Source organism: uncultured Streptococcus sp., assembly GCF_963545685.1.
In the GTDB taxonomy this organism is placed as follows: domain Bacteria; phylum Bacillota; class Bacilli; order Lactobacillales; family Streptococcaceae; genus Streptococcus.
Map to the genome: position 1 here is coordinate 1 of NZ_CAUUKN010000004.1, position 57671 is coordinate 57671.

Genomic DNA, 57671 nt, shown 5'->3' on the forward strand with positions numbered 1-57671 from the left:
AAAAAGCTCTATAATCTCTACGGTGGTTTTACCCACTACAGAAATTATAGAGCCCTTTTTTCTTTGTCAAACAAAAGATACTGCCAAGTGATAGTATTTTCTTATCACCTTGATTATGTTTAAGTATTAGTTAAGATTAGTGATTTTTGTTACAATTAGAATAATCAATCTCAAAGGGAGACAATTATGAAACTTAAAAAAATTCTTGGAATTACGGGTGTAGCCATTGCTTCAGTAGCTTTGCTTGCTGCATGTTCATCTAAATCATCAAAAGAAGCATCTAAATCTTCAAGTGGCAAAGAAACAATTAACTTTGCTACTGTTGGGACAACAGCACCATTCTCATATGAAGAAAACGGTGAATTGACCGGTTACGATGTGGAAGTGGCTAAAGCAGTCTTTAAAGACTCTGATAAATATGAAGTGAAATTCCAAAAAACAGAATGGTCTTCAGTGTTTACAGGTCTTGATGCAGCTAAATACCAAATGGCCGGTAACAACATCTCTTACTCAGAAGAACGTGCCCAAAAATATCTCTTCTCATATCCAATTGGTGTCACACCTGCTGTTTTGACTGTTCCAAAAGATAGTGATATCAAGGAATACGATGACATTGCTGGACACTCAACACAGGTTGTTCAAGGAACAACGACAGCTACTCAATTGACTGAATTTAATGAGAAGCATTCAGACAACCCAGTTGAACTTAACTACACAAACGAAAATATTACACAAATGTTTACAAACTTGAATGAAGGTAAGTACGATTTCAAGATTTTTGATGCACCAACTGTTAATTCAATCATCAAAAATAATAAGTTGAACAACTTGAAGACCATTGAACTTGAGTCTGATGAACAACCATACATTTACTTCTTGTTTGCAGATAATCAAGAGGACCTTCAAAAATTTGTAAATAAACGTTTGGAAGAACTCCTAAAAGATGGTACTTTAGCTAAATTGGCTGAAAAATTCCTTGGAAACCAAAACTATATTCCAGCTGAAGATGCTTTGAAAGTTCCTGGAAACAAATAAGAATAAGGCTGAGGATAGATTTTTCTCAGCATTTTCTTATAAATAAAATTTAGTATAGGTTATAGCTAATAGCTATAGAGATATACAATTATAAACAATTTGCTACAATTCTCATCCTATGGGATAATAATTTTACACTTAAAACAATTAAAGGGAGTTCGTTATGAAACTAAAAAAAATTCTTGGTATTGCAGGATTGGCAGTCGCTTCAACAGTAGCATTGGCTGCTTGTGGCGCTGGTGGTAACAAAGCTGCTAAAGATGATAAAACATTGACAGTTGGTGTCATGACTTTGGATGATACAACTGAGCCATTGTGGGACAAAGTCAAAGAATTGGCTAAAGACAAGGGTGTTACAATTGAATTGAAAGAGTTTACAGACTATAATCAACCAAATGAGGCTCTTAAAAATGGTGAAATCGACGTTAATGCTTTCCAACACATTTATTTCTTGAACAACTGGAACAAAGAAAATAATGGTGATATTGTTTCAGTAGCTGATACACTTCTTAGCCCAATTCACCTTTTCTCAGGAACTGAAAACGGTAAAGCTAAGTATAAGGATGTTAAAGAGCTTCCAGAGGGAGCTACTATCTCGGTACCTAATGATGGTACAAATGAAAGCCGTGCTTTGACTCTCCTTCAAACAGCTGGTTTGATTAAGTTGGATGTTAAAGATGGCGAATTGGCAACTATCAAGAACATTTCTGAAAATCCTAAGAATTTGGATATCAAAGAAATCTCTGCTGAACAAGCTGCCCAAACTCTTTCATCAGTAGATGCCGCAGTTGTTAACAACTCATATGCACAACAACAAAATGTTGACTATGATACAACCCTCTTCCAGGAAGATCCAAGTCAAGATTTGAAAGAATGGGTTAACATCATTGCAGCTAATAAAGATTGGGAAAAATCAAACAAAGCCGATGCTATCAAGACTTTGATTAAGGCTTACCAAAATGATGAAGTTGCCCAAATCATTTTTGATGCCTCTAACAAGGTTGACCTTCCAGCATGGGAAGGTGCTCCAACCCAAGATCAATTGAAAGCTAATTCGAAGAAATAATCTAAGGGCAAAGGGCGTGTGAGAGCACGCCGTTTTGTCGTATATGAAGGAGACGATTTGATGGCATTTCCTAGTGAAGAAGAGCAGTTACGGAAGTTTCGTAATGATGAAGTTGCTCAGCACTATTTTGAAGTTTTAAGAACTTTGATTTCTAAAAAATCTATTTTTGCTCAAAATATTGGTCTCTATGATGTGGCTGCTTACCTCGGTGAAATTTTTTCTCGTGTAGGGGCAGAGGTAACTATTGACGAGACCTATACAGCACCTTTTGTCTTGGCGAAATTCAAGAGTCCAAACCCAGATGCTAAGACGATTATCTTTTACCAACATTATGACACTGTTCCAGCAGACAATGACCAACCGTGGACGGATGATCCTTTCCGTTTGACGGTTCGTAAGGGTTACATGTATGGTCGTGGTGTCGATGATGATAAGGGGCATATCACAGCACGGTTGACAGCTCTTCGTAAGTATATTCGTGAAGTCGGAGATCTTCCTGTTAATATTACGTTTATGATGGAAGGGGCCGAGGAGTCTGCTTCGACTGACCTTGGAAAATATTTAGAAAAATACCGTTATGACCTTCTTCCAGCAGACTTATTGGTTTGGGAACAAGGGAATCGAAATAGTAAAGGTCAGTTAGAAATTACAGGTGGCAACAAGGGGATTATTACCTTTGACTTGTCTGTCGAGAGTGCGGATGTTGATATCCACTCTAAATTTGGTGCGGTTATTGAATCTGCTTCGTGGTACTTACTCAATGCTATTTCAAGTATGCGTGATGATCAGGGACGTATTCTTATCGACGGTATCTATGAAAAAATTATCCAACCAAATGAACGTGAGATGGATCTTATCGAGACTTACGCCATTGAAAATGCAGATAGCCTTCGTAAGATTTATGGTCTAAAACTACCAATTTTGGAAAGTGACCGTCGTGCTTTCTTAAAAACTTATTATTTTGAGCCGGCCCTTTCTATTGAAGGTATTTCGACAGGTTATCAGGGGCAAGGTGTTAAGACCATTCTGCCAGCTCAAGCCAAAGCTAAGATGGAGATGCGCTTGGTCCCTGGTTTGACACCTGAGTATGTTTTGGATTGTATCAAGGCTCACCTCAAAAAAGAGGGGTTTGACCGTATCAAGGTAACCTTCACTCTTGGTGAAGAAAGTTATCGGAGTGATATGTCAGATCCAGCTATTGTCAACGTTATTGAGTTGGCAAAAGGATTTTATGAGGAAGGTGTCGCTGTACTTCCAACAGCTGCAGGTACAGGTCCTATGCATATGATTTATCAGACTTTGGGTGTTCCTATGGCAGCCTTTGGCATGGGGAATGCTAACAGTCGTGACCATGGTGGGGATGAAAATGTTAGCCTAGCAGATTACTACACCCATATTGAACTAATTAAGGAGTTAATTGCAAGTTATGAGTAATGTCATTATTGATTTGAAAAATATTGATATCACCTTTACGCAGAAACGCCGCACTATTCAAGCGGTTAAGGATGTCTCTATCCAGATTGAAAAAGGTGATATTTACGGAATCGTTGGTTATTCAGGGGCTGGTAAATCTACCCTTGTTCGTGCTATCAATCTTTTACAAGTACCTACAGCTGGTAAAATCACCATCGGTAAAGATGTTACTTTTAAGGACGGTCAGGTCCAATTGACGACAAAAGAATTGCGTCAGAAACGTCAAACGATTGGGATGATTTTCCAACACTTTAATCTGATGGCCCAAAAGACGGCTTATGAAAATGTGGCCTTTGCTCTTCGTCATTCTAAACTAAGTAATGAAGAGAAAGACAAAAAAATTCGTGATCTTTTGGAGTTGGTTGATTTGGCAGATCGTGCCGAAAACTATCCTGCACAATTGTCAGGTGGTCAAAAACAACGTGTAGCGATTGCGCGTGCCTTGGCCAACGATCCAGAAATCTTGATTTCAGATGAGTCTACATCAGCTCTAGACCCTAAGACAACTAAACAAATCCTTTCACTTTTGCAAGATTTGAATAAAAAACTTGGTTTGACAGTGGTTATGATTACTCACGAAATGCAAATCGTCAAAGACATTTGTAACCGTGTGGCTGTTATGCAAAATGGACAACTTTTGGAAGAAGGTAGTGTTCTTGATATCTTCTCAAATCCACAAGAGGATTTGACAAAAGAATTTATTGAAACTGCAGCGGGGATTGAAGATGCCTTGGCTAAGATTAATGCGCAACCTTTGGTGAAAAATTTACCTGAATCTGCCCTTCTTGTTCAGCTTAAATATGCAGGTTCTTCAACAGATGAACCCCTCTTGATTGAAATCTTCAAAGACTATGGCGTTTCAAGTAATATTCTTTATGGGAATGTTGAGATTCTAGGTGACACCCCTGTTGGTGAATTGGTCGTTGTTTTGGATGGCGATTCTGACAAGGTTGTTGCTGCGCAAAAAGCGATTGAAAATGCAGGTGTAAGCTTGCGAGTACTTAAGAAAGGAGCCCAATAATGGCAGATTGGATTCAACAAAACTTTCCAGATATTTATCGTATCGGTATGCAGGGGGTTAACTCTTGGCCAGATGCCATCTACGCGACACTTTATATGACTGTGATTTCCTTCATCATTGGTGGGCTTCTCGGTCTCATTATGGGACTCTTCTTGGTATTGACAGGTCCTCGCGGTGTCATTGAAAATAAATTTGTTTTCCAAATCTTGGATTCAATTACTTCAATCTTTCGTGCCATTCCTTTCATCATCCTCTTGGCGATTTTGAAAGGTTTTACTTACTTTATCGTAGGGACTAACCTTGGTATGACAGCGGCTTTGGTTCCATTATCAGCTGCAACCTTCCCATTCTTTGCGCGTCAAGTACAGGTGGTACTTGCAGACTTAGACCGTGGAGTGATTGAAGCAGCACAAGCTAGTGGTGCAAGTCTTTGGGACACGATTAAGGTTTATCTTGTCGAAGGACTCCCAGAATTGGTTCGTGTATCAACAGTGACTTTGATTTCCCTTGTGGGTGAAACTGCCATGGCTGGAGCTATCGGTGCAGGTGGTCTTGGTTACATCGCCATCTACTATGGATATAATCGCTCAAGTACATCAGTTACCGTTTTGGCAACCTTCTTAATCTTGATTCTGATTTTCCTTATTCAGTTTATCGGTGATTTTTTGACCCGTAAATTGAGCCATAAATAGAATGTGAAAGCCTGTTTGTCACAGGTTTTTTTCATATCTTGACGATTTCGGTAATTTATCATAATATGGAAACTGTCGAATGCTTTGTGGTTGCGTTAACCACAAAAAGGAGTTAATTAGTTATGAAACGTTTTATTTCAGCTTGGAATAGGACCAGTCTGATTAAGCGTATTGCCATTGGTGTGGTAATTGGCGCTATACTTGGTTTACTGATTCCAAAAATTACGGTTATTGGTCTTTTGGGAGACATGTTTGTTGGTGGATTAAAGGCGATTGCACCACTCTTGGTTTTCGCTTTAGTGGCGAATGCCCTCTCTCAAACACGTGAAGGCCAGCAGAGTAATATGAAGACAGTTATTGTGCTTTATCTCTTTGGTACTTTTGCGGCTGCTTTGACAGCTGTTATTTCTCACTATATTTTTCCAATTTCCCTAAAATTAGGAGCAGCCTCAGCTACTAAGGCGACTGCGCCTCAAGGGGTCGGTGAGGTCTTTAAGGATTTGTTGCTTAAAATGGTAGACAATCCTATCAACGCCTTGTCTCAAGCCAATTACATTGGTGTCTTAGTATGGGCTGTCGTTTTTGGTTTTGCCATGCGAACAGCTAGTAAGCACACTAAAGAATCGCTGCATACCTTAGCAGAAGTAACTTCTCAAATCGTACGTTGGATTATTAATCTAGCGCCATTTGGTATCCTTGGTCTTGTCTTTAATACGATTTCTGAGAATGGCGTAGGTGTTTTGGCAGATTATGGTGTCTTAATCCTTGTTTTAGTTGGAACAATGGCCTTTGTTGCCTTGGTTGTTAATCCTATTATTGCCTTTGTGATGATGGGTAAAAATCCTTTCCCATTGGTTTTCCGTTGTTTGAAAGATTCAGGGATTACAGCCTTCTTTACTCGCTCGTCAGCGGCTAATATTCCCGTTAATCTTCAACTTTGTGAGGACCTTGGCTTGAATCCAGATACTTATTCGGTTTCTATCCCTCTAGGGTCAACTATTAACATGGCAGGAGCGGCTGTGACAATCAATGTTTTGACGCTTGCTGCAGTAACAACTTTGGGAATTGAGGTTGATTTTGCGACAGCCCTTATTCTTAGTGTAGTTTCAGCTATTTCTGCTTGCGGTGCTTCAGGTATTGCAGGAGGTTCCCTTCTCTTGGTGCCAGTGGCATGTAGCCTCTTTGGGATCTCAAATGATTTAGCCATGCAAGTTGTTGGTGTCGGCTTTATCGTCGGTGTCATCCAAGACTCTTGTGAAACAGCTCTTAACTCTTCAACAGATGTTCTCTTTACAGCAGTAGCGGAAAAGAGTCGTTGGAAGAAAGCTTAGGTAAGTAATGTATGGTCAGCCTTTTGGGCTGGCTTTTTGATTTTAGAAGAAAACATAGGTAAAGACTATAACTAGCTCAAGAATTTGACAACTTTAAAATAGCTATAAAATATGGTAAAATAAACCTTTCTAAGAGAAAAGGTGAAATATTTATGACTAATAACTTATTGGTGCTCCAATCAGACTTTGGCTTGGTTGACGGTGCTGTTTCGGCTATGATTGGTGTGGCCCTTCAAGAAGAACCTAGTTTGGGAGTTCATCACCTTACACATGATATTACTCCCTACAACACTTTTGAAGCTTCCTATCGTCTGTTTCAGACTGTCGAGTACTGGCCAAAGGGAACAACCTTTGTTTCAGTAGTTGATCCGGGTGTAGGGTCATCACGTAAAAGTGTGGTTGCCCTAACAAAGACGGGTCAATATATCGTCACACCAGACAATGGAACACTTTCTTATATCAAGAAGGTTATCGGTATAGTGGCTGTCCGTGAAATTTCAGAAGTTCAGAATCGTCGTAGTAATACCGAGTTATCTTATACCTTCCATGGTCGTGATGTTTATGCATATACAGGTGCCAAATTAGCCTCTGGGCACATCACTTTTGAAGAAGTTGGCCCAGAGTTGCCTGTGGAAGAAATTCTAGAACTTCCTGTAGTGAAAACTATCATAGAGGAAAATCTAGTTCGTGGTGCGATTGATATTTTGGATGTCCGTTTTGGCTCTCTTTGGACCTCTATCACACGTGATGACTTTTACGCTTTGGAACCAAACTTTGGTGATCGTTTTGAAGTGACTATCTTTAACAATGATATGTTGGTCTATCAAAATCAGGTTACCTATGGGAAATCGTTTGCGGATGTTCGTATTGGTCAGCCAATTATTTATATCAACTCTCTCTATCGTGTCGGTCTAGCCATTAACCAAGGGTCTTTTGCCAAGGCCTATAATGTTGGTGTAGGATCCAACTGGCACATTGAAATTAAACGTTTAGGAGATTAAAGTAAGATTATGAAAAATAATTCAATTCGTACGGTCGTTGCGACAGGTATTGGTGCAGCACTCTTTATTATCATTGGTATGTTTGTTAATATTCCTATTTTTGGAAATACAAGCATCCAACTTCAGTATGCTGTCCAAGCTCTATTTTCAGTTGTTTTTGGGCCTATTACAGGTTTCTTTATGGGCTTCATTGGTCATGCGCTTAAGGACGGTATCCAATATGGAAATATCTCATGGGCTTGGGTCCTTGCTAGTGGTATTACAGGTCTTGTTATTGGTCTATTTAGCAAAAAATATGACGTAACAACGGGTAAGTTCTCTATAATGGGTATGATTTGGTTTAACCTAGCGCAAGCATTGGGACTACTTATTGCTTATGGTGTTGTGACGCCAATCGGTGATAGAATCCAATTTGCTCAAGCCTGGTCATATCTTTATGCACAAAGTTTCGTAGCTGGTGTAGCTAACTTTATTACAATTGCAATTGGGGGAACACTCCTTCTTGCCATTTATGCTAGCTCACGTACACAATCTGGTAGTCTTACCAAAGACTAGAATAAGTTATAGGAGAGTGGGACTGTCAGCTTATTGTGATATCTCCTCTCTTTTTTATTAGAAACATGAATAAATACATTAGTTTTAATCAGTTTACATTTCAATATGATGCACAAGCAGAACCAACCCTCAAGGATATTAGCTTTGATATTGCCAAGGGAGAGAAGGTCCTCATTTTAGGTCCTTCTGGTAGTGGAAAATCAACTTTGGCCCATTGCCTCAATGGTATCATACCTAATATTCATAAGGGACAGGCGAAAGGTCAGGTTCTTATCGATGGCCAGGATGTTTTCACGCAGTCTATCTACGATAAGTCACAGTTAGTGTCTACAGTATTACAAGATCCGGATGGTCAGTTTATTGGCTTAACAGTAGCTGAAGACTTGGCTTTTGCCTTGGAAAATGATTGTGTCAATCAAAGTGCGATGAAGGACAGGGTATCCCTCTGGGCTGAAAGCTTGGATTTGGGTTCTCTTTTGAATCATCGACCTCAAGATTTATCAGGGGGACAAAAACAACGGGTCAGTTTGGCTGGTGTCTTGATTGATGAGAGTCCCATTCTTTTATTTGATGAGCCTTTAGCAAATTTAGATCCTAAATCAGGACAGGAAACTATTAATCTCATTGATAAGATCCACGAGGAAGTGGGAGCTACGACGATTATTATTGAGCATCGTCTAGAAGATGTTCTTTATCGTCCCGTTGACCGGATTTTACTGGTTAATGATGGTACCCTCCTCTTTAACGGTAGTCCAGATGAGCTTTTATCGAGTACACTTTTGTTGGAAAATGGGATTCGAGAGCCCCTATATCTGACTGTTTTACGTCAGTTGGGATTTGATACAACTAGAGCACAAAATCTTAGCCAACTAGATGCTTTGGATTTGTCTGGATTAGGTCTGCCAGATAGAGTATTGAGAGATAAAACGGAAGCTTCGAACAATTCTATTTTGGAGGTTGAGGGACTGAAAGTTGGCTATGGAGATAATCAAATCGTCATTGATGATATATCCTTTAGTTTAAAAAAAGGCGAACGTATAGCAATTGTTGGTAAAAATGGAGCTGGAAAGTCTACTCTTGCCAAGGCTTTGTGTGGTTTTATTCCTAGTCAAGGAAAATTAACCTATTTGGGTCAGGATATTTGTCAAGATAGTATTGCTGAGCGTTCAGAACGTATAGGCTTTGTTTTACAAAATCCTAATCAGATGATTAGTCAAGCCATGATTTTTGATGAAGTCGCACTAGGTTTGCGCTTGCGAGGTGTTGAAGAAACAGAGGTTGAAGAGCGCGTTCATGAGGTTTTGAAGACCTGTGGACTTTATAGTTTTCGTAAATGGCCTATTTCTGCACTCTCCTTTGGTCAGAAAAAACGTGTGACCATTGCATCTATCTTGGTTTTGAAACCTGAAATCATTATCTTGGATGAGCCAACGGCTGGTCAAGATTATCAAACTTACACGGATATCATGAAGTTCTTGGATGGTCTTCAGAAAAAAGGCCATACGATTGTGATGATTACCCATGATATGCAACTCATGTTGGAATATAGCGATCGTTGTCTAGTTGTAGTCGATGGAGAAATTATTGCAGATGATAATCCTGTTGCCATTCTCAATCAGAAGAACCTGCTTGAGTCAGCCAATCTCAAGCAGACATCTCTTTATAGCTTAGGTCAGAAGTTGTTATGTGATCCGGTAGAAGTAACCCAGTATTATATAGAAAAAGGAGGCCCGTATGTCTAATCGTTTAATAGGTTATCAACCAGGTCGAGGTTTCCTCTATGATTTGTCTGGGGCGAGTAAGATGCTATTCTTTATCTTGGTTTCAGTTGCTTGCATGGCTACCTATGATCCACGCTTTATCCTAGCAGTAGGGCTATTTTCAATTTATCTCTTTTATTTGGCCAACATTCATTGGAGGGATATTTCTTTTGTTGTGAAGATCATTGGCTCGATTGCCCTTTTTAATCTACTTATGGTCTATCTCTTCGCACCTAGTTATGGTGAAGAAATTTATGGGGCTAAGACGGTTCTGATTGAAGGATGGGGGCGTTTCTATTTAACCAGTCAGGAGCTCTTTTATCTTGTCAATCTTCTGCTTAAGTATTTTTCAACAGTCCCTCTTGCCATCCTTTTTCTTATGACTACCCATCCCAGTCAGTTTGCGGCTAGTCTTAATCAGATTGGTATTCCCTATAAATTTGCTTACTCCGTCAGTTTGACCTTACGTTATATTCCAGATGTTCAAGAAGAATTCTTTACGATTCGTAAGGCTCAAGAAGCGCGTGGTTTGGATTTGTCACAAAAAGTGGGACTGGTCAAACGTATTCGTAGGAATCTACAAATCGTTCTCCCTCTGATTTTTTCGTCACTCGAACGTATTGATACTGTATCGACGGCTATGGAATTACGCCGATTTGGTCGCTACAAAAAACGTACCTGGTATGTGCACAAATCCTTGACCAAACAAGATTATCTTGTCATCGTATCAGCTACTCTTTTATTAGGAATTAGTCTGGGGTTGATTTATCTTAACCATGGGCGTTTTTACAATCCATGGATGTGAAGTTGTTTTTCAGTGAGTTCTAAATAAACGAAAAGTTCTGAGATGTTTACAGCATCTTCAGAGCTTTTTTAGATTTTTGTTCCCAATTTTTGAACAATATTTGTGTGACATTTTCAACAAATTACTTTATTCTGAAAGCGTTTTTTGTGGTATAATTAAAGTGGCGTCGATATTATTAAGGAGGAAATTATGTCTAATCTTTCAGTAAATGCTATCCGTTTTCTAGGGGTAGATGCGATTAACCAAGCTAACTCTGGTCACCCTGGTGTGGTAATGGGTGCAGCTCCAATGGGTTACACTTTGTTTACTAAGCAATTGCATGTCAATCCTGAAGTTCCAAATTGGATTAATCGTGACCGTTTTGTTTTGTCAGCAGGGCACGGTTCAATGCTTCTTTATGCGCTCCTTCATTTGTCAGGATTTAAAGATTTGAGCATTGAAGAGCTTAAACAATTCCGTCAATGGGGTTCTAAGACACCTGGTCACCCAGAATTTGGTCATACAGCTGGTGTAGATGCTACCTCTGGTCCACTTGGGCAAGGTATTGCTACAGCTGTTGGTATGGCACAAGCTGAACGTTTCTTGGCTTCTCGTTACAACAAGGAAGGCTTCCCAATCTTTGACCATTATACTTATGTTATTGCGGGGGATGGTTGCTTTATGGAAGGCGTTTCTGCTGAAGCATCATCTTACGCTGGTCTTCAAAAATTGGATAAATTGATTGTTTTGTACGATTCAAATGATATCAACCTTGACGGTGAAACTAAAGATTCATTTACTGAAGATGTACGTGCACGTTATGAAGCTTATGGTTGGAATACTGAATTTGTTCAAGACGGAACAGATGTCGAAGCTATCAACGCTGCTATTGAAAGTGCAAAAGCAAGTGGTAAACCATCTTTGATTGAGGTTAAGACGATTATTGGTCATGGTGCTCCTAATAAACAAGGAACTAACGGTGTCCACGGTGCTCCTCTTGGACCAGACGAAACAGCAGCTGCAAGAGAAAACTTGGGTTGGGACTATGCTCCATTTGAAGTTCCAGAAGAAGTTTATGCTGATTTCAAGGAAAATACAGTTGATCGTGGTCGTCAGGCCTATGACGCTTGGGTTGCTTTGGTAGATGAGTACAAACAATCTTACCCAGAACTTGGTGCTGAACTTGCACGCATTCTTGAAGGTAAGGATGCAGTTGAATTCCAAACTTCAGACTTCCCAGCTCTTGAAAATGGTTATTCACAAGCAACTCGTAATTCAAGTCAAGATGCTTTGAATGTTATTGCTGATAAAGTGCCAACATTCCTAGGTGGCTCTGCGGATTTGGCTCACTCAAATATGACTTACATTAAATCTGACGGTCTACAAGATGATGCACATCGTCTTAACCGTAACATTCAATTTGGTGTACGTGAGTTTGCGATGGGAACAGTCTTGAATGGTATGGCTCTCCATGGTGGACTTCGTGTTTACGGTGGTACCTTCTTCGTATTCTCAGACTATGTAAAAGCAGCAGTTCGTTTGTCTGCACTCCAAGGACTTCCAGTTACTTATGTCTTTACTCACGACTCTATTGCAGTCGGTGAAGATGGACCTACCCATGAACCAATCGAACATCTAGCTGGACTTCGTGCTATTCCAAACCTTAATGTCTATCGTCCAGCAGATGCGCGTGAAACACAAGCTGCATGGTATCAAGCTGTAACTTCTAAATCAACACCTACAGCACTTATTTTGACACGTCAAAACTTGACTGTTGAAGAAGGAACAGATTTTGATAAAGTTTCAAAAGGTGCCTATGTTGTTCATGAAACAGCAGCAGATTTTGATACGATTCTCCTTGCGTCTGGTTCAGAAGTAAATCTTGCAGTAGCATCAGCAAAAGCTTTGGAATCAGAAGGTTACAAAGTTCGTGTTGTAAGTGTTCCATCAACAGATGTCTTTGATGCACAAGATCAAGCCTACAAAGAAGAGGTTCTTCCAAATGCAGTTCGTCGTCGTGTAGCAATCGAAATGGCAGCAAGTCTACCATGGTATAAATATGTTGGTTTAGACGGTGCTGTCATTGGAATTGATAGATTTGGTGCCTCAGCTCCAGCTGCTAAAATTATTGAAGAATATGGCTTTACAGTAGAAAATGTCGTTGAAACAGTAAAAGGTATGAACTAAGATAATTTGAATTCTTAGACATGTTAAAAAACATTGGTTGTAAGGACCAATGTTTTTTGTCTAATGAAGAAAGGACACTTAGGACCGTTAACGATGTATTTGAGACACTGGGTGGTCCAATCTATTATGGTGCAGACCCTCATTTCTCTAACTACTTTGCAAAACAGGGTAAGGACTTTGATATTGAGGTTGCTATCAATAACCATGGGATAACTCTGTAGGTATTCAGGATATCTTAGTCTATCTAAGGCATTTTATTTCAAATATCCTAAATAATCGAATTTTTCTAGTGTTCGATTGTCTGCGACTACTAAAATGATTCCTTTGTCAGGTAGTTTATTTTTGGGGTCAAAGTGAGTGTTTAACCTACCGTTTTCCACATCTCTAAAACCAATAACGTTGACGTTATAAGTTTGTCTTAGATTTAAAGTATGCAAGGACTTTCCAGCCCAGTCATTAGGGATTTTCAACTCAATTAAAGCCACGTCATCCTCTAAATGAAAAATACTTGAAATGTTATAGCGGAGTATGGTTGAAGCCAAGTCTCTTGCTGTGCTACGCTCAGGAGTGATGACCAAATTGGCCCCCATTCCGTAAAGCACTTCCTCATAATTGTTATTCGTAGCTTTGGCGATAATATTTGTAATGCCAAGTTTTTTACATTGCAGGAGCGCCAGTGCAGAAGATTCTAAGTGTTCCCCAGTTGCAATAATGACCGTATCGCAAGTATCGATACCAGCGGAGCGTAGAAAGTCAATGTCAGTAATGTCACCAACAGCGGCCTTGGTCACCTGATCAGCAAGGGAATCAATTATTGTAGAGTTGTTGTCCAAGGCAATGACATCTTGTCCAAAAGAGGAGAGTTCGGTTGCAATAGTTTGTCCAAAGATTCCCAAACCGAGGACCCCAATAATTTGTGTTTTCATATAAAATCCTTTCAGAATATTGTCAATTAATAAAATAGTTTAGCCGACTGAAATGTCGGTTGGGGCATAAGAGACATGTTTTTCTTTTTTTGTCATCAAGCTCAAGAGGACAGTTATAGGTCCGACACGACCGATGAACATCAGAGCCATGATAACAAGGCGTCCCACAGTATTAAGACTAGAAGTCAAATCCATAGACACACCAACGGTAGCAATGGCTGACACACTCTCAAAAAGTAGAGCTAGTGGTGACAGAGTAGGATTAGTCTCAAGCAAAATAACATAGCCGACGAAGAGCATCGTTAGGAAGAAGAGGATAACAATGAATGCTTGCATAACAGTTTTATTAGAGATAATACGGTTTCGGAAAACAACACTAGAGTTACCAGAGAGCTCCGACTTGAAAAGAAGAAACATAATGGAGGCGGTGGTTACCTTGATACCACCAGCAGTTCCCCCGGGACCTCCCCCAATAATCATCTGAATCATAAAAAGAAGATTGGTAGAAAAAGCAGCATTGGTGTAGGAAATAGTTGCAAAACCAGCGGTACGCATGGTTACAGTCTGAAAGAAACTTACCAGAAGTTGCTGCCAGACATTGAGACTACCTATGGTTTTAGAGTTATCTATTTCCAGCAACCAAGCAAGTAGGGTTCCGCCAAAGAGGAGACAGCCTGTACTTATAAGAACCAGACGGCTTTGATTACTAAAAGGTTTACTAGCTAATTTCCAGTTTCTAGGACGATCTTTAATATAGCGTCTAATCATTTGAATCAAATCAATCCAAACTGCAAATCCCAAGCTTCCAGCCATGATAAGAAAAGCCACAGAGAGATTGATAGTTGGATTAGTCGCATAATCTTGTAAACTGTTAGCTCCTAAGTTATCAAAGCCAGCATTACAAAAAGCAGAGACAGCTAGAAAGAGACTATTAAAAATGCCATGACCAAGTCCAAAGCGAGGAATAAAATCAGTCATAATCACTAGTGCCGCTAAAGCTTCAATAGAAAAAGTTATTTTATAGACCTTGAAAAGATAAGCTTTCAAATCTTTTTGGTTATCCCTACTAAGTGCGGATTGAAGGAGATCTTGATCACTTAATCCTAATTTATTTTTAAGAGTATAGGTACTAAAGGCTATAAGAGAGACTAGTCCAAGACCTCCCGTCTGCATAAGAAGCATAGAGATAATCTGACCAAAACCATTGTAAGCTTTGCTGACAGGGACAACGGAAAGTCCAGTTACACAGACCATTGACACAGTATTAAAGAGATGATCTAGGTAGCTTGTTTCTGGACTATTAGCATAATGACTTATGGGAAGACTAAGTAAAATACTCCCCACTATAATGACAAAGGCAAAGCTGAGTACAAGCTTTTGCGTGACTGAAAGATGTTTTATCAATGAAAACCTCCGAGTTATCATAAGGTGAAATAAGAATCCAAGGAGTAAGAAATATCCTTGGATAAACGTTATAGTGGTTTCTTATTAGGAATCCCAGCACGACGTGGGTACTTGTTTGGGGTTTCTTTTTTCTTATCGACAATGGTGATATTACGCCCATCACCATTCGGCAGTTTGTAGTTTTCGTTGAGAATAGGTTTAGCAAAAAGTACGTTCAAGGCATTTCTAGCATCAGCTAGCTCTTCGTCGGCTGCGGCAGCCTTAAGTGCAATAAGTTGACCTCCGATCTTCAAGAAAGGAATGGTCAATTCCGAGAGAACTTGCATACGTGCAACGGCACGAGCAGTAACAATATCAAATTGAGCACGGAAGGCCTTATCTTGTCCAAAATCTTCAGCACGTCCATGATAGAAGTGGACACCGCTAAGTCCAAGTTCATCAGACAAGAGATTAAGGAAAGTGATACGTTTATTAAGAGAATCAATGATTGTCACATCAAGCTCAGGACAAAGAATTTTCATAGGGAGACTTGGAAAGCCAGCACCAGCCCCGATATCCAGAAGTCGAATATTTTGATTTTTAATATGCCCTTGAAGAACAGGAGCTAAAGAATCATAGAAATGTTTGAGGTAAACCTCATCTCTGTTTGTGATTGCAGTAAGGTTGATTTTCTCATTCCATTCTACCAAAAGCTCAAAGTAGCGTTGGAATTGGTCTTTTTGTTTTTGGCTGAGATCGAACCCCAGTTCTTTCAAAGCCATGTAAAAATCTTCAGGTGTCATTTTATAGTCCTTTTATCTAGTTTCAATGCCCCTATTTTACCATAATTAATCTCTTTCATCTAACGGCAAAAGATTGTTCAAGATTAGGGAAGAACCAGTTTTTAATAAGCCTCAAAAAAATCCCTAAGTTTAAAAAATATGTAATATTAAAGATGTTATTTTTTCTTTAAAATCTGATATAATACTAATTAAGTCTAATATCATAATTACTCGCTTTAATGAAAAGTGAATATAGGGGATTATGGTCTTGTGGATTGAAAATAGATCCCTATGGGGAAATTTAATTTGAGGATTAAAAATGATTTATCTTTCAGAAGTTAGAAAGTCTCCAGAAGGGCTGGTCTTTAATGAAGCACCTTCTTTGTTGGAGTCAATTAAAGAACGCTATAATCAAGTTTTAGATCTTGAACAGCTTCAAGCAAGTGGTCAGGTAGTCTATGATAATGGCTTATATCTTTTAGATTATCAACTTAGCTATGATATTACCTTGCCATCTAGCCGTTCACTTGAGCCTGCGACACTTAGTTTTAATTATCCAGTCTCAGAAACCTTTATACAAGAGGCTGATGTTGCTCTTCAAAAGGAATTAGTCGAAGAAAATCTAGTTCTTATCTTGGATGGTGATACTATTAATCTGAATGAGAGTATTCTGGATAATATTCTTCTTAATATTCCGTTGAGAGTGCTTACACCTGAAGAAGAAGCAGGACAAATTTCGCTCTCAGGTAATGACTGGGAAGTCTTGTCAGAAGAGGATTTTGCAGCTCTTAAACAAGAGAAGAAAGAGGCAAGTAATCCTTTTGCCCAATTGAATGGTCTATTTGACGACAATTAATTCAAAAAAACAAACTAAAAATGTTTGACAATTTTAAAAATCTATATTATTATATCATTAGAAGCTAATTTTCGGATTTATTCATTGGGTAAATCTAAAGACTTTTTTAGGGAAATGGAAGTCAAAAAAATTTTTTAGGAAAGTGGTAAATACTTATTATGAGCAAACGCATTTTGATTGTTGAAGATGAGAAAAACCTTGCTCGTTTTGTCTCTCTTGAACTTCAACACGAAGGATACGACGTTGTGACAGCAGACAACGGACGCGAAGGACTTGAAATGGCACTTGAGAAAGATTTTGATCTTATTCTCTTGGACCTTATGTTGCCTGAGATGGACGGTTTCGAAGTGACACGTCGTCTCCAACAAGAAAAAGATACTTATATTATGATGATGACAGCTCGCGACTCAATCATGGATATTGTTGCCGGTTTGGACCGTGGAGCTGATGACTATATTGTAAAACCATTTGCGATTGAAGAACTATTGGCACGTATCCGTGCAACCTTCCGTCGCCAAGATATCGAAGCTGCTAAAAATGCACCAGCTAAAGCGTCAACTTATCGCGATTTGAAATTGGATGTTCAAAACCGTACAGTTGTTCGTGGTGATGAAGCAATTCCATTGACAAAACGTGAGTTTGATTTGTTGAACACACTTTTGAGCAATATGAACCAAGTAATGACCCGTGAGGAACTCTTGCTTCAAGTTTGGAAATATGATGACGCAATCGAAACAAACGTTGTAGATGTTTATATTCGTTACTTGCGTGGAAAAATCGACGTTCCAGGTAAGGAATCATACATTCAAACAGTACGAGGAATGGGTTACGTTATCCGTGAAAAATGAGTAAATTACAAGATAAATTATTTGGTAAAGTAACTATTAGAAAAAAGTTGACCATGACAACTGCTGTGGTCTTCTTTCTTGTATTGTCGATGTTCACTCTGGTTGTTGTTTTCTCAGCCAATACGCTTCTATTGCAACGTGAGCGTCAAAATGTAAATAATACAATCTCAAAAGTTGTTACTTATATCGAAAAGGACTGGGACTCTAATGAAGAATTGAGTCCAGAACCGCTTTTAGAGGCCCTTTATTCACCGAAAAATATCTATGCATCAATCATTAATGGAGTGCTTTCTGAGAAGCATTCCTTAGATGGTCAAGTTGCGATTTCTAATAAATTATATTCCAACCAGTCTATCTATGTTTATAACAAAAAGGGAACCTTTATCTTTACTTCTGAGGACTACACAGACTCACCTCCAGGCATGTCTGAAGTCAATAAACTGAAGTCGGTTTCCTATAAAGGTAAACGTGGTTTCTTACTACAAGTTCCCATCTATGGCAAGGATAAGAAGACCATTGTTGGGTATGCTCAAATTTTCCATGATTTGGAATTTTACTATGCTTTAAAAGAGCGTCTCATTTTCCTATTGATATTCCTTGAAGTAGGGATGACGGTCTTAGTTATTGCAGCAACTGTAGTTGTCTTGACCTCTATTCTTCGTCCGATGAGACAGTTGCACGAAACGATGGGCGTTATTACCGATTCGCCAAGCGACTTAGAGCTTCGATCTAAGATTGAGAGTCATGATGAAATTGGTGATTTGGCGGTTAACTTTAATCGTATGATGGATAAAATCCAAGAAAATAATCAGATGCAGATGCGTTTCTTGAGTGACGTCAGTCACGAATTACGTACTCCAATTGCAGTTATTAAGGGGCATATGGACCTCTTGCAACGTTGGGGTAAAAATGATCCTGAAATCCTTGAGGAAAGTCTTGAGGCTGCAAGTCACGAAGCCAACCGCATGACGATTATGATTAACGATATGTTGGATTCTATTCGAGTTAAAGGATCATTTGACAATCATAGAAATGATACATGTGATTTGAATTCTTCAATCCGTACGGTTATTGGGAATTTCCGTGTCCTACATGAAGACTACCAATTCTACCTCAATGATTTTGAGAGTTCAGAGCGTCCAGCACAGATTTATAGTCAGCACTTTGAACAGGCTATTACTATTTTGATTGATAATGCGGTCAAATATTCGCCTGTTAATAAGGAAATCCAGGTTACTATCAAGGCTCTGGAAGATGAGATGTTGGTACAGGTACAGGATAATGGTGAGGGTATCTCTAAAGAAGATATCGAACATATCTTTGAGCGCTTCTATCGTTCTGATAAGGCGCGTAACCGTACGACAACCCAATCTGGTGTGGGTATTGGTTTATCAATCCTTTATCAAATTGTGGAAGCTTATCGATGTCGTATCGATGTCAGCTCAGAACTTGGTGTGGGTACACGTTTTGACCTCTACATCCCTTTTGCAGGGGGAGAAACTACGACACCTCAACTTAAAGCTTAAGTCAATTTACAAGAGATTTATACTAAGTCTCAATCACGAGCACGCCTAGCTAAAGGCGTGCTTTTTATGTGTTTTTATGGTAAAATAGAGTACTGAATTTCAAAGATTGGTGGTGAAATGCATGCGTTGTCCAAAATGTCAACATAATAAATCTAATGTTATCGATAGCCGTCAGGCCGAGGATGGAAATACTATTCGTCGTCGTCGAGAGTGTGATGCTTGTCATGCCCGTTTTACGACATTTGAGCGTGTGGAAGAAGTTCCACTTTTAGTTGTCAAAAAAGATGGTACTCGTGAACAATTCTCTCGCGATAAGATTTTCAATGGTATCTTGATGAGTGCTCAGAAGCGCCCAGTTTCAAGTGAGGATATCGAAAATGCAATCACACGTATAGAGCAAAACATTCGTCGTAACCATGATGGAGAGGTTGATAGTGATGTCATTGGAAATCTAGTCATGAAAGAACTAGCGGACCTTGATGAAATTACCTATGTCCGTTTTGCCAGCGTCTACCGTTCTTTCAAAGATGTTGATGAGATTGAAGAACTGCTTCAAGAAATCACCAAGACTGTCCGTGCGAAAAAAGAGTCTAAAAAATGAGACCTATTGAAGAATTTGTCTATGTTGGCAATCAGGTTATCGTTCCCGATCAGGCAAGTTTGATGCGTTGCTATTATCCCATTATCGGGAGTGAGGGATACGCTCTCTACCAGTATTTTGTGGCTTTCTATGACAATGGTAATCATCGTCATAAGTTTGCTACTATTCTGAATCATCTTAACTTTGGTATGCAGCCCCTTCAGGAAGCTCTGGCGGTCCTGACAGCGGTAGACTTGTTGGCCTTCTATCATTCTCCTCAGGGAATTTATGTTGTAGAGCTTAAGTCTCCCCTATCTATTGAGCAGTTTCTAAAACATGCGGTTTATAGTTCACTTCTAGAGCAAAAGATTGGTGAACCAGCAGTAGATGCTTTAAAACCGACAAGTTTACATGGTTTACAAGATCTATCTAAACGTTTTTCGGATGTTTTTACTGATGAGCGTTTGGCTCAAAAGTCTGTTTCTGACATTAAGCCTAAAAATTCATTTGATTTAAGCAGTTTCAGGAATCGAATGCAGGCTGATGGCCTTGTATTTACAGATGAAAAGACAGATGTTCCAGAAATCTATAAATTGTCTGAAACCTATGACATGAATTGGTATGATACCTATCTCTTGGCTAAAAAGACAGCCGTGAACCACCAGATTATTGTTAAACGTATGCAAGTGCAATTAGAGCAGGCTCAGGCTAAAAAATTGGGTGGTGACTCTGCATTGACGGAGACAGAGGAAAAGATTCTTAAAGCTGTTAAAGCTGAAAAACCTGTTGATTACTTACAGGGTGCTAAGGGTCCAGGTGGAACTGTGACTAATTCGGAGAAAAAAATTCTCATAGACTTGGCACAAAGAGGCTTTATGGATGAGGTCATTAATCTCATGGTAGCCTACAGTTTGGGACGGACACGTTCAACAAATGTGAACCGAGAGTATATCTCTAAACTTGCCAACGATTTTGCCTTTAAGAAGATTGTTACTGCTGAACAAGGGCTATTGGCTTTGCGTAGTGGTTATGACAAAAAATCACAGCGAGCAAAAGATGATTCTAAGAAGAAAACAAATGTACCTAGCTGGAGTGATCCTGATTACGATAATCAAACCAGTCAGGCCGATCAAGCCAAGTTAGACGAAATTAGACGTCGTGCTTTGGCTAAATTAGAAAAAGGAAAGGAGTAGCCTATGGAAAGAGTTGGACAAACCTTGAACCGAAAAGGACATCATGGGTCTGGTAATGCAACAGATTTGACCAAGCAAATCTTGGCAGATTCAAGAGTGGCTGATTTTATTCAAGAACATGGCTTAAGCCAAGACGAAATCAAGCGTAGTCTTCCAAAGTTTAATCAATTCTTGGTGGAGTGCCGTAAGGTCAAAGAAGGTGATGTCACCTACATTGCCAAAGGGTATGAGCCGATTCTGACCATGAATGAAGGCTACGCTGACGTGACCTATAAGGAAACGCGTCAGCTTAAGGAACAACAAGAACAACAGGCTATTTCTAAGCGGATTAACTTGGTGAGTTTGCCTCAGTCTTATCGTAAGATTACCTTTGCTGATATTGCACTAGATGATGTCGCTCGTGTTGATACCTTTGAGACACTTGTTGATTTTGTGGCTAATTACCCTAGTCCAGATCAGAATGGTCTCTATATCTACGGAGATATGGGGGTTGGGAAATCCTTCATGTTGGCTGCTATGGCCCATGAACTTTCAGAGACCAAGAAGGTTGCTACGACCATAATTCATTACCCATCTTTTACTATTGATGTTAAAAATGGGATCAAGGACGGTTCTGTGAAGGAACAAATTGATGCAGTAAAACAAGCAGAAGTCCTAGTTTTAGATGATATTGGTGCAGAGCAATTCTCTTCTTGGATTAGAGACGATGTTTTACAAGTCATTCTCCAGTATCGCATGATTGAGGAGCTACCAACCTTCTTCACATCCAACTATAGTTTTTCAGATTTAGAAGCTAAGCTATCAAATGGACGTCAAGGAGACGAGACTTGGCAGGCTAAACGTGTGATGGAACGTATTCGTTTTCTAGCCAAAGAGGTTCACTTGAAAGGTGTTAATCGCCGTTAAGGTGATCCTAATAATGATAAAGAACAAGCGTGTTTGCTTTCCTTGGTGGAAGTAAGACTGCTAAATGAAGAAAGGAATCCCTAATTTAATCAGGGACTTAAATATATGACATTACCTACAGTTGCTATCGTGGGTCGCCCAAATGTTGGGAAGTCGACCCTATTTAACCGAATTGCGGGTGAACGTATCTCTATCGTCGAAGACGTTGAAGGGGTAACACGTGACCGTATTTATACCTCTGCTGAATGGCTTAACCGTCAGTTTAGTTTGATTGATACAGGTGGTATCGATGATGTCGATGCCCCATTCATGGAACAGATTAAGCACCAAGCTGACATTGCCATGACTGAAGCAGACGTTATTGTCTTTGTCGTTTCAGGTAAGGAAGGCGTGACAGATGCGGATGAGTACGTTGCCCGTATTCTCTATAAGACCAACAAACCAGTTATCTTGGCGGTAAATAAAGTGGATAACCCTGAAATGCGTGCAGATATCTATGATTTCTATTCTTTGGGACTTGGTGATCCCTACCCAGTTTCATCTGTACACGGTATTGGTACGGGGGATGTTCTCGATGCTATCGTTGAAAACCTCCCAACAGAAGTTGAAGAAGAAAATCCAGACATCATTCGTTTCAGTTTGATTGGGCGTCCAAACGTCGGAAAATCAAGTTTGATTAACGCCATTTTAGGCGAGGATCGTGTGATTGCCAGCCCGATTGCTGGTACGACTCGAGATGCCATTGACACAAACTTTGTGGACAGTGAAGGTCAAGAGTATACTATGATTGACACCGCTGGGATGCGTAAATCTGGTAAGGTTTATGAAAACACAGAGAAATACTCTGTGATGCGTTCTATGCGTGCTATTGACCGTTCTGATATTGTTCTTATGGTTATCAATGCGGAAGAAGGTATCCGTGAGTATGACAAGCGTATTGCTGGTTTTGCCCATGAAGCTGGTAAAGGGATTATCATCGTAGTTAACAAATGGGATACGATTAAGAAGGACAACCATACCGTTTCCAACTGGGAAGCAGATATTCGTGATCAGTTCCAATTCTTGAGCTATGCCCCAATCATCTTTGTATCGGCTGAGACGAAACAACGTCTTAACAAGTTGCCGGAGATGATTAAACGCATCAGCGAGAGTCAAAACCGTCGTATTTCATCGGCAGTCTTGAATGATGTTATCATGGATGCCATCGCTATCAACCCAACACCAACTGACAAAGGAAAACGTCTTAAGATTTTCTACGGCACACAAGTTTCGGTTAAACCACCAACATTTGTTATCTTTGTAAATGAAGAAGAGCTTATGCACTTCTCATATATGCGTTTCTTGGAAAATCAAATTCGTCAGGCCTTTGGTTTTGAGGGAACACCAATCCATTTGATTGCTCGTAAACGTAAATAAAAAAAGAGACCAACCAATATAGAATCTTTATGGGTTGGTCTTTTATCATTGCAAGGAGAAACCGATGTTAGAAAATGTTAAAGCTTATTTATCCAAACAAGGGGTTAAGTATATCAAACCTGAAAAGGCGGGTCCGCATCAGGAAGAGATGGAAGTGCTCAAAGCACTTGGTCAAGCAGCTCGTAAGGAAATGCAGACTTTGTCAAGACTTATAGAGGAGCGTCTAGTACCCTTTAAGATGGACCGTGTCAGCAATTGGGCCAATCAGGCACAAATATGTCGCCCACACTTTTGGTGCTATTACAGAGCTCCTGAGGACAGTTTAGATGATGTTGCTATGGCGATTCGACTCTACGGGCAACCTGAAGATTGGGGAATATCAGTTGAAGTGAGCTTTGTTGAACGAAAAAAATCAGATACCACTCTAGCCAAGCAACATAAAGTCCTAGACTTACCTATTACTTATCCACTTTACTATTTTGCCCAGGAAGATGGTGTCAGCCATCGTGTGGAAGGAACTGAAGCGAACCGTCAAATGCTTAAAGAAGCTGTTAGAGATGGCCGTGTTCGTAAGGTTTTGGTTAAGTATGATGTCCCTGTGACTGCTAGTGGAACAGTGGAAGAACTAGTTGATGAGATTGCTGGTGGATTTGAAGAATTAAAACCCTATTATGAGAAAGCTAATCAAAACTAAAAAATCTCCAGTTATTTTCTGGAGATTTTTCCTCTTATTTCGGTGCAATCACTTCAGCACCACCCATGTAAGGACGAAGAACTTCAGGGATAGTTACTGAACCATCTTCGTTTTGGTAGTTTTCAAGGATAGCGGCTACTGTACGTCCAACAGCAAGTCCTGAACCGTTGAGAGTGTGAAGAAGTTTTACTTTCCCATCGGCTTCGTCACGGTAACGGATTTGCGCACGACGGGCTTGGAAATCTTCTGTGTTTGAACATGAAGAAATTTCACGGTAAGTGTTTTGTGCTGGAATCCAAACTTCCAAATCGTAAGTTTTCGCAGCTGAGAATCCCATATCGCCAGTACACAAAGTGATGACACGGTATGGCAAGTTAAGTTTTTGAAGGATGTTTTCAGCGTTAACTACCATTTTTTCCAATTCATCATAAGAGTCTTCAGGTTTTGAGAATTTAACCATTTCAACCTTGTGGAATTGGTGAAGACGAATTAATCCACGTGTATCACGACCAGCTGAACCAGCTTCTGAACGGAATGAAGGGCTCATGGCTGTGAAGTAGATTGGTAATTCTTTTCCGTCAAGAATTTCACCACGGTAGTAGTTGGTCAAAGGAACTTCAGCTGTTGGGATAAGGACGTAGTCAGTGCCATCAAGCTCGAAAGTATCTTCTTTGAATTTTGGATATTGACCAGTACCAAACATAGAGTCGTGGTTAACCATGTAAGGGGTGATCATTTCAGTGTAACCTTCTTTAGCGTGCTCATCCAACATGAAGTTGTAGATTGCACGTTCCAATCTTGCTCCGAGACCTTTGTAGAAAAGGAAACGTGAACCTGTAACTTTTGCACCACGTTCCCAGTCAAGAATACCAAGGTCTTCCCCTAGGTCCCAGTGAGCTTTAACTTCAAAATCAAAGTCACGAGGTGTTCCCCAACGGCGAACTTCTACATTTTCCTCTTCGTCAGCACCTACTGGAACAGAATCATTTGGTGTGTTTGGAAGTGTCACAATGATAGTGTTAAGCTTTTCATCGATAGCAGCAAGTTCAGCATCAATTTCTTTAATCTCTGCAGAAACTTTTTGCATGGCTGCAATTTGTTCTGAAGCATCTTCTTTGTTACGTTTAGCTTGAGCGATACCATCTGAAGCGATATTACGTTGAGCTTTGAGCTCTTCAGATTTGATAAGAAGCTCACGACGTTTAACATCAAGCTCTTTAAGTTCATTTAAAGTTTCAGCAGCGACACCACGTGTAGCCAATTTTTCGGCAAGGGCATCGAAGTCGTTACGAATACGTTTTACATCTAACATAAGTTCCTCCAAAAAATAAAACACCCCGTGAAAGTGTTGGAGTGACATGAGCCACGGTTCCATCCAACTTCACAGGAGTGCACTTGTTTATGTCTTTAATTATTAGAAACGGTAGAATTTCGTAGATCAACCCTACCTGCTCACAGCAACCGCAGGCTTTCTGAAAAGGTCTAGCTATTACTTATCCGTCCCTTACATTATACAAAAATTATGATTTTTTGGCAAATAAACCTTTGATACGAGCACCAATGGTTTGGATGAGAGTAGGTAATTTAACAACTTTTTCATTGCCAAGATGTTCCCTAGCAATCTTTAGAATCTTCCCAGAATCTTTAGAGGCAAAGAGGAATTTGCTCTTGTCTGTTAGAATCTCAAAGTGACGACTAATCCTCTTTCCTGATACATTTGCACCGATTTGTGTAATGCTAGTCCATGGAATTTGAATGTATTGCTCGACATTGACATCAGGGTAGAATTCAAGAGCCACATCTCCAATTAGAAATTTACCGACCTTTCCTCCGATAGCCATGTAGGAAACACCTGTTGTATGTAATTCAACTGTTTTGTTTAATGATTGTGCCATATCTATCTCGCTTTTCGATTGTAGTACTTTTATTATAGCATAAGAAAAGAGTTCAGCTTTGCTAAACTCTTACTCTTTTTACATGATTCCGAAGAAGCTTGCAATGATACCAACTACAAAGAGTCCGATGATGATTGTGATTGGTGAAACTTTCTTCTTAAGCAACCACATACATGCAAAAGTAAGGAGAAGTCCCATCAAACCTGGAATCAATGAATCAAGTTGTCCTTGGAGAGTATCAACTTTGATTCGGTCAAAGCTAAGTCCTTGTTGGACTTGTCCGAGAATTTCTTTCAAAGTTTCTCCGTTGACATTACCTTTAGGCCACTCGATATAGGCACCCTCAGACAAAACTTTACCTGGAAGATTTACAGTGAAGACGATAGATACCCAACGTTCAACGAGGACGGCCAAGATGAACATACCAAGGATTGATGCCCCTTTAGTAATATCTTTCAAGATACCGCCAGACATGTCTTTGGTAATTTCTGAACCTGCTTTGTAACCTAGTTCTTGAGTGTACCACAAGAAGGCCATACGGATAAGGTTCCAACCAATGAAGAAGATAAGTGGACCAGCAATGTTACCAGCTTGCGCCAATGATGCACCAAGGGCACCAAGGATTGGACGAACTGTGAACCAGAAGACAGGGTCACCGATACCGGCAAGAGGCCCCATCATACCGATTTTAACCCCTTGGATAGCTGCATCTTCGATTTCAGTACCATTAGCTTTTTCTTCTTCAAGAGCCAAGGTAACCCCCATGATAGGAGCGGCTACGTAAGGGTGAGTGTTGAAGAATTCCAAGTGACGTTTTAGAGCTGCGGCTTGGTCTTCTTTGTTAGTATAAAGCTTTTTGATAGCAGGAATGAGTGAGTAAGCCCAACCCAAGTTTTGCATACGTTCATAGTTCCATGAACCTTGCAAGAATTGTGAGCGCCACCAAACCTTTTTACGATCTGCTTGAGATAATTGAATTTTTTCAGCCATGAGAGCACCCCTTCCTAGTAGTCTTCCAAGATATCGCCGATTGGGTCGCCTGAACCAGATGAAGTTCCGCCACCATTTCCGCCACCTTGTTTAGAAAGGTTGAGGTAGATGAAGGCAATAGCGACACCGATAGCACCAAGAGCGATAAGTGTTAATTCACTAATAGCTGCAAGTGCAAAACCAATGGCGAAGAATGGCCAAACTTCACGAGTAGCCATCATGTTGATAACCATGGCGTAACCAACGGCTACAACCATACCACCACCGACAACCATACCATGGTTGAGCCAGTCAGGCATCAAGGCAAGTGTATCTTGAACAGATTGGGCTGGGATGGCAAGAAGAAGGGCTGCTGGTACAGCAATACGCAAACCTTGGAGAAGGAGGGCGAGGTAGTGTGCACGTTCAACACCAGCGATGTTTCCGTTTTCTGCAGCTTTATCAGCCGCGTGAACAAGGGCAACAGAGGCTGTACGAACAAGCATAGTTAGGAAGAGACCGGCAACAGCAAGTGGGATAGCTGTTGCAGTTGCAACACCGATACCTTCAGTTGTGAAATTACCACCTTTAACCAAAATGATGGCAGCGGCAACAGATGCTAGGGCGGCGTCAGGAGCGACAGCAGCACCGATGTTTGCCCAAGCAAGGGCAATCATTTGAAGAGAACCACCAAGCATGATACCTGCACTGAGGTTACCTGTAGCAGCACCGATGAGGGTACATGCAACAAGTGGTTGGTGGAATTGGAATTGGTCAAGGATACCTTCAAGACCAGCAAGGAAGGCAACAACTACGACCAAAATTGCAGAAATAATTGACATATCTGACATGGTAATAATTCCTTTTCTATTGAGTTGTGATTAGTTGAGTTTATCGACTAATTTATCCGAATGAAGATTATTGAACGTTAGCTTTCTTGATAAGGTCAAACAAGTCTTTCTTAGAATCGTTTGGAACCTTACGGACGTCAAATTCAACGCCAAGATCACGTAATTTTTCAAAACAAGCAACATCATCTTTATCCATAGACAAAACGTTGTTAACCATTGTTTTACCAGTTGAGTGAGCCATAGAACCAACGTTAAGTTCTTTGATTGGCACGCCACCTTCGATAGCACGAAGTGCGTCTTGAACAGTTTCGAACAAGATAAGCGCATGTGTGTTACCAAAACGTGGGTCTTTAGAAGCATCAATCAATTTTTGAATTGGAACAACGTTTGCTTTAACACCGTTTGGTGCAGCCTGTTTGATCAATTCCTTACGCAATTCGTCTTTAGCAACATCGTCTGATGCTACAATGATACGGTCTGCTTTAGATGCAGGTGTCCAGTTAGTTGCAACCTGACCATGCAAAAGACGTGTATCCAAACGTGCCAAGTTAATCTTGAGCTTACCATCTCCGATGACTGTTCCTTCTGGGATAGCTCCTTGAGGTGCAGCAGCTTCTACAGGTGCAGCTGCAGTTTCCTCAGCTGGATTAAGCTCCTCTGGAAGTGCTTTGATACCATCCTTAGCCTCCTTGATGATATTAGCAGCAACTTGCTCTGCAGTAGCGTTAGCATCCATCATACGTTCTGTGTATGCCTGGATTAGCATTGGCAAGTTAAGTCCGGTGATGATGGCAATCTTGCGATCTGGATTTTCCCCAGCGATTCGACTAGCTTGGTTAAATGGGGAACCACTCCAAAGGTCAGCCAAAACAAGAATTTCATCATCAGCATCGAATTGTGCAATGGCGTTGTTGAAGTGAGCGTACAAATCATCAGGACCTTCACTTGGCATGAAAGTCACAACTTGAACTTTCTCTTGGTCTCCAAAAATCATAGAGCCTGATTGGTGGATCCCTTCAGCGAACTTACCATGGCTGGCAATAATAATACCGATACCCATTCGTGTTCTCCTCCTTATAAAATATTTTTTCCTAAGCTTAAAAAGACTATCTCCGATTTTTTTCAAGACGCTAAAAAAGCGTCTCTCAATCTTTTTAAACATAAGAAATCAAGAACAATTATATTGTAAAACGCTTTCACGAAAATGTCAATAGCTAGTGAAATAAAAAATCAAAACAAGTCATTTTCTGTCAAAAATGAGCAAAATATTATAAAAAGATTACTCTATAATTAAACAGAGCAATCTTTTTATAATATTTAAAGACTATTTCTTCTTAACAATGAGTCGGAAAAGATTCTTAAAGCCTTGTTTGAGGACAAAGAGAAAACTAGGAGCTTTTCTCAAGCTTTCTCGAGGGATTCTTTTTTGAATCTCTTTCAAAGTTATTCGGCTTTTTCGACTGGCAAAACGGAAACGTCCATTTTGCTTGGTACGGATTTCAAAGCGTGGGATGAATTTACCACCAAAGTAAACATCAGCAATCACATAAGTGATTTCATCCCAAGGAATCTGAACATAGTCTTGTAGTTTTGTGTCATTGTAAAACTCGAAAGCCTTATTTCCAACCATGATATTTCCGTAAATAGGCCCTTCACGAAACCAAGTTCCCTTAGTTGTGTGAGCCATTTCCGTATTGAGCGATTTAACCATATGTTGCTCCGATTAGAGTAGACCAATAACGTGGAGTACAATAGCTAGGACAAAGATACCTAAGATGATAACGATTGGAGAAACTTTTCTCTTAAGAAGGTGCATACAGAGGAAGGTCAAACCAAGGGCAGCAAGACCAGGAATCAATTGGTCCAAGTTATCTTGCAAGGTTGTTACCTTGTTAGCTTCGAGTGATTTACCGGCAGCTTGTTCTAGAAAGGCTTCTTTGATACCTGCAATACCTTTTGGAAGTTTGTCCCAATCGATATAAGCACCTTCTTGTTGTTTAACAGTAGAAACAACTGGTGTAAAGGTGATGCTTACCCAACGTTGGATAAGAGAACCGATGACGAACATCCCCATCATTGAAGCTCCACGAGTTACTTGTTGAAGGAGGTTACCTGACAAGTCATCTGTAATCGCAGTACCAGCACGATAACCGAATTCTTGAGTATACCATTTAACGGCAGCTACCATGATGTTCCAGAAAACAAAGAAGACGATTGGTCCCATGACGTTACCTGAAACAGCCAAACTTGCTCCTAATGAAAGGAAGATTGGACGAAGGGTAAACCAGAAGAGAGGATCACCAGCACCTGCAAGAGGTCCCATCATACCAACCTTAACCCCAGAGATAGCAGCATCATCGATATCTGCTCCGTTGGCACGTTCTTCTTCTAAGGCAAGTGTAACACCAAAGATTGGGTTAGCCATGAATGGTTGTGTATTGAAGAATTCCAAGTGACGTTTGAGAGCGGCTATACGGTCTTCTTTAGTTTGGTAAAGTTTTTTGATTGCAGGAATAAGGGTATAAGCTACACCACCATTTTGCATACGTTCATAGTTGAATGAAGCCAAAAGAAAGTATGAGCGCAAGAAAGCTTTGAAACGATCTGCTTTTGTTAATTTAATTTTTGTATCAGCCATTTTCTTTCCTCCTAATTAAAAGTCTTCCAGAATTTCACCGAGGGGATCACCTGATCCTCCGTCGTTTGAAGAACCCATTGAACCACTAGCTTCAAGCGCAAGGTACATAACGGCAAGACAGAGCCCGATGATACCCAAGCTAATCAAGGTCAACTCTTTGAGGGCAGCCAAAGCAAAACCAAGGAAGAAGAATGGCCAAACTTCACGGCTAGACATCATGTTGATAACCATGGCATAACCAACGGCAACAACCATACCACCTCCGATTGTCATACCAGCAGTCAACCATTCAGGCATCCTTTCTAGACCAGCACGAACTACTTCAGATGGAATCAAGAGCAAGAGGAGGGCAGGGATAGCAACACGGAGACCTTGAAGGGCCATACCGATAAAGTGCCATCTTTCAATACCAGCGATATCAGCAGCTTCTGCACGACTATCCATAGCATGAGCGATGAAGACAGTTGCTGTACGGACAAACATTGTCAAGGCGAGACCGGCAACAGCCAATGGGACGGCAAGACCGATGGCAGTACCAATTCCTTTTTCACCTTGTCCACCCAAGATAAGGATGATGGCAGATGCTACAGCGGCAAGCGAAGCATCTGGTGCCATGGCAGCACCAACGTTAGCCCATCCCATGGTGATCAACTGTAAGCTACCACCCAACATAACACCGAGTTCGAGGTGGCCAGTAACAAGACCGATTAGGGAACAAGCCACAACTGGCTGGTATGTTTCGATTTGGTCGTTAACTGAGCTACAACCGATAATGAAAGCAACAATTACGACTAAAATAATTTGTACTAAACTCATTTATGCATCCTCCAAAATTATTTCTTCTCTGCTAATTTAGTTTCAGCTGACTTAATCAAGGCATCAACGTTTGCTGGACTATCACTTGGCACTCCACGAACGTCAAATTTGACACCCAATGATTGCAACTCTTTGATAGCATCCACATCTGTTTGGTCAAATGAAAGAGCCTTAGTAACGTTGACTTTTCCTTCTTTATAAGCTGAAGAACCAAGGTTGATTTCTTTAACATCAACACCTGCTTTAACAGCAGCAAGAGCATCTTCAACAGATTCAAAGAGAAGCATAGCACGTGTATCTCCAAAACGTGGGTCATTGTTTGCTTTAACCATGTTTTTAATTGGGATAACGTGAACTTGAACACCAGATGGAGCGGCTTGTTTAATCATGTTTGTACGAAGTTTATCATGACAAACAGTGTCTGAAACAACGATGATACGGTCTGGGTGAGTTGAGTGAGTCCAACCAGTCGCAACCTGACCGTGGAGGAGACGTGTATCAACACGAGCCAAAACGTATTTGATTTTTCCATCACCAAGAACTGTTCCTTCAGGAATAGTTCCTTTAGGAATAGAAGGCTTAGCGTCGGCTGGTTTAGTGTCTTCTGCAGGAATAAGACCTTCTGGAAGGACCTTAACACCTTCTTTGGTTTCCTTATAAATGTTAGCGACAACCTCTTCAACCCCCGCGTCAGGAGCTACCATACGTTCCGTATATGCTTGGATAAGCATTGGCAAGTTGAGTCCTGTCACGATAACTATCTTGCGATCAGGATTTTCTTCCTTGATTCGGCTTGCTTGGTTAAATGGTGACCCTGACCAAAGGTCTGCAAGGACTAGAATTTCGTCGTCAGCGTCAAATTGAGCAATGGCATCTTTGAAGTGAGCGTACAAGTCGTCAGGACCTTCATTTGGCATGAAAGTAACCACTTGAACCTTCTCTTGTTCACCAAAAATCATAGAACCTGACTGGTGAATACCTTCAGCGAATTTACCATGGCTAGCAATAATAATACCGATACCCATTAGTGTTCTTCCTCCTTTTATATATTGCTTCTTAGGAATAGAAAAATGATTATTGGTATTATCATTCATGACATGAAAATGACAACAATATTTTTTTAAACCTTCGAAAATTAGAACACTCTAATTATAAAACGTTATCATAAAATTGTCAACGATTTTCGTAACAAAAGTGTCATATGATTGAAAAAAACATCAAATTATTGCAAATATACTCTTTTTTCAGACAATAAGTGTTAGATATAGTTTTAAACTATATATAAATAGAGGAAATAGGATTAAGAGAATTATTGATAAATGCTTGTATCAAATGGCTATTACTGCTAAAATAACTCCAATTAACGATTTAATGTTAAACCTATAAGAAAAGAGGACCTCTTTATGTCAGATTTACTAAGTATTTATAATCAATTGCAAGCAAAAAAATGGGTGGACTTGACCCATAAGATAAATGCAGAAAGTCCACACTTTCCAGCCCTCCCTGCCTTACAACAAGAAGATCTTTTCACACTGAAAGATGGCTTTCATGTTCAAAAATTTACAGTAGTTGGTCAATATGGAACTCATATTGATGCACCGATTCACTTTGTCGAAGGTGGTCGCTGGCTAGATGAGATTGCCCTCAAAGATCTCCTCTTACCACTCTATGTCATCGACAAGTCCAAAGAAGTGACTGCCAATCCAAACTTTATCTTGAGCAAACAAGACATTTTGGACTTTGAAACTGAACACGGACAAATTGTAGAGGGTGCCTTTGTTGCTTTCCGTAGTGATTGGTCAAAACGTTGGCCAGATCAAGATGCCATGCGTAACCTTGATGAGAATGGGGTTCAGCAAAGTCCTGGTTGGAGCCGTGAAGCTCTAGAATTCTTGATTCATGAACGCCATGTTAAGGCTGTCGGTCATGAGACTTTTGATACAGATGCTGGTATTCCGGCAGCAGAACATGGCTTGGTTAACGAATATTACCTCTTGGAACAAAACATTTATCAGGTAGAAGTCTTGAATCAATTAGATCAAGTTCCAGCCGTTGGTGCTTTGATTTCAATTGCCTTTCCTCATTGGGACAAGGCGACAGGTTCCCCAGTGCGTGCAGTGGCTATTTTACCTTAATCAGAAGAAAAGACACCTAGAAATTCTTCGGTGTCTTTTTCTGTTTATAAAAGTAGTTCCTGAAGTTTGCGAGCAACGCCGTCTTCCTCATTAGTCCACTCAATTTGTTCGTTAGCGTGGGGGAGAAGGACAGAGCTGGCATTTTTCATGGCATAACCAGTCTTGGCAAGCTCCAACATCTCTGTGTCGTTGTGTTCGTCACCAAAAGCAATCAAATCATCTGGAGATTTTCGCATGGCTTTGAGTAGGTAGTTTAGGGCGTAGGCCTTGTTAATACCTTTAGGTGAAAACTCCAAGATATTAAGTGGTCCCCCCCAAGAATCAACCTCAATTTCTTCTTTGAAATCTTTCTTGATATCGCTGGCTAGTTGGTACTTGTCCTCGTGACGAGTCTGCATAAGAAGAGCGTTAGGATTGCGTGTGATTTTAGCTGGCTCTAAACGCATAGCCTCAATGATTTTATCAACCCCAAAGAGTTGTGGTTGAATACGCTCTGGGTGATTCATAGTGATATAAAAATGCTTACGGTATTCACTAGCAAGAAAATCCATCTCTAACTCATCATGTCGTTGTAAGAGGTTAACTAGGTATTTTTTGTCCAATTTGACTGAGTGCTCGTAAGCCCATTCTCGGTCTGGGAGATTGGTCAAGGAGCCATTAAAGGTAATGAGCGGTGTCTCTAAGCCTAATGTTTTGTAATGGTCAATAGCCATACGGTAAGGACGACCGGTAGCGATAACGACTTGATGTCCTTTGTTTTGTACATCTTTAATAGTTGTTTTTGTAAATTCTGAAATAGTTCCATCTGGTCGCAAAAGCGTTCCATCGAGATCTAGTGCAATCAATTTTTTTGTCATGTTTCTATTATAACAAAAATCAGTTCTTTGTTGGGGTTTGACGTAGGGACATGCTGGAATGTTCGGTTTTTACTGGTGAAATTCTCAGAAAATAAACCTTGCACCATCAAATGATTTCATGTAGAATAGTAACGTTGCATTCTATGTGAGAATGTTCCGACATCATTCGGATTTTGACAATATTTTTTATTAAGGAGTATAAACTTTCATGGAAAAGTTTTTCAAATTAAAAGAGCATGGTACTGATGTTCGTACAGAGGTTACAGCAGGTTTGACAACCTTCTTTGCCATGTCTTATATCCTCTTTGTCAACCCATCTATGTTAGCCCAGACTGGTATGCCTGCTCAAGGTGTGTTCTTGGCTACCATCATTGGAGCAGTTGCAGGGACATTGATGATGGCTTTTTATGCTAACCTACCTTATGCTCAAGCGCCTGGTATGGGACTCAATGCCTTCTTCACCTACACAGTGGTCTTTTCTTTGGGATACACCTGGCAAGAAGCCTTAGCAATGGTCTTTTTGTGTGGTGTTATTTCATTGATTATCACAGTTACTAAAGTACGTAAGATGATTATTGAGTCTATTCCGACAGTACTTAAGTCTGCTATTTCAGCAGGTATTGGTATTTTCCTTGCCTATGTAGGTATTAAAAATGCAGGTTTCTTGAAATTTGCAATTGATCCAGGTACTTATACTGTAAGCGGAAAGGGAGCTGACATGGCTCAAGCTTCAATTACAGCTTCATCAGCTGCTACACCTGGCTTGGTAGCTTTCAATAATCCAACTGTTATTGTTGGTTTGATAGGTCTTGCAGTTGCGATTTTCTTTATTGTTAAGGGAATTCGAGGAGGTGTCCTCCTTTCAATTATTGTAACAACTGTTATCGCAATTTTTGCTGGTGTAGTTGACCTTGGTAGTATTGACTGGCATGCTGCTAGTTTGACTGCTTCTATTAAGGATTTAGGGCAAGTCTTTGGTGTAGCGCTGGGTTCTAAAGGTTTGGGTTCTCTCTTCTCAGATGTGTCACGTTTGCCAGGTGTCTTTATGGCTATTCTTGCCTTCTCATTGACTGATATCTTTGATACTATTGGTACTTTGATTGGTACTGGTGAGAAGGTTGGTATCATCGCTTCAACAGGTGATAACAATGAATCTAAAGCTCTTGACCGCGGCCTTTACTCTGACCTCGTTGGTACAAGTATTGGTGCCATTGCTGGGACTTCAAACGTTACAACTTACGTTGAATCTGCAGCAGGTATTGGTGCTGGTGGACGTACTGGTTTGACAGCTCTTGTGGTTGCAGTACTCTTTGCGATTTCAAGTTTCTTTAGCCCACTTGTGTCAATTGTTCCTAGTGCAGCAACTGCACCTATTCTTATCATTGTAGGTATTATGATGCTCTCTAACCTTAAGAGTGTGGATTGGGAAGACTTGTCTGAAGCAATTCCTGCCTTCTTCACTTCTATTTTTATGGGGTTCTCATATAGCATTACCTATGGTATCGCAGCTGGCTTCCTTACTTATACTTTGGTGAAAATTGTCAAAGGTCAAGCAAAAGAAGTTCACCTTGTTATGTGGATTTTGGATATCTTGTTTATCCTTAATTTCATTAGCATGGCTGTGCTCTAATATTTATAAGCAAAAAAGTCTGTCATATTGTCAGGCTTTTTTAGTCCTTTTTTTCGTATGATGATTCGATGTTTACTTTTACGACTGCTTTAAGTTAAGATTGGGGTTTTAATGGACATATTAACCTTATAAAAGTTTAATATAATGTAAGTAAGTGTTAGATTAAGAGGTATGTTATAACTAAATCGGTCTTGCTATCTCAATATTTATAAGCTTTTGATGTATTTTTACAGTGGATTATAGTCCAGATTTTTATTTTTTGATATAATGAAAATATGATTTACAGTCAAAATGAAGAGGAATTGATTAGCATAGGCCAAAAGCTAGGTCGATTGCTCAATTCTGGAGATATAATTGTTCTCTCAGGTGATCTGGGGGCTGGCAAAACTACTTTAACTAAGGGAATTGCTAAAGGTTTGAATGTTTCTCAGATGATCAAGAGCCCGACCTATACTATTGTTAGAGAATATGAGGGGCGTTTGCCGCTATATCATTTAGATGTTTATCGTATTGGTGATGATCCAGATTCTATTGACTTAGATGATTTTCTATACGGTGACGGTGTGACGATTATCGAGTGGGGAGAACTCTTAGATGAAAGTCTCCTGGGAGACTATCTCTTAATTTCGATAACTCATCATGGTGATGGTCGTCAACTGCTTCTGGAATCTTTTGGTCCTAGAAGTAAAGAAATCCAGGAGGAGATAGCAAGTGGCTGAGTACGAATTAGTCATTGAGGAAGCCCAGAGAGAGGATTGCGTATCCTTAGCACAATTACTAGAGACGGTAGCTCTAGAGTCAGATTTTTTGGCTCAGGATGCTAGGAGCTCTGTACTCAATGCCGAACAGTTAGCCTCCTATATTGATAGCCGTCAGGGTGTCCCGAATGAGATTTGTTTAGTCGCAAAATTGGATCAGGAGGTCATTGGTGTTTGTAATGTTACTTCTGATCAAGACACGAAGACCAGTCATATCGGTGATGTTTTTATTGCGGTTGCCAAACCCTATTGGGGTAATGGTATTGGTCAGTTTCTTATGGAAACAATGCTTGACTGGGCAGACAACACACCAGCTATCCGTCGCTTAGAGTTGACTGTTCAAGCACGCAATGAACGGGCAGTACATCTCTATCAAAAATTTGGATTTGATATTGAAGGCACTAAGAAACGTGGTGCTAGAACTAAAAATGGAGAATTTCTAGATGTTTACCTGATGGCTAAACTCATAGATTAGGAAAAAAACATGAAACTTGGACGAAAAATTTTATTGATGTTGTTGGCGATTTTTGCCACGACAGTAGTAGCTGCTGGTATTTACCTAACGACAACTTACAATTATGCCACAGGCGAATTGTCAAAAACCTTTAAAGCTTCAAAGGCAACGTCAGGGAATAGTAAGGCCATTCAACAGACAAAGCCTATAACTATTCTTTTGATGGGTGTGGATACAGGATCCGAAGAACGTAAGGAAACCTGGGAAGGAAATTCTGATACCATGATTTTGGTAACGGTAAACCCTAAGACTAAGAGAACTACCATGACCAGTTTGGAACGTGACCTTTTGACAGATATTGAGGGATCGGGTGAAGCAAAACTAAACTCAGCCTATGCCGAGGGTGGGGCTGACTTAGCTATTTCAACCATTCAAAAGGTTTTAGATATTGATATTGACTACTATGCACTGATTAATATGCAGGGTATGATTGATTTGGTGGATGCCGTAGGTGGTATCGAGGTAACGAATCATTTTGATTTCCCAATTTCGATTGCAGAAAACGAACCAGAATTTCAGGCGAAAGTAGAGCCTGGAACCCATAAGATCAATGGAGAACAGGCCTTAGTGTATTCACGTATGCGTTATGATGATCCCGATGGTGACTACGGTCGTCAAAAACGTCAACGTGAGGTTATTCAAAAGATTGTGGCTAAGCTCTTGAAGATGGATTCGATAGGTTCTTATAAGAAAATTTTGTCTGCTGTCAGTTCTAACGTACAAACAAGTATCGATCTTGGTGATAGCGATACTCTGCGTAGCTTGATGGGTTATAGCGATGCTCTTAAAAATATTAAGTCATACCAATTGGCTGGCTCGGATGCTATGATTAATGGTGGAAGCTATCAGGTGGCCTCAACTGAGGATATCCTTAAGGTGCAAAACCGCATTAAGAAGGAAGTTGGCAAGAAGGAAGTTTCTGAATCTCAACTTCAGACCAGTCTGGTACTCTATGGTTCTGGAACTTCTAGCTATGGTTCAGATGATTTCGTTAACTCTAAAGGAAGTGCGGCTTCGAGTGAAGTATCTGGAAGTTATGAGGTGGGACCATCTGAGGCAACAGGTGGTGGATCAAGTACTTACAACGGAGGGGGTTACTACAGCAATAACTACAGCAATAACTACAGCAATAACTACGGCAATAACTACAGCAATAACTACGGCAATAACTACGGCAATAACTACAGCAATAACTACAGTGATAATACTGGTAATTATGTTCAGGATTAAGGTACCACAGCTCCTACATACAATTATAATGGTTCAGGTGTAACTACTTATAGCACGGTTCCAGCAGCACAATAGAAAGGTTGGGAGACTCCCGGCCTTTTTTGCTGTCATATGGTTATTCCTTGCAATGGTTTTTAACCTATGCTATAATATAGGAAAATAACGAAAGAGAGGCGGAGTAGAAACTTCGTCTCTTGTGTGTGTAAGGAGGTCATAATGTCGCAAAAAATTATTGATCTCGTGACGGCTGTCGTAGCTCCAGCAATTCCTGAGCCATACGAATTGGTCGATATCGAGTATGAAAAACTTGGCGGTGACTATGTCTTATCAGTTTTGATTGATAAGCCAGGTGGAATTACCGTTGAGGATACTGCAGACCTGACTGAAATCATCAGTCCCCTCTTGGATACTATTCAGCCTGACCCTTTCCCGGATCAATACATGTTGGAAGTGTCTAGCCCTGGGTTAGAGCGTCCCTTGAAGACTAAAGAAGCTTTGAAGAATGCTGTTGGTCAGTATATCAATGTTAGTCTTTATAAGGCTATTGATAAGATCAAGATATTCCAAGGTGACTTGGTGGCCTTTGATGGCGAAACTCTAACAATTGATTATCTTGATAAGACTCGCCATAAGACTGTTGAGATTCCCTATCAAACAGTTGCTAAAGCTCGTTTGGCAGTCAAACTCTAAAACTCTTAGTGTAAATAAAGAAAGGATGCCAGTTTTGGCCCTTAAAGGCTAAAACGACAAAGAATATGAGCAAAGAAATGCTAGAAGCCTTCCGTGTCTTGGAAGAAGAAAAACACATTAACAAGGAAGACATCATCGATGCTGTAGTTGAATCACTTAAATCAGCTTATAAGCGTCGTTATGGTCAGTCTGAATCAGCAGTAGTTGAATTTAATGAAAAAACAGGTGATTTTCAAGTTTTTACCGTTCGTGAAGTTGTAGACGAAGTCTTCGATAGTCGTTTGGAAATTAGCTTGAAAGATGCGCTTGCTATTAGCTCAGCTTACGAGCTTGGTGACAAGATTCGCTTTGAAGAGTCAGTCGACGAATTTGGTCGTGTCGCAGCTCAATCTGCTAAACAAACGATTATGGAAAAAATGCGTAAGCAAATGCGTGAGATTACCTATAATGATTATAAGCAACATGAAGGTGAAATCATGCAAGGAACAGTTGAACGCTTTGACCAACGTTTCATTTATGTTAATCTTGGAACGCTCGAAGCTCAATTGTCACGCCAAGACCAAATTCCTGGAGAAAGTTTTAAGTCACACGACGTCATCGATGTTTATGTTTATAAAGTTGAAAACAACCCTAAAGGTGTCAACGTCTTTGTAAGCCGTAGCCACCCAGAATTCATCAAACGTATCATGGAACAAGAAATTCCGGAAGTATTTGATGGAACTGTAGAAATCATGAGCGTGTCTCGTGAAGCAGGTGATCGTACTAAGGTTGCTGTTCGTAGCCATAATCCTAACGTTGATGCTATTGGTACTATCGTTGGTCGTGGTGGAAGCAACATCAAGAAAGTTGTCAGCCGTTTCCACCCAACACGTTTGGATGCTAAGACAGGTATTGAGGTTCCTGTTGAGGAAAATATTGATGTTATTCAATGGGTTGAAGATCCAGCTGAATTTATCTACAATGCTATTGCACCAGCTGAAGTGGACTATGTTCTCTTCGACGAAGATGACAGCAAACGTGCGACAGTAGTTGTACCAGATAACAAATTGTCTCTTGCAATTGGTCGTCGTGGACAAAACGTTCGTTTGGCAGCGCACTTGACCGGCTACCGTATTGATATCAAGTCAGCTTCTGAATATGAAGCACTAGAAGCTGAACAAGCTGAGGCTGAAGTGGATGAAGTTGTCGAAGAAATCGTTGCAGAAACTACACCTGTAGAAGTAACAACGGAAGAAGCACCAGAAGCAGAATAAGAAGAAAATAGAGGTGTTTGATGGCTAAAACACGAAAAATACCTTTACGAAAATCAGTTGTCTCAGGAGAAATCATCGATAAACGTGATTTGCTCCGCATTGTAAAAACTAAAGATGGTGAAATTTTTATTGATCCAACTGGAAAGAAAAATGGGCGGGGCGCCTACATTAAATTGGATAATGAGGAAGCCCTTCAAGCTAAAAAGAAACAAGCTTTCAATCATAGCTTTTCCATGGATGTTCCTGAAAGTTTTTACGATGAACTCATTGCTTATGTGGATCACAAGGTCAAAAGAAGAGAGTTAGGTCTTGAATAACACAGAAAAATTGTCAAATATGTTGGGACTAGCACAAAGAGCTGGAAAGCTTATTTCTGGCGAAGAACTTGTCATCAAGGCAGTTCAATCAGGGCAGGCGAGACTAGTTTTTCTTGCCAATGATGCTGGTAGTAACGTGACTAAAAAGACAACTGATAAATGTAACTACTATAATATAGAAGTCTCCACAGTGTTTAACGCACTGGAATTAAGCATGGCTATTGGTAAACCAAGAAAAACGGTTGCTGTAGTAGATGCTGGATTTTCAAAGAAAATGAGGACTCTTATGGAATAAAGAATAGGAGGACATCACGTGTCAAAGAAACGATTATATGAAATCGCAAAAGAGGTTGGTGTAGAAAGCAAGGTTGTTGTTGCGAAAGCTCAGGAACTAGGTCTTTCTGTTAAGAGCCACTCCTCATCAGTTGAAGAAGCAGACGCTAATCGTATCACTTCAAGTTTAAAAGGGGGTACAGCTAAGGCTGAGAGTAAGCCAGCACCTAAAGCGACACCAACTCCTAAAGAGGAAAAGGTGGCGCCAAAGGTTGATAAGGTACCTGTTGCAAAATCAGCTCCTGCTAAAGAAACATCAAAGGCTGAAGTCGCCCCTGCGACTCCGAAAAAACCGCAAAGCCGTAATTTTAAGGCAGAACGAGAAGCACGCGCCAAGGCAGAAGCAGAACGTCGTAAAAATGGTGGAGGACGAGATAACCGTAATCGTAACCGAAATCAACAAGGAAACAATCAAGGTAAGCGTCACAATAATGATCGTCGCAATCAAAAAGGAAATGGTCAAGGGAACCGTAACAATGGGAACCGCGATAACAATAGTAATCGCGACCGTAATTTCCAAGGCAAACAGCGTAATGATCAGAATCGAAATAACCGTAGCGATAATGCTCGAAACAATCAGGCAGGCCCACGTATTGACTTTAAAGCGCGTGCAGCAGCCTTGAAGGCAGAGCAAAATGCAGAGTATTCACGTCAAAGTGAAACACGTTTCCGTGAAGAAAAAGCTGCAGAGCAACGGCGTGCAAAAGAAAAGGAAAAGGCAAGAAAAGAAAAACAAGAAGCTGAAGTAGCAGTTCAAAAGGCCGTTGCTGAAGCTAAGCCAGCTCCAAAATCAGCACCAGTGGTCGCTCAAGCAGCTCCAACTGCACAAGCACAAGATACACGTCGTAAAAAAGCACGTCCAGATAAATCACGTGATAATCGTCGCGAGAATGAAGATGGACCAAAGCAAACTAGAAATAATAAGTGGAATAATCAAAACCAAGTGAGAAATCAACGAAATAGTAACTGGAATAAGAACAAAAATAAAAAAGGTAAAAATAACCGTGGTAATTCAGCTCCAAAACCAGTAACCGAGCGTAAATTCCATGAATTACCAAAAGAATTCGAATACACTGAAGGCATGACGGTTGCAGAAATCGCAAAACGTATTAAACGTGAGCCAGCTGAAATCGTTAAGAAACTCTTCATGATGGGAGTTATGGCAACTCAAAACCAATCTCTGGACGGAGACACAATTGAGTTGTTGATGGTTGACTATGGTATTGAGGCAACTAAGAAAGAAGAAGTCGATAATGCTGATATCGAACGTTTCTTTGTTGATGAAGATTACCTCAATAAAGATGCTATGGTAGAACGTGCACCAGTTGTTACTATCATGGGACACGTTGACCATGGTAAAACAACCCTTCTTGATACTCTCCGTAACTCACGTGTTGCTACAGGTGAAGCAGGTGGTATCACACAGCACATTGGTGCCTACCAAATTGAAGTAGATGGTAAGAAGATTACCTTCCTTGATACCCCTGGACACGCAGCCTTCACATCTATGCGTGCTCGTGGTGCCTCTGTTACAGATATCACTATCTTGATTGTAGCTGCGGATGATGGCGTTATGCCACAAACTATCGAAGCCATCAACCACTCTAAGGCTGCTGGTGTTCCAATCATCGTCGCTATTAACAAGATTGATAAACCAGGTGCTAACCCAGAACGTGTTATCGGTGAATTGGCTGAGCATGGTGTCATTTCAACAGCATGGGGTGGTGATAGCGAATTCGTTGAGATTTCAGCGAAATTTGGTCAAAACATTGAGGAATTGCTTGAAACAGTTCTTCTTGTAGCGGAAGTTGAAGAACTTAAAGCTGATCCAACAGTTCGTGCCATCGGTACTGTTATCGAAGCCCGCTTGGATAAAGGCAAAGGTGCGGTTGCTACCCTTCTTGTACAACAAGGTACTTTGAATGTTCAAGATCCAATCGTTGTTGGTAATACTTTCGGACGTGTCCGTGCTATGACCAATGATCTTGGGCGTCGTATTAAGACTGCTGCGCCTTCAACACCGGTTTCAATCACTGGTTTGAATGAAGCACCTATGGCTGGTGACCATTTTGCGGTTTATGAAGATGAAAAGGCAGCTCGTGCTGCTGGTGAAGAGCGTGCAAAACGTGCTCTTATGAAACAACGTCAACAAACACACCGTGTTAGTCTTGATAACCTCTTTGATACCCTTAAAGCTGGTGAATTGAAGACTGTTAATGTTATCATTAAGGCTGACGTACAAGGTTCTGTTGAAGCCTTGGCAGCATCTCTTCTTAAGATTGATGTTGAGGGTGTTCGTGTAAATGTTGTTCACTCGGCAGTAGGTGCTATTAACGAATCTGATATTACGCTTGCCGAAGCTTCAGATGCTGTTGTTATCGGATTTAACGTTCGTCCTACACCACAGGCACGTCAACAAGCGGAAACTGATGAAGTTGAAATTCGTCTTCATAGCATCATTTATAAGGTTATCGAAGAAATCGAAGATGCTATGAAAGGGATGCTTGATCCTGAATTTGAAGAAAAAATCATTGGTGAAGCAGTTATCCGTGAAACCTTCAAAGTTTCTAAAGTCGGAACAATCGGTGGATTCATGGTTACTAATGGTAAAATCACTCGTGATTCAAGTGCCCGTGTCATTCGTGATGGTGTCGTTATTTTTGATGGTAAATTGGCAAGCTTGAAACACTATAAAGATGACGTTAAAGAAGTCGGAAACGCTCAAGAGGGTGGTTTGATGATTGAAAACTATAACGATATTAAAGTTGATGACGTTATCGAAGCTTACATCATGGAAGAAATCAAACGTTAATCACGTCAGATTTCTAAGGAAGCTTATTTAGGAGACAAAGCTGGGTCATCTGGCCTGGCTTTTGTTCCATCATAAAAAAGAAAGGATAAGACTATGGGAAATTCATTTCGTGTAGATCGTGTTGGGATGGAAATCAAACGTGAAGTCAACGAAATTCTTCAAAAGAAGGTTCGTGATCCACGTGTTCAAGATGTAACCATCACAGATGTTCAAATGCTTGGTGATTTGTCGGCGGCTAAGGTTTTTTATACCATTCACTCTACTTTAGCGTCAGACAACCAAAAAGCGCAAACTGGTCTTGAAAAAGCGACTGGTACCATCAAGCGAGAACTTGGTAAAAATTTGACTATGTATAAGATTCCGGATTTGACCTTTATCAAGGATGAGTCTATCGAATACGGTAATAAAATTGATGAGATGCTTCGTAATTTGGAGCGTAAAGACTAAGCAAAAATTCCTGTCAGTTATGGCAGGAATTTTGCGTTATAATAGAGTAAAAGGAGGAACTTCGATGAAAGTAACAGTCTATTTGGGAGCTAATATGGGTGACAATCCTAGCTTTAAAGAAGCAACGATTGCCTTGGGGAGATGGATTGCAAAAAATGGTCATACCCTAGTTTATGGTGGCAGTAAGATGGGACTTATGGGAGTTCTAGGTGATACGGTTTTGGAATATGGGGGTCAGGCCCATGGTATCATGCCACAGTTTCTCAAAGATAGGGAAATTGCTTATGAGGGATTGACCTCAATGACTATAGTAGAAACGATGGCAGAGCGCAAGACTGCCATGTTAGAGCAAGGTGAGCTCTTTATTGCCCTTCCAGGAGGTCTTGGCACACTTGAAGAAATCTCAGAAGCCATTGCAGCTGCTCGTGTAGGTAAGTTGAACAAGCCCTGTGTTTTCTTTAACCTCAACGGCTATTACGATGCCATGAAGGCTATGTTAGATACCATGGTTGCTCATGATTTTTTAGAGGCTGAAACGGCTGCAAAATTCATTTTTACAGATAATTTTACGGAAATTGAGGCCTTTGTTCAGTCTTATACCCCACCTCAATTGCGACGTTATAGATAGTATCGCTTTAATATGTAACATTTAGATGATTAAAAAATGTTCAATGACATGTCACTGAACATTTTCAATTTAATCTTTACAAATATTTCTTAGCGACTTCAATATCACCAGAATAGTCGGCGCGTTTTCCCTCGACAATTTGGAAAGCATCAGCACCTTTACCGGCAATAACGACAGCATCCTCTGAGCCTGTGGTCTCGGCCATAGCTGTTTTAATAGCTTCCTCTCGATCAACAATGATTCGAACCTCGCGACTGATATGGCTAGCAATTTCTTGACAGATTGCTAGGGGATCTTCCTTGTTAGGATCGTCAGCTGTTAGAATAATATCAACATCGGGGTAGGTGTTTAGGACATGACCAAAGTCCTTACGGCGGCTTTCCCCTTTATTTCCAGGGGCTCCTAGGATCAAGCTTACATTACCCTTTTGGTGGCTAGTTACGACTTGCAAGAGTTTATCTAAGCTATCTCCATTATGAGCGTAGTCAACAAAAGCTTTGGCCCCGTTAGTTTGTGTAAGGACCTCCATACGACCTGGAACGGAAGTTACAGCAATTCCTTCTTTGATGTCTTGAAGGCTAGCTCCAAGACGTAAACAGGCTAGACCAGCGGCTATGGCATTATCCTGGTTAAAATCACCGATAAGTTGAATATCGTAGTCACCAGCTAATTTTCCACTGGCCTTAAAGCTAAAACCTGAGCCGTGTTGAACGGCATTTTCGGAGTTCTGGCCATAGAAATCATGCTCTTTACCAGCAACTTCCTCAGCGACAAAAGCAAAGTGATCCATACCGCTATTGACAATGACAGCTTGACTATTTTCCAAAAGGAGACGCTTATGGTAGAAGTAATCTTCAAAGGTTGGGTGTTCAATAGGACCAATGTGGTCTGGGCTGATGTTAAGAAAGACACCAACATCAAAGGTCAACCCATAGACACGCTTGGTTAGATAGGCTTGACTTGAGACCTCCATAATCAGATGAGTCATGCCATTATCAACAGCTTCAGCCATCATACGGAAAAGGTCCAAACTCTCAGGTGTAGTTAAGTTAGACTTGAAGAAGGTTTTTCCATCAAGTGTCGTGTTCATGGTTGAAAGCATAGCAGGCTTATGACTTTGCTTAAGCATATTAAAGGCAAAGTAAGCCGCTGTTGTCTTCCCTTTTGTCCCAGTAAAGGCTAGTAATTTAAGCTTGTCTTGAGGGTATTGGTAGAAGGCCTGTGCAACGAGACTCATGGCTTGCTTGATATCTGAAACGATAATGGCGGGGATTCCTACTTGGTAATCTTTTTCAGCTACATAGAAGCTTAAGCCAGTTTTGACAGCACTCTCCAAAAACTCAGGTTTGAAGGCAGCTCCCTTGGCAAAGAAGAGGGAAGATGGTGTGACATCACGACTGTCGTAAGAAAGATGATCGAAAGTCACTCCAGTCCATGAATAGTAGTAGTTGTCTTGGTCGATAATATCTCTAAAATTATGGTCCTTTTTGAGAACCTCTAGAACTTGTTCAATAGTAATCATAGTTCCTATTTTAGCCTTAATGTTCTTGTTTTACAAGTCACAGCCAAAAGTTTATAATAAACTAGATTATATTTTATTCCCTAGAAAGAAAATTATGACTGAAACTAAAACTGACACGCAGCAGCAGCAAATGCTAAGAGGGACGGCATGGATGACAGCATCCAATATTATCAGTCGTCTCTTAGGGGCACTCTACGTTATTCCTTGGTATGCTTGGATGGGCAAACAAGGCGACCAAGCCAATGCCCTCTTTGGTCAGGGGTATAATATTTATGCCCTTTTCCTTTTGATTTCGACAGCAGGGATTCCAGTCGCCATTGCCAAACAGGTGTCTAAATACAACACTCTTGGAAAGATGGAAACGAGTTTCTTCTTACTCAAACGTATCTTATATTATATGATTGGGCTTGGACTAATTTTTGGTGTTTTCATGTATTTTGCTTCGCCATGGATGTCATATCTTTCTGGGGGAGACGAAGACCTGGTTCGAGTGATGCGCAGCCTTTCTTGGGCGGTTGTCATTTTCCCATCGATGTCTGTTTTACGAGGCTTTTTCCAGGGTTTTAACAACATGAAGCCTTATGCCCTAAGTCAGATTGCAGAGCAGTTTATCCGTGTGATTTGGATGTTGTTGGCGACTTTCTTCATCATGAAAATTGGTACAGGTGACTATGTAACTGCAGTTGTCCAATCGACTTTTGCTGCTTTCATCGGTATGCTAGCAAGTTACGGAGTGCTTTTCTTCTATCTTTGGAAGGAAGGCAAGCTCAAGAGTCTTTTTGGTAAGCAGGCTGTTCATCCTGATATCAATCCAACTGCAATTGTTATTGAGACATTTAAGGAGGCCATTCCCTTTATTATTACTGGGTCAGCGGTTCAACTTTTCCAGTTGATTGACCAATGGACCTTTATCCGTACTATGGAGAAGTTCACAAGCTATAGTAACAGTCAGCTTCAGGTTCTCTATGCTTATTTGTCTTCAAACCCAAGTAAGATTACTATGATTTTGATTGCCGTTGCTATTTCTATTGCTGGGGTAGGAATCCCACTCTTAACGGAAAATATGGTTAAGAAGGATCTTGGGGGAGCAGCTAAGCTGATTATCAATAACCTACAGTTACTTCTACTCTTTATTGTTCCTGCTATTGCAGGGTCAGTGATTCTAGCCAAACCTCTCTACACCATTTTTTATGGAGCACCAGACAGTCAGGCTCATTTGCTCTTTGTAGCTAGTTTGATTCAAGTGATTTTCTTGGCCTTGTATAGTGTTTTAGCACCTATGCTTCAGGCTATCTTTGAGACCCGTAAAGCCATCAATTATTTTGCGATTGGGGTGCTAGTTAAGGCAATTCTACAGCTACCGTTGATTATTTTCTTAGGAGCCCTCGGTCCGGTTATTTCAACAGCCATTGGGTTAGGTGTTCCTATTGCTCTGATGTATAATCGCCTTCACACAGTTACTCACTTTAGTCGTAAGACAGTCTTTAGAAAAGCTTTACTCATTTGTATTCTTACGATGCTCATGGCTATTCCAGTTGCTGTTTTCTATTGGTTATTCCAATTTGTTCTATCTCCAACAAGTCGTATGGGTAGCGTGATTTACTTAGTGATTGGAGGAGGTCTTGGCGTTTTGGTCTATGGAGTGCTTGCTCTTGTGACCCGTATGGCTGACCAATTGCTTGGTGCCCGGGCTAATAGCCTTCGTGCTAAATTACATATTAAATAGTATTTGAAACCAAGTCTTGTGGCTTGGTTTTTTCTTTCAACATTTTCTGAAAAAGGAGTATAATGAGGGCGTAAATATGAAATCGCTTTTATGATTTAGAATCGAGGAAAGGACTATGACTGATTCTAGACAAGAAATTATTAAATTAGGAACCTATCCCCCTGAACAAGTTTATCAGATCTTGCAGACAAGTCACCAAGGCTTAAGCTCACAAGAAGTCAAAGAAAGGCAGGCGACTTACGGACCTAACCAATTAAAGGAAAGTAAACAAGAACCTATTTGGTTGACCTTTTTCAGACATTTTACCAGTCTCATGGCCCTCTTATTGTGGGTTGGTGGCTTTATCGCTATGCTTTCTCATAGCCTAGAGTTGGGGATTGCTATTTGGTTGGTCAACATTATTAATGGTCTCTTTAGTTTTATTCAAGAATATAGAGCAAGTCAGGCTACGGCAGCCCTTAATAAGCTTCTTCCATCTTACACACGGGTTCTTCGGGATGGGAAGGAAGATAAGATTCTTGCTCAGGACTTGGTGCCAGGGGACTTGGTTTTTATTGAAGAAGGAGACCGTATTTCTGCAGATGGACGTTTGGTTGCTGTGACAGACTTGCAGGTTAATCAGTCTGCCCTTACTGGTGAGTCTAATCCAATTTACAAGTCAGACCAAGCAGATTTGACTCCTGATAAGACTGAATTGGAATATGACAATATGGTGTTTGCTGGAACTACAGTTTCTTCAGGTTCTGGGCATTTTATAGTGTCTGCTATCGGAATGAAAACCGAGTTTGGACAAATTGCAGATTTGACACAAAACCTTACTCAGGAAAAAAGTCCCCTTCAGAAAGAATTAGACCATTTGACCAAACAGATTTCAGTTATTGCAGTCTCTGTTGGTCTCTTCTTTATGGTTGCAGCAACTCTATTTGTCCACCAACCTTTGTCTCAAGCCTTCATCTTTGCCTTGGGTATGATTGTTGCCTTTATCCCTGAGGGGTTACTACCTACAGTTACTCTTTCTCTAGCTATGGCTGTACAACGCATGGCTAAGGATCATGCATTGGTTAAGAAGTTGTCTTCGGTTGAGACTCTTGGAGCAACCTCTGTTATTTGCTCAGATAAAACAGGGACCCTAACTCAAAATGCCATGACGGTTAATCATTTATGGACCTTGTCAGGGACTTATAAGGTAACTGGGCTAGGTTACGCACCAGAAGGGCATATTGAGAAGGATGGTCACCCTGTTTCTCTGAAGGGAAATGACCTCCTGAATCGTCTGGTTCGCTTTTCTCACTTGGCCAGTAATGCTCAGGTTGTGGCACCTAATTCTGACAATCCTAATTATACGATTTTAGGTGACCCGACTGAGGCTTGTCTTAATGTTTTAGCCGAAAAAGCAGGGATTAACTTAAATGAAAATCACACTTGGGCCCCTCGTATAAAGGAAATTCCCTTTGATTCTGATCGTAAACGAATGACAACGGTGCATAGTCTCGAAGAAAGTATGGATGGCAGTCACCATATTTCCATCACTAAGGGTGCGCCTAAAGAAGTGATGGAACTTTGTTCAGACTATTATGATGGTCAAGGGGCAATCAAATCTATGACTGCTACAGAACGTCAAGCTATTCTTGCTGCTAACGATCAATTTGCTCGTGACGGCTTACGTGTTTTAGCTGTCGCTTATAGACCCTTAGAAAGTGAGCGTATTGGAAAAGACAAGTGGAATATGCAGACTTTGGAAGAAAATATGGTCTTTCTGGGTCTTGTTGCCATGAGTGACCCTCCACGTCAGGGTGTACGTGAAGCAATTGAGCAATGTCACCGTGCCAGTATTCGGATTATCATGGTCACAGGTGACTATGGTTTGACAGCCCTTAGTATTGCCAAGAAAATTGGAATTGTAAAAGGTGACAATGCGCGTGTTGTTTCAGGACTTGAACTGGCAGATATGACCGACGAAGAGCTCAAAGCAGCGCTTAAAGGGGAGATTGTTTTTGCCCGTGTAGCCCCTGAACAAAAGTATCGTGTAGTTAATGCACTTCAGGAACTTGGTGAAGTTGTTGCTGTTACTGGTGATGGAGTAAATGATGCCCCTGCTTTGAAAAAAGCTGATATCGGGGTAGCTATGGGAATATCTGGGACTGATGTAGCCAAGGAATCTGCTGATATGATTTTAACAGATGATCATTTTGCTTCCATTGTACATGCCGTTGAAGAGGGCCGTGCAGTTTATCGAAATATTCAAAAATTTTTGACCTATATTTTTAATTCCAATACTCCAGAAGCTGTACCCTCTGCTTTCTTCTTGTTCTCTTTGGGGCGCATTCCTCTTCCTTTAACTGTTATGCAAATCCTAGCTATTGACTTAGGGACAGATATGGTACCTGCTTTGGGATTGGGGGTTGAACCACCTGAAGAAGGAGTAATGGACAAGCCACCAAGACGTTTATCAGACCGCTTACTCAATCGCCAACTATTGATTAAAGCTTTTGTCTGGTATGGATTGATTGAAGCAAGCTTGGCTATGGGTGCGTTCTTCCTTAATTATTGGGTCAATCAAGGAAATTTGAACCATCTGCCTAGCTCAGGTCCCCTCTACCGAGAGGCAACCACTATGACTTTGGGGGCTATTATCTTTACTCAGATTGGTATGGCTATGAATAGTCGTAAGGGTAGAGGGTCTATTTTCCAAATCAAACCATTTGCAAATAAAATTATTAGTCTGGGGATTGTCTTAGAAATCATTCTCTTTATTATCCTGTCTTATGTACCACTTTTCCACACTCTCTTTAATACAGCTCCGATTGGTTTTGATGGTTGGCTCTATTTGCTGGCTTGTCCGTTTGTTATTATGGCTTTGGAAGAAATCAGATATCGCTTATTTGATAAAAAGTAAGTCAGTGGCTTACCTTGGATTGAAGAAAAATTTTTTGATTTTTGTCTTTCTTAGGTGAGTAAGAATACTAGTCATCTCAAAAAGCCTAGAACTTTTAAATTTCAGGCTTTTTCAGTGTCTGAAAAGTCACTTTTTATCATCTCAGAAAATTTGTCTGTACTGTTTTTTGAGGTTATAGCAATAAACTATATCTAACTATCAAGAATCCGTATGATGAACTTACCATTCTTTTCAGAAAATAGTGATAAAATAGAGGGCATAGATATGGAGAATATCCACTTTATCATGTAGAGAGGGCATAATATGACACAAGATTATCAATTAGAAACTATTCTAGCACATGCTGGAATCAATTCGGATGAAGCAACAGGAGCCTTGGCTTCACCTATTCATTTTTCAACAACATACCAACACCCAGAGTTTGGACATTCTACTGGTTTTGACTATACACGAACAAAAAATCCAACGCGTGCAACGGTGGAAAAAACACTAGCAGCTATTGAAAAAGCGGATTATGCTATTGCGACAAGTTCAGGGATGAGCGCTATTGTTTTGGCCTTTGAAATTTTCCCAGTAGGTAGTAAGGTTGTAGCTGCGCGTGACCTTTACGGGGGCTCTTTCCGTTGGTTCAACGATAAAGAAAAAGAAGGGCGCTTCTTCTTTGAATACACTAACACAGAAGACGAAATGATTGCGGCTATTACAGAAGATACTGATATTGTCTACATCGAAACACCGACAAACCCACTTATGATTGAGTTTGATATTGAAAAAGTGGCAAAAATTGCTCATGATAAGGGTGCGGTGGTCATTGTTGATAATACTTTCTATAGCCCAATCTACCAAAACCCGATTCCACTAGGTGCTGATATTGTTGTTCATTCAGCTACTAAATACCTATCAGGGCATAATGATGTCTTGGCTGGTGTTGTTGTGACTAGCAATCCAGAATTCTACGATAAACTTTATTACAACCTTAATACGACTGGTCCAAACCTTTCCCCATTTGATAGCTATATGCTCATGCGTGGACTTAAGACCCTAAAACTTCGTATGGAGGCTTCGACGGCTAATGCTAAAGCAGTTGTGTCTTTCTTGGAAAAGTCATCTGCTGTCAAAGAGGTTCTCTACCCAGGTAAGGGTGGGATGATTTCCTTCAAAGTGGCTAACCAAGATAAGATTCCAACTATTATCAATGCTCTTAAGGTCTTCACCTTTGCAGAGAGCCTAGGTGGTGTTGAAAGTTTGATTACCTACCCAACAACACAAACTCACGCAGATATTCCAAGTGAAGTGCGTGCTTCCTATGGATTAACAGATGACTTGCTTCGTCTTTCAATTGGTATTGAAGCAGCAGAGGATTTGATTGCTGACTTGGAAAATGCCCTTAGCCTTTAAGGAGTTGTTTATGACACGTTATGATTTCACAACACAACCAGATCGCTTGGACCAAAACACTATGAAATGGCACGAAGCCGAAAGTGATCCAGAACTACTTGAGCTTTGGGTTGCGGACATGGATTTCTTGCCTGTTCCAGAAATTAGGGATGCAGTCATCAACTATGCTGAGACGCATATCTTTGGTTACCCTTATCCAAGTGATGAGCTCTACCAATCCATCATAGATTGGGAAAAAAATCAACACGGTTACGTCGTTGATAAAGAGAGCATTGTGCTCATTGAAGGGGTTGTCCCAGCTATTTCAACAGCTATTCAGGCCTTTACGAAAGAAGGCGATGCTGTTCTCATTAATACACCAGTTTATCCACCTTTTGCTCGTTCTGTCCGCTTGAATAATCGTAAGTTGATTGAGAATAGTCTTGTTAAGGTTAACGGGCATTTCGAAATTGATTTTGAGCAATTAGAACGTGATATTGTTGATAATGATGTTAAGCTCTATGTTTTCTGTAGCCCCCATAATCCAGGTGGGCGTGTCTGGACCGAGGAAGAATTGACCAAGGTAGCAGACCTTTGCCAGAAACATGGTGTTCTCTTGGTATCTGATGAAATCCATCAAGACTTGGCCTTATATGGGAATAAGCACATCTCTCTAAATACGATTTCAGATGCTTATAAGGATTTTACCTTGGTGCTTAGTTCGGCGACTAAAACCTTTAATATTGCTGGTACCAAAAACAGTTTCACCATTATTGAAAATGAGGGATTACGTAAAGCCTTTAAACAAAAGCAATTAGCTAATAATCAACACGAAATTCCAACTATTGGCTTGATTACAACACAAGCTGCCTTGACCTACGGTCAACCTTGGTTAGAGGAATTGAAGACAGTCTTTGAAACTAATATTGACCTTTTAACTAAGGAGCTTAGTGAAAAGACTAATATTAACGTTATGAAACCTGAGGGAACTTACTTGGTCTGGCTTGATTTTTCAGCCTATGATCAAGATCACAATGAACTTGGACGTTTGCTTAAAGAAGAAGCGAAGGTAGTGCTAAATGACGGTATTACTTTTGGTTCCGAAGGAGAAAAACATTTCCGCTTTAACGTAGCGACGCCAACTACAGTTGTTGCTGAAGGTGTGAAACGTCTGGTTTCTGTCTTTGGAAAATAAGAAAAGTGATGCAAATGGCATCACTTTAAATTGAAGACGGAGTCTTCTTTTGAGGTTTCCCTTAGGCAATATCGGACGTCAGTGACCTTCTTCGAAGTTACACGACTAAGTTTTGAGTCTGAGGTCTCAAAATTTTCCAACTCCTGAAACTCTATGGTTTCAGGAGTTTTTATCATGGCAGAAAGTCTCGATAAATGCTCACTATCCTCGCAACATAAGCTTATTCCACTTTTTTCATAACTTCCTAGCTTATGACCTATTCAAAATAGTTTGTCTACGTTCTAAAGTGATGCAAACAGTATTACTTTTCTTGTTTGTGTGGATGGATATCGTAGATTTTCAAATTTAGTAGAAGATCCTCCTGGGTGGAGAATACTTTGATATCCTGCTTGCCAGAGGTGTTAAACCTAGCTAGAGTGTAGGATTGACCATTAGGGAAGAAAATTTCTAAGCTACGATTGTCTGTAATAAGCGTTAGAGTGATATTATCAGTTTCCTTATAACGACTGTCAGCTTTATAACCTTGACCCTTCCCCAAGAGTCCATCGTAATAGTAAGAGGAAGCAGTTTGACTGCCATCTATGCTGTGATTTAGCTCAGCAGCATATGCAGAAACCTGATAGATACCACTTGCTATTTGGTAGGCAATCTTAACATAATCAGCTCCTTGCCAAATATCAATGTAGATATATCCTCCTTCTTGCTTGAGATTTGAAAAATGGAACTTGTAGTAACCTGTGCTACTTTTTCCGGCAAGATCAAGCAGGCCATTAGCACTTTGATTGTGACTTTCATCAACCCAAGGGCTTCTATTGTCACTGGTGAGCGGTCTTTGACTTGAAATGTTGCCATTTTGATTTTTAAGGGTCAATTGTTTATCTGTATAAAGAGGAGTGGACTGAATGATACCGTCCTTGTCCAGTTGTAGCTTTCTGGGGGTAGCGTAAAAACCAACAGTTGTTAGAAAATCACTCTTGGCCTCTTCGTCACTATGAATACCAGAAGTAAAGTAGTTCCAATTACCAACCCAACCAAAACTGATAAGGCTATGATTACTTTCTTCAATATGCTCACTTCCAGTGAAGTTAGCACCATAATAGTCTGACCCTTGATCTAAGCGTTTTGTCTCTGTCTCAGCAATAAATAAGCCGTTCTCATCTAAATGCCCAACAGTATAGTAGGTCCCACTTGTTTCACTAGAAGCTGTATCTTTGGCTCCAAAAAAGAGAACTTGTTTGTTCTGACCGTCAGCTCTAGTCATCGTTTTGAGAACCGGACACTCGATAGGAGCGTTATCCGTCCAGTTACGACCTTTAAAAAAAGTTTCGGGCAGGATTTTGGAGACTCCATTGCTATCTGCTTTTGTCCAGTTGATGCCATCTTGAGATTGATAAACACCTAAGGCCTCACCTTCAGCGACATACATGAGTAGTCTGTCTTTAAAGTGGAATACATAGGGGTCTCGGAAGTCTTTGCCATTATAGGATTGCTCTTTTGTCAATAAAGGTTTGCCATCTTTTAATTCCCGAGTAAAGCCAGCCCCTTGGTTATTTGAAGCACTAGCATAAATAGCTTGGCTTCCATCATCCATGAGCCCAGTAAAATAGGCTACAGATTCGTTATCTTGACCACCAGCAATTCCTTGACTATCGGTAACGACACTCCCTGTCCAAGCAGACTGCCATCCTTCTTGAGGATCCCCACCTTTTGCTGGTATAGCTGTCTCTTGTTTGCTATAGGTGATAAAATCCTTAGTGGTTGTATGTGTCCAATCTTGACCACTAGGGCCAAGAGGGTCAGTAGCCCCATCCACAGAATGCAAAAAGTAGATGTCATAGTAATTTTTAGCTTTATTCCATACGATAGTTTGGAGGTCATTTGACCATCCTTCATTAGTCGCTAGATGGAAGCTTTGGCTCACATGAGGTTTAGGTGTTTTCTGAGAAAAAATGTCAACGTTTTCATTTTCTCTTGTGAAAACAAAAAACAAAATTAAAAAAATGAGAATTAATAATAAATACAGATGTTTTGCTTTCATATAGTGATATTACCTGTCATCTTAATTGTTTTTATAGTTAATATTTTAACAAAAAAACAATTTTTTACAAAAAATACTATTTTGTAATTAAAAAAAGATTGGAATTTAGATTAAAAAATGATAGAATTAAACATGTGAAAAGATAAAAGGAGAGTTTATATGGACAGTACAGTTAATTCACATTCAAAAACAGTAGCACCGAAACAAGCAGAGTGCAAGAAGATGCGTTATAGCATTCGTAAGGTTGCAACAGTGGGAGCAACATCAGCTCTCGTTGGTACCTTGGCATTTTTAGGTGCAACTCAGGTCAAAGCTGATCAAGTTACAGAAACAGCACCAACGGTAGCTACTACGACGACAACACCAGAAACAAGCACAGCATCTCTAACGGTAGCCAGTGAAACTGCAACAAGTGTAACAACTTCAGAAGCAGTTGAATCTTCAGTTGCACATTCAGAGGTTGCAACTGCACCAGTAACAGAGACACAAGCAAGCAAGGCAACTCCATCAGTAGTTGAAGATAAGACAACTAATACGGTAGTGACATCTTCATTAGATACAACAGCATCAACAGCATCAACAGCAACAATTGCTACGGTTGCTACACCAGCTTCTACATCAGAGGCTGCAGTAGAAGCACCAACTTCAACAGCAAGTTCAGAATCAGCTGATACACACGCAGAAGTAGCACCTAAGCTTACTGAAAATAGTGCTGCCAATGCGAACCTTAGCAAACTTAATGGTCGTATTAAATCTATTGTTGAAGATAATATGACCTCAGAACAAATCGTTGCCTTGACCGAAGAAGAAATTAAAGCACTTAATAAAGTTGACTTTAGTGATGATGCTATCAAAGGTACTGGTACAAGCTTGACTTACCGTAACTTGAAAGATATCGTTGCTAGCTTCTTGAAGCAAGACAGCAAATTGGCAGTTCCTTATTTTAAAGCAGATACAATTATCAATATGCCTGCCTTCAACACTGTTGATGCCCAAACGATGGAAAAAGAAGAAATCGACGTTTGGGATTCTTGGCCAGTCCAAGATGCTGAGTCAGGTGTAGTCAGCAACTGGAATGGTTATCAGTTGGTTATTTCAATGGCCGGTGCACCAAATAAAAATTCAAACCACATTTACTTGCTCTATAGTAAATATGGGGACAATGACTTTACTCATTGGAAAAATGCGGGTCCAATCTTTGGTTACAATGCCCTTGAAGATGACCAACAATGGTCAGGTTCAGCGACTGTTAACTCTGATGGTAGTATCCAACTTTATTACACTAAGAATGATACAAGTGGTGGTAAATTAAACTGGCAACAATTGGCCAGTGCTACCCTCAACTTGGCTGTTGAAAATGACGAAGTTGTTATCAAGTCAGTTGAAAATGACCACATTCTCTTTGGTGGAGATAACTATCACTATCAAAGCTATCCAAAATTCATGAGTACTTTCAATGATGACCATAACCATGATGGTATTCCAGACCGTACGGATAACTACTGTCTTCGTGACCCACACATCATTGAAGATAACGGTAGCCGTTACCTTATTTTCGAATCAAATACAGGTGACGAAAACTACCAAGGCGAAAAACAAATTTACAACTGGTCAAACTATGGAGGAGATGACGCCTTTAACCTTAAGTCATTCCTCAATATTGTTAACAATAAACACCTATACAACCTTGCATCATGGGCAAATGGTTCTATCGGTATCTTGAAACTTGATGATAATGAGAAAAATCCATCTGTAGCAGAACTTTACACACCACTTGTTACTAGCCACATGGTTACTGATGAAGTAGAACGTCCAAGTGTTGTTAAGATGGGTAACAAGTATTACCTCTTCACTGCTTCACGTATCAATAAATCTACGGATGCTGAAGGTACTGTGGCAGCGCGTGAAGCTGTCGGTGATGATGTTGTCATGCTTGGATTCGTATCAGATAGCCTCCGTGGAGAATACCGTCCACTTAACGGCTCAGGTGTGGTCTTGACAGCCTCTGTACCAGCTGACTGGCGTACATCTACCTATTCTTACTATGCGGTTCCTGTTGAAGGCTCATCAGATACTCTTTTGGTAACTTCATACATGACTAACCGTGGTGGTATTGCTGGTGCTGAGAA

At 40.4% G+C, this 57671-nt stretch carries 51 protein-coding genes and 1 pseudogene (1 of these 52 running past the window's edge); 37 read left to right on the forward strand and 15 right to left on the reverse strand.

Going from position 1 to position 57671, the window contains the following annotated elements; genetic code table 11:
* Positions 1 to 186 precede the first annotated feature (186 nt).
* From RWZ99_RS01430 to RWZ99_RS01485, 12 genes and pseudogenes are all read left to right on the forward strand, one after another.
* Positions 187 to 1035, forward strand: coding sequence for an amino acid ABC transporter substrate-binding protein (locus RWZ99_RS01430; protein WP_314675922.1), 849 nt, complete (start codon positions 187 to 189; stop codon positions 1033 to 1035).
* 163 nt (positions 1036 to 1198) lie between these two features.
* Positions 1199 to 2101 (forward strand): MetQ/NlpA family ABC transporter substrate-binding protein, encoded by a 903-nt coding sequence (locus RWZ99_RS01435; protein WP_314675923.1) that lies wholly within the window; start codon positions 1199 to 1201, stop codon positions 2099 to 2101.
* Positions 2102 to 2161: 60 nt separating this feature from the next.
* Positions 2162 to 3535 (forward strand): M20/M25/M40 family metallo-hydrolase, encoded by a 1374-nt coding sequence (locus RWZ99_RS01440; protein ID WP_314675924.1) that lies wholly within the window; start codon positions 2162 to 2164, stop codon positions 3533 to 3535.
* Positions 3528 to 4595 carry a methionine ABC transporter ATP-binding protein gene (locus tag RWZ99_RS01445; RefSeq protein WP_314675925.1) on the forward strand — a complete coding sequence of 356 codons (1068 nt, stop codon included), beginning with the start codon at positions 3528 to 3530 and terminating at the stop codon, positions 4593 to 4595. Before RWZ99_RS01440 ends, RWZ99_RS01445 begins: the two co-directional genes overlap by 8 nt.
* Positions 4595 to 5287 carry a methionine ABC transporter permease gene (locus tag RWZ99_RS01450; RefSeq protein ID WP_314675927.1) on the forward strand — a complete coding sequence of 231 codons (693 nt, stop codon included), beginning with the start codon at positions 4595 to 4597 and terminating at the stop codon, positions 5285 to 5287. Before RWZ99_RS01445 ends, RWZ99_RS01450 begins: the two co-directional genes overlap by 1 nt.
* A gap of 122 nt (positions 5288 to 5409) precedes the next feature.
* Complete coding sequence (sstT, locus tag RWZ99_RS01455) at positions 5410 to 6618, forward strand: serine/threonine transporter SstT (RefSeq protein WP_314675928.1); 1209 nt, start codon at positions 5410 to 5412, stop codon at positions 6616 to 6618.
* A 152-nt stretch (positions 6619 to 6770) separates the two neighbouring features.
* Positions 6771 to 7619 carry an S-adenosyl-l-methionine hydroxide adenosyltransferase family protein gene (locus tag RWZ99_RS01460; protein ID WP_314675929.1) on the forward strand — a complete coding sequence of 283 codons (849 nt, stop codon included), beginning with the start codon at positions 6771 to 6773 and terminating at the stop codon, positions 7617 to 7619.
* A 9-nt stretch (positions 7620 to 7628) separates the two neighbouring features.
* Entirely contained in the window at positions 7629 to 8174 is a 546-nt protein-coding gene (locus RWZ99_RS01465; protein ID WP_314675930.1) for an ECF-type riboflavin transporter substrate-binding protein, read from the forward strand.
* Between the two features lie 65 nt (positions 8175 to 8239).
* Positions 8240 to 9916 (forward strand): DUF3744 domain-containing protein, encoded by a 1677-nt coding sequence (locus RWZ99_RS01470; RefSeq protein WP_314675931.1) that lies wholly within the window; start codon positions 8240 to 8242, stop codon positions 9914 to 9916.
* Positions 9909 to 10739, forward strand: a complete 831-nt coding sequence (locus RWZ99_RS01475) for an energy-coupling factor transporter transmembrane component T (RefSeq protein WP_314675932.1) — start codon at positions 9909 to 9911, stop codon at positions 10737 to 10739. The genes RWZ99_RS01470 and RWZ99_RS01475 overlap by 8 nt, the downstream gene beginning before the upstream one ends.
* Positions 10740 to 10928: 189 nt before the next feature.
* Positions 10929 to 12905, forward strand: coding sequence for a transketolase (gene tkt, locus RWZ99_RS01480; RefSeq protein WP_314675934.1), 1977 nt, complete (start codon positions 10929 to 10931; stop codon positions 12903 to 12905).
* Between the two features lie 86 nt (positions 12906 to 12991).
* Positions 12992 to 13137: pseudogene (locus RWZ99_RS01485) on the forward strand (L-ascorbate 6-phosphate lactonase); the annotation flags it as partial.
* A gap of 22 nt (positions 13138 to 13159) precedes the next feature.
* Here the strand turns inward: RWZ99_RS01485 and RWZ99_RS01490 are convergent.
* The 3 genes from RWZ99_RS01490 to rsmG all read right to left on the reverse strand — a co-directional run bounded on the left by RWZ99_RS01490 (position 13160) and on the right by rsmG (position 16017).
* Positions 13160 to 13831 (reverse strand): TrkA family potassium uptake protein, encoded by a 672-nt coding sequence (locus RWZ99_RS01490; protein WP_314675936.1) that lies wholly within the window; start codon positions 13829 to 13831, stop codon positions 13160 to 13162.
* A 39-nt stretch (positions 13832 to 13870) separates the two neighbouring features.
* Positions 13871 to 15235, reverse strand: a complete 1365-nt coding sequence (locus RWZ99_RS01495; RefSeq protein WP_314675938.1) for a potassium transporter TrkG — start codon at positions 15233 to 15235, stop codon at positions 13871 to 13873.
* Positions 15236 to 15303: 68 nt separating this feature from the next.
* The gene (gene rsmG / locus RWZ99_RS01500) at positions 15304 to 16017 is read right to left on the reverse strand and encodes a 16S rRNA (guanine(527)-N(7))-methyltransferase RsmG (protein ID WP_314675939.1); all 714 of its coding nucleotides are present in this window, start codon (positions 16015 to 16017) and stop codon (positions 15304 to 15306) included.
* Between the two features lie 298 nt (positions 16018 to 16315).
* On the opposite strand from rsmG, the gene RWZ99_RS01505 reads away from it, so the two are divergent.
* The 8 genes from RWZ99_RS01505 to RWZ99_RS01540 all read left to right on the forward strand — a co-directional run bounded on the left by RWZ99_RS01505 (position 16316) and on the right by RWZ99_RS01540 (position 24015).
* Positions 16316 to 16852 (forward strand): YceD family protein, encoded by a 537-nt coding sequence (locus RWZ99_RS01505; protein WP_314675940.1) that lies wholly within the window; start codon positions 16316 to 16318, stop codon positions 16850 to 16852.
* A gap of 158 nt (positions 16853 to 17010) precedes the next feature.
* Positions 17011 to 17700, forward strand: a complete 690-nt coding sequence (locus RWZ99_RS01510; protein WP_002883757.1) for a response regulator transcription factor — start codon at positions 17011 to 17013, stop codon at positions 17698 to 17700.
* Positions 17697 to 19226, forward strand: a complete 1530-nt coding sequence (locus RWZ99_RS01515) for a HAMP domain-containing histidine kinase (protein WP_314675941.1) — start codon at positions 17697 to 17699, stop codon at positions 19224 to 19226. Before RWZ99_RS01510 ends, RWZ99_RS01515 begins: the two co-directional genes overlap by 4 nt.
* Before the next feature lie 121 nt (positions 19227 to 19347).
* Positions 19348 to 19827, forward strand: a complete 480-nt coding sequence (nrdR, locus tag RWZ99_RS01520; RefSeq protein ID WP_314675942.1) for a transcriptional regulator NrdR — start codon at positions 19348 to 19350, stop codon at positions 19825 to 19827.
* On the forward strand, positions 19824 to 20999 hold the full coding sequence (locus RWZ99_RS01525) for a DnaD domain protein (RefSeq protein WP_314675944.1): 1176 nt from the start codon (positions 19824 to 19826) through the stop codon (positions 20997 to 20999). The genes nrdR and RWZ99_RS01525 overlap by 4 nt, the downstream gene beginning before the upstream one ends.
* Positions 21000 to 21002: 3 nt before the next feature.
* Complete coding sequence (dnaI, locus tag RWZ99_RS01530) at positions 21003 to 21905, forward strand: primosomal protein DnaI (RefSeq protein WP_314675945.1); 903 nt, start codon at positions 21003 to 21005, stop codon at positions 21903 to 21905.
* Positions 21906 to 22010: 105 nt separating this feature from the next.
* Positions 22011 to 23321 (forward strand): ribosome biogenesis GTPase Der, encoded by a 1311-nt coding sequence (der, locus tag RWZ99_RS01535; protein WP_314675946.1) that lies wholly within the window; start codon positions 22011 to 22013, stop codon positions 23319 to 23321.
* Positions 23322 to 23385: 64 nt separating this feature from the next.
* Positions 23386 to 24015, forward strand: coding sequence for an HI_0552 family protein (locus RWZ99_RS01540; protein WP_314675947.1), 630 nt, complete (start codon positions 23386 to 23388; stop codon positions 24013 to 24015).
* Between the two features lie 34 nt (positions 24016 to 24049).
* Here the strand turns inward: RWZ99_RS01540 and serS are convergent, their stop codons facing one another.
* The 9 genes from serS to RWZ99_RS01585 form a co-directional block, all read right to left on the reverse strand.
* Positions 24050 to 25327, reverse strand: coding sequence for a serine--tRNA ligase (serS, locus tag RWZ99_RS01545; RefSeq protein WP_314675949.1), 1278 nt, complete (start codon positions 25325 to 25327; stop codon positions 24050 to 24052).
* Positions 25328 to 25535: 208 nt separating this feature from the next.
* The gene (locus RWZ99_RS01550; RefSeq protein ID WP_003092275.1) at positions 25536 to 25910 is read right to left on the reverse strand and encodes a DUF956 family protein; all 375 of its coding nucleotides are present in this window, start codon (positions 25908 to 25910) and stop codon (positions 25536 to 25538) included.
* A gap of 78 nt (positions 25911 to 25988) precedes the next feature.
* The gene (locus tag RWZ99_RS01555) at positions 25989 to 26900 is read right to left on the reverse strand and encodes a PTS system mannose/fructose/sorbose family transporter subunit IID (RefSeq protein ID WP_314675950.1); all 912 of its coding nucleotides are present in this window, start codon (positions 26898 to 26900) and stop codon (positions 25989 to 25991) included.
* Between the two features lie 14 nt (positions 26901 to 26914).
* Positions 26915 to 27730 carry a PTS mannose/fructose/sorbose transporter subunit IIC gene (locus RWZ99_RS01560; protein WP_314675951.1) on the reverse strand — a complete coding sequence of 272 codons (816 nt, stop codon included), beginning with the start codon at positions 27728 to 27730 and terminating at the stop codon, positions 26915 to 26917.
* A 67-nt stretch (positions 27731 to 27797) separates the two neighbouring features.
* A complete protein-coding gene (locus RWZ99_RS01565) occupies positions 27798 to 28790 on the reverse strand; it encodes a PTS sugar transporter subunit IIB (RefSeq protein WP_314675953.1) in 993 nt (330 codons plus the stop codon).
* A 264-nt stretch (positions 28791 to 29054) separates the two neighbouring features.
* Positions 29055 to 29441, reverse strand: a complete 387-nt coding sequence (locus RWZ99_RS01570) for a DUF956 family protein (RefSeq protein WP_314675954.1) — start codon at positions 29439 to 29441, stop codon at positions 29055 to 29057.
* A 12-nt stretch (positions 29442 to 29453) separates the two neighbouring features.
* Positions 29454 to 30368, reverse strand: coding sequence for a PTS system mannose/fructose/sorbose family transporter subunit IID (locus RWZ99_RS01575; RefSeq protein ID WP_314675956.1), 915 nt, complete (start codon positions 30366 to 30368; stop codon positions 29454 to 29456).
* A 15-nt stretch (positions 30369 to 30383) separates the two neighbouring features.
* On the reverse strand, positions 30384 to 31184 hold the full coding sequence (locus tag RWZ99_RS01580) for a PTS mannose/fructose/sorbose transporter subunit IIC (protein WP_314675957.1): 801 nt from the start codon (positions 31182 to 31184) through the stop codon (positions 30384 to 30386).
* 17 nt (positions 31185 to 31201) lie between these two features.
* Positions 31202 to 32209 (reverse strand): PTS sugar transporter subunit IIB, encoded by a 1008-nt coding sequence (locus RWZ99_RS01585; protein WP_314675958.1) that lies wholly within the window; start codon positions 32207 to 32209, stop codon positions 31202 to 31204.
* Between the two features lie 378 nt (positions 32210 to 32587).
* Between RWZ99_RS01585 and RWZ99_RS01590 the strand changes: the two genes are divergently transcribed.
* Positions 32588 to 33319: a cyclase family protein gene (locus tag RWZ99_RS01590; RefSeq protein WP_314675960.1), complete on the forward strand. Its 732-nt coding sequence runs from the start codon at positions 32588 to 32590 to the stop codon at positions 33317 to 33319.
* A 44-nt stretch (positions 33320 to 33363) separates the two neighbouring features.
* Here RWZ99_RS01590 and RWZ99_RS01595 read toward each other — a convergent pair whose 3' ends face one another.
* On the reverse strand, positions 33364 to 34176 hold the full coding sequence (locus RWZ99_RS01595; RefSeq protein WP_314675961.1) for a Cof-type HAD-IIB family hydrolase: 813 nt from the start codon (positions 34174 to 34176) through the stop codon (positions 33364 to 33366).
* A 208-nt stretch (positions 34177 to 34384) separates the two neighbouring features.
* Between RWZ99_RS01595 and RWZ99_RS01600 the strand changes: the two genes are divergently transcribed.
* The 11 genes from RWZ99_RS01600 (at position 34385) to RWZ99_RS01650 (ending at position 44788) form a co-directional block, all read left to right on the forward strand.
* Positions 34385 to 35806 (forward strand): NCS2 family permease, encoded by a 1422-nt coding sequence (locus RWZ99_RS01600; RefSeq protein WP_314675962.1) that lies wholly within the window; start codon positions 34385 to 34387, stop codon positions 35804 to 35806.
* A gap of 275 nt (positions 35807 to 36081) precedes the next feature.
* On the forward strand, positions 36082 to 36525 hold the full coding sequence (gene tsaE / locus RWZ99_RS01605; protein WP_314675963.1) for a tRNA (adenosine(37)-N6)-threonylcarbamoyltransferase complex ATPase subunit type 1 TsaE: 444 nt from the start codon (positions 36082 to 36084) through the stop codon (positions 36523 to 36525).
* Positions 36518 to 37039: a GNAT family N-acetyltransferase gene (locus RWZ99_RS01610; RefSeq protein WP_314675965.1), complete on the forward strand. Its 522-nt coding sequence runs from the start codon at positions 36518 to 36520 to the stop codon at positions 37037 to 37039. The genes tsaE and RWZ99_RS01610 overlap by 8 nt, the downstream gene beginning before the upstream one ends.
* A 9-nt stretch (positions 37040 to 37048) precedes the next feature.
* On the forward strand, positions 37049 to 38308 hold the full coding sequence (brpA, locus tag RWZ99_RS01615) for a biofilm formation/cell division transcriptional regulator BrpA (protein WP_314675966.1): 1260 nt from the start codon (positions 37049 to 37051) through the stop codon (positions 38306 to 38308).
* 216 nt (positions 38309 to 38524) lie between these two features.
* Entirely contained in the window at positions 38525 to 38998 is a 474-nt protein-coding gene (gene rimP / locus RWZ99_RS01620) for a ribosome maturation factor RimP (protein ID WP_295492920.1), read from the forward strand.
* Positions 38999 to 39063: 65 nt separating this feature from the next.
* A complete protein-coding gene (nusA, locus tag RWZ99_RS01625) occupies positions 39064 to 40251 on the forward strand; it encodes a transcription termination factor NusA (RefSeq protein ID WP_314675967.1) in 1188 nt (395 codons plus the stop codon).
* Between the two features lie 20 nt (positions 40252 to 40271).
* Positions 40272 to 40568, forward strand: coding sequence for an RNase P modulator RnpM (gene rnpM, locus RWZ99_RS01630; protein ID WP_314675968.1), 297 nt, complete (start codon positions 40272 to 40274; stop codon positions 40566 to 40568).
* Entirely contained in the window at positions 40561 to 40863 is a 303-nt protein-coding gene (locus tag RWZ99_RS01635; protein ID WP_002947460.1) for a YlxQ-related RNA-binding protein, read from the forward strand. Before rnpM ends, RWZ99_RS01635 begins: the two co-directional genes overlap by 8 nt.
* 18 nt (positions 40864 to 40881) lie before the next feature.
* Entirely contained in the window at positions 40882 to 43713 is a 2832-nt protein-coding gene (gene infB, locus RWZ99_RS01640) for a translation initiation factor IF-2 (protein ID WP_314675972.1), read from the forward strand.
* 93 nt (positions 43714 to 43806) lie between these two features.
* Entirely contained in the window at positions 43807 to 44160 is a 354-nt protein-coding gene (gene rbfA / locus RWZ99_RS01645; protein WP_154864150.1) for a 30S ribosome-binding factor RbfA, read from the forward strand.
* 64 nt (positions 44161 to 44224) lie between these two features.
* A complete protein-coding gene (locus tag RWZ99_RS01650; RefSeq protein ID WP_314675973.1) occupies positions 44225 to 44788 on the forward strand; it encodes a TIGR00730 family Rossman fold protein in 564 nt (187 codons plus the stop codon).
* A 76-nt stretch (positions 44789 to 44864) separates the two neighbouring features.
* On the opposite strand, the gene RWZ99_RS01655 is transcribed toward RWZ99_RS01650, so the two are convergent.
* A complete protein-coding gene (locus RWZ99_RS01655) occupies positions 44865 to 46310 on the reverse strand; it encodes a UDP-N-acetylmuramoyl-L-alanyl-D-glutamate--L-lysine ligase (protein ID WP_314675975.1) in 1446 nt (481 codons plus the stop codon).
* A gap of 94 nt (positions 46311 to 46404) precedes the next feature.
* Here RWZ99_RS01655 and RWZ99_RS01660 point away from each other — a divergent pair, with 94 nt between their 5' ends.
* The 4 genes from RWZ99_RS01660 to RWZ99_RS01675 all read left to right on the forward strand — a co-directional run bounded on the left by RWZ99_RS01660 (position 46405) and on the right by RWZ99_RS01675 (position 53504).
* Positions 46405 to 48036: a polysaccharide biosynthesis protein gene (locus RWZ99_RS01660; protein ID WP_314675976.1), complete on the forward strand. Its 1632-nt coding sequence runs from the start codon at positions 46405 to 46407 to the stop codon at positions 48034 to 48036.
* Between the two features lie 115 nt (positions 48037 to 48151).
* Positions 48152 to 50932 carry a cation-transporting P-type ATPase gene (locus tag RWZ99_RS01665; RefSeq protein WP_314675977.1) on the forward strand — a complete coding sequence of 927 codons (2781 nt, stop codon included), beginning with the start codon at positions 48152 to 48154 and terminating at the stop codon, positions 50930 to 50932.
* 303 nt (positions 50933 to 51235) lie between these two features.
* The gene (locus tag RWZ99_RS01670) at positions 51236 to 52330 is read left to right on the forward strand and encodes a cystathionine gamma-synthase (protein ID WP_314675978.1); all 1095 of its coding nucleotides are present in this window, start codon (positions 51236 to 51238) and stop codon (positions 52328 to 52330) included.
* 10 nt (positions 52331 to 52340) lie between these two features.
* A complete protein-coding gene (locus RWZ99_RS01675) occupies positions 52341 to 53504 on the forward strand; it encodes a MalY/PatB family protein (RefSeq protein WP_314675979.1) in 1164 nt (387 codons plus the stop codon).
* A 301-nt stretch (positions 53505 to 53805) separates the two neighbouring features.
* Here the strand turns inward: RWZ99_RS01675 and RWZ99_RS01680 are convergent, their stop codons facing one another.
* A complete protein-coding gene (locus RWZ99_RS01680) occupies positions 53806 to 55425 on the reverse strand; it encodes a glycoside hydrolase family 32 protein (RefSeq protein WP_314675980.1) in 1620 nt (539 codons plus the stop codon).
* Between the two features lie 276 nt (positions 55426 to 55701).
* Here RWZ99_RS01680 and RWZ99_RS01685 point away from each other — a divergent pair, with 276 nt between their 5' ends.
* Positions 55702 to 57671, forward strand: the 5' portion of a protein-coding gene (locus RWZ99_RS01685; RefSeq protein WP_314675981.1) for a glycoside hydrolase family 68 protein. 937 nt of this gene lie beyond the right edge of the window; only the first 1970 of its 2907 coding nucleotides appear in the window; the start codon lies at positions 55702 to 55704; its stop codon lies off the right edge, out of view.

What these genes read in the sequence shown, in the direction of transcription:
- brpA (WP_314675966.1), top strand. Translation starts at nt 37,049, where the DNA reads ATGAAACTTGGACGAAAAATTTTATTGATGTTGTTGGCGATTTTTGCC.
- RWZ99_RS01475 (WP_314675932.1), top strand. Translation starts at nt 9,909, where the DNA reads ATGTCTAATCGTTTAATAGGTTATCAACCAGGTCGAGGTTTCCTCTAT.
- RWZ99_RS01430 (WP_314675922.1), top strand. Translation starts at nt 187, where the DNA reads ATGAAACTTAAAAAAATTCTTGGAATTACGGGTGTAGCCATTGCTTCA.
- RWZ99_RS01550 (WP_003092275.1), bottom strand. Translation starts at nt 25,910, where the DNA reads ATGGCACAATCATTAAACAAAACAGTTGAATTACATACAACAGGTGTT.
- RWZ99_RS01525 (WP_314675944.1), top strand. Translation starts at nt 19,824, where the DNA reads ATGAGACCTATTGAAGAATTTGTCTATGTTGGCAATCAGGTTATCGTT.
- RWZ99_RS01505 (WP_314675940.1), top strand. Translation starts at nt 16,316, where the DNA reads ATGATTTATCTTTCAGAAGTTAGAAAGTCTCCAGAAGGGCTGGTCTTT.
- RWZ99_RS01555 (WP_314675950.1), bottom strand. Translation starts at nt 26,900, where the DNA reads ATGGCTGAAAAAATTCAATTATCTCAAGCAGATCGTAAAAAGGTTTGG.
- RWZ99_RS01470 (WP_314675931.1), top strand. Translation starts at nt 8,240, where the DNA reads ATGAATAAATACATTAGTTTTAATCAGTTTACATTTCAATATGATGCA.
- RWZ99_RS01465 (WP_314675930.1), top strand. Translation starts at nt 7,629, where the DNA reads ATGAAAAATAATTCAATTCGTACGGTCGTTGCGACAGGTATTGGTGCA.
- RWZ99_RS01655 (WP_314675975.1), bottom strand. Translation starts at nt 46,310, where the DNA reads ATGATTACTATTGAACAAGTTCTAGAGGTTCTCAAAAAGGACCATAAT.
- sstT (WP_314675928.1), top strand. Translation starts at nt 5,410, where the DNA reads ATGAAACGTTTTATTTCAGCTTGGAATAGGACCAGTCTGATTAAGCGT.
- RWZ99_RS01510 (WP_002883757.1), top strand. Translation starts at nt 17,011, where the DNA reads ATGAGCAAACGCATTTTGATTGTTGAAGATGAGAAAAACCTTGCTCGT.
- RWZ99_RS01580 (WP_314675957.1), bottom strand. Translation starts at nt 31,184, where the DNA reads ATGAGTTTAGTACAAATTATTTTAGTCGTAATTGTTGCTTTCATTATC.
- RWZ99_RS01560 (WP_314675951.1), bottom strand. Translation starts at nt 27,730, where the DNA reads ATGTCAGATATGTCAATTATTTCTGCAATTTTGGTCGTAGTTGTTGCC.
- RWZ99_RS01660 (WP_314675976.1), top strand. Translation starts at nt 46,405, where the DNA reads ATGACTGAAACTAAAACTGACACGCAGCAGCAGCAAATGCTAAGAGGG.
- RWZ99_RS01585 (WP_314675958.1), bottom strand. Translation starts at nt 32,209, where the DNA reads ATGGGTATCGGTATTATTATTGCTAGCCATGGTAAATTCGCTGAAGGT.
- RWZ99_RS01600 (WP_314675962.1), top strand. Translation starts at nt 34,385, where the DNA reads ATGGAAAAGTTTTTCAAATTAAAAGAGCATGGTACTGATGTTCGTACA.
- RWZ99_RS01570 (WP_314675954.1), bottom strand. Translation starts at nt 29,441, where the DNA reads ATGGTTAAATCGCTCAATACGGAAATGGCTCACACAACTAAGGGAACT.
- RWZ99_RS01670 (WP_314675978.1), top strand. Translation starts at nt 51,236, where the DNA reads ATGACACAAGATTATCAATTAGAAACTATTCTAGCACATGCTGGAATC.
- nusA (WP_314675967.1), top strand. Translation starts at nt 39,064, where the DNA reads ATGAGCAAAGAAATGCTAGAAGCCTTCCGTGTCTTGGAAGAAGAAAAA.
- RWZ99_RS01445 (WP_314675925.1), top strand. Translation starts at nt 3,528, where the DNA reads ATGAGTAATGTCATTATTGATTTGAAAAATATTGATATCACCTTTACG.
- rbfA (WP_154864150.1), top strand. Translation starts at nt 43,807, where the DNA reads ATGGGAAATTCATTTCGTGTAGATCGTGTTGGGATGGAAATCAAACGT.
- RWZ99_RS01515 (WP_314675941.1), top strand. Translation starts at nt 17,697, where the DNA reads ATGAGTAAATTACAAGATAAATTATTTGGTAAAGTAACTATTAGAAAA.
- RWZ99_RS01450 (WP_314675927.1), top strand. Translation starts at nt 4,595, where the DNA reads ATGGCAGATTGGATTCAACAAAACTTTCCAGATATTTATCGTATCGGT.
- RWZ99_RS01440 (WP_314675924.1), top strand. Translation starts at nt 2,162, where the DNA reads ATGGCATTTCCTAGTGAAGAAGAGCAGTTACGGAAGTTTCGTAATGAT.
- RWZ99_RS01460 (WP_314675929.1), top strand. Translation starts at nt 6,771, where the DNA reads ATGACTAATAACTTATTGGTGCTCCAATCAGACTTTGGCTTGGTTGAC.
- rimP (WP_295492920.1), top strand. Translation starts at nt 38,525, where the DNA reads ATGTCGCAAAAAATTATTGATCTCGTGACGGCTGTCGTAGCTCCAGCA.
- rnpM (WP_314675968.1), top strand. Translation starts at nt 40,272, where the DNA reads ATGGCTAAAACACGAAAAATACCTTTACGAAAATCAGTTGTCTCAGGA.
- RWZ99_RS01650 (WP_314675973.1), top strand. Translation starts at nt 44,225, where the DNA reads ATGAAAGTAACAGTCTATTTGGGAGCTAATATGGGTGACAATCCTAGC.
- rsmG (WP_314675939.1), bottom strand. Translation starts at nt 16,017, where the DNA reads ATGACACCTGAAGATTTTTACATGGCTTTGAAAGAACTGGGGTTCGAT.
- tsaE (WP_314675963.1), top strand. Translation starts at nt 36,082, where the DNA reads ATGATTTACAGTCAAAATGAAGAGGAATTGATTAGCATAGGCCAAAAG.
- serS (WP_314675949.1), bottom strand. Translation starts at nt 25,327, where the DNA reads ATGTTAGATGTAAAACGTATTCGTAACGACTTCGATGCCCTTGCCGAA.
- nrdR (WP_314675942.1), top strand. Translation starts at nt 19,348, where the DNA reads ATGCGTTGTCCAAAATGTCAACATAATAAATCTAATGTTATCGATAGC.
- RWZ99_RS01575 (WP_314675956.1), bottom strand. Translation starts at nt 30,368, where the DNA reads ATGGCTGATACAAAAATTAAATTAACAAAAGCAGATCGTTTCAAAGCT.
- RWZ99_RS01590 (WP_314675960.1), top strand. Translation starts at nt 32,588, where the DNA reads ATGTCAGATTTACTAAGTATTTATAATCAATTGCAAGCAAAAAAATGG.
- RWZ99_RS01595 (WP_314675961.1), bottom strand. Translation starts at nt 34,176, where the DNA reads ATGACAAAAAAATTGATTGCACTAGATCTCGATGGAACGCTTTTGCGA.
- RWZ99_RS01435 (WP_314675923.1), top strand. Translation starts at nt 1,199, where the DNA reads ATGAAACTAAAAAAAATTCTTGGTATTGCAGGATTGGCAGTCGCTTCA.
- RWZ99_RS01675 (WP_314675979.1), top strand. Translation starts at nt 52,341, where the DNA reads ATGACACGTTATGATTTCACAACACAACCAGATCGCTTGGACCAAAAC.
- dnaI (WP_314675945.1), top strand. Translation starts at nt 21,003, where the DNA reads ATGGAAAGAGTTGGACAAACCTTGAACCGAAAAGGACATCATGGGTCT.
- RWZ99_RS01665 (WP_314675977.1), top strand. Translation starts at nt 48,152, where the DNA reads ATGACTGATTCTAGACAAGAAATTATTAAATTAGGAACCTATCCCCCT.
- RWZ99_RS01565 (WP_314675953.1), bottom strand. Translation starts at nt 28,790, where the DNA reads ATGGGTATCGGTATTATTATTGCCAGCCATGGTAAGTTCGCTGAAGGG.
- tkt (WP_314675934.1), top strand. Translation starts at nt 10,929, where the DNA reads ATGTCTAATCTTTCAGTAAATGCTATCCGTTTTCTAGGGGTAGATGCG.
- der (WP_314675946.1), top strand. Translation starts at nt 22,011, where the DNA reads ATGACATTACCTACAGTTGCTATCGTGGGTCGCCCAAATGTTGGGAAG.
- RWZ99_RS01490 (WP_314675936.1), bottom strand. Translation starts at nt 13,831, where the DNA reads ATGAAAACACAAATTATTGGGGTCCTCGGTTTGGGAATCTTTGGACAA.
- RWZ99_RS01540 (WP_314675947.1), top strand. Translation starts at nt 23,386, where the DNA reads ATGTTAGAAAATGTTAAAGCTTATTTATCCAAACAAGGGGTTAAGTAT.